Here is a 57,671-nt window from a genome sequence, read left to right as displayed (position 1 = left end):
GATCCGCTGCGCGTCGTGGGGGAGCGTCGGATGCTGCTGGTGCTCAACGACGTCGAGCACCTGGCCGGGCGCGCCGCGGAGATGATCGAGTACGCGCGGCACCGCTGCCCCCGCACGGCCGTGCTGGTCACCTCCCGCCGCCGGCCCGGGCCGGCCCGCGAGGCGGTGTTCCGGCTCGGCCCGCTACCGGTGCCCGGGCCGGCGGACGTGGACACGCTGGCCGCGAATCCGGCGGTGCGCCTCTTCGTCGACCGGGCCCGGCTGGTACGCCCCGGTTTCCGCCTGTCGCCGGCCGACGCTCCGACGGTGGCCCGGATCTGCCGCGAGCTGGACGGGCTGCCGCTGGCCCTGGAACTCGCCGCCGCCTGCCTCTACACCGACAGTCTCGACGGCTTGCTCCGGCGGGTAGCCGACCCGCTCCGCCTGCTGCGACCGCGGCGGCGGGGACACCCGCGGCACCACCGGTCGCTCACCTCGGCGCTGCGGCGCAGCCTGGCCCCGCTGCGCCCGGCCGACCGGGCGTGCCTGGCCCGGTTGGCCCGGGGGGAGCTGCGCTTCTCCCCGGACGACGCGGTCGCGCGCTGCGCCGGCATCGTTCCGGGCGGCGAGGTGCGCGACGTGCTCGACCGGTTGGCCGACGAGTGCCTGCTGGAGCCGGACGCTGGCCCGGACGGCGCCCGCTACCGGCTGCTGCGCACCGTGGCGGTGGCCGCAGCCGGTGAGCGCGACGGGGACGACGGTCAGGCGTTCCAGGGCATGGTCGGGAACCAGCCGTAGCCGAACTTGGCGGGCAGCCGCACGTCCCAGTAGAAGACCAGGAACGCGCCGAGCACCAGCAGCGCGACGCCGACCAGCAGGCCGGCCCGGCCGGGCCGGGACAACCACCGCTGTACGCCGCCGCGCGTGCCCAGCACCAGCAGCAGCGCCAGCACGACCATCACCAGGATGTTGCCCAGCGACTGGAGGACGAGCGCCAGCGCGCCGTAGAACGGGTTGTGACTGTCCACCGCCTGCTCCAGCAGCTTGTGGAACAGCGGGTACGGCCGCCCGACCAGGAAGCCGCCGACCAGGGCGCCGAGCGTCACCAGGCGGGCCGTGGGCCGGTTGGCGAACGGGTCCGGGAGCAGCCCCAGCGCCGCCAGGCCGAGCGCGGCGAACGCCAGCCCGATCAGCCCGAACACCACGGACGCCTGCACCAGCCGGACCGGGAAGCCGGAGCCGACGGTGGCCGTGGAGAGCTGGGGGAGCCGGGACCCGATCAGCACGGCCACGAAGCCGTACACCGCGGCCACCGACACCAGCCCGAGCGCCAGCCAGCCCAGCGGCGCCAGCACGGCGGCGACGCGCCCCCGGCGCGACCCGTCGGCCCGGCCGGCAACGTCCGGCAGCGCGCCGAACACGGCGATGTTGCAGGCGGTGAACGTGCCGGCGAAGCCGGAGACGAAGGCGAACAGGGCGCCGGCCGCGGACCCGCCGATCACGGTCTGCTTGGCGTCGGTGCCGAGCACGGAGTTGGCGACGGAGTCACCGATCACGTGGTCGACCAGCTCGAACGACCAGAGCATGGCGAGCAGCAGGCCCCCGGCCACGGCCACCACCGCGGCGATCGGGCGGCGGTCCCGGGTGAGCGGGCGGTTGGCGGTGGGTCTGGCGAGTGTGGTCATTGACGATCCTCCCCTGGTCCGCGTCCGGGCCGAGAGTTCCGCGCCGGGCCGGCAAACACGAAGAAGCGTGGCACGAGCGGTATGCAGCATTCTTGACGCGCAGACAGGGAGCGGTCAGGGGAGGGAATCACCGGTCCGTGGAACGTCACTTCTCCGTCACCGTGCTCGGCGCGGTCCGGGTCCACGACGGCGGCACGCCGGTGGCGCTCGGTCCGTCGAAGCAGCGCGCGTTGCTGGCGTTGCTGGCCCTGCACGTCGGGGAGAACCTCCCGATCGAGACACTCGCCCGGTCGCTGTGGGGCGACCGTCCGCCGCCCAGCGGGAGCCGTCTCCTGCACACCTACGTGGCGCGGTTGCGGCGCGCGCTGGAGCCGGCGTCGCCCCGGCACGCCCGTACCAACGTGATCGTCTCCGCGCCCCGGGCGTACCGCCTCCAGCTCCACCCGGACCAGGTCGACCTGCCCCGGTTCCGGCGGCTCACCGAGGCGGCCCGCGTCCTGGCGCGCCGAGCCCACCGGACGACCGCGTTCGCGCTGCTGACCGCCGCGGTCGCCGGCTGGTCCGATCCCGACCTGGCCGACCTGCGCGCGCTGCTGCCGGGGTCGGAGACGGTCGCCGCGCTCCGCCGGGAATGGGTCAACGCCGGCCTCGATCTGGTCCGTCTCGGTCTGGACCTCGACCGGCCGGACGAGGTGCTGGCCGTCGCGGCACGGCTCGCCACCGCCGAGCCGCTGCACGAGGCCGTGCAGGCCGGGCACGTCAGCGTGCTGGCGCGGACCGGCCGGCGGGCGACCGCCCGGGACCGGCTCGCCGAGATCACCGCCCGGCTCACCGCCGAACTGGGCATCGAACCCGGCCCGGAACTGGCCGCCGCCGGCCGTGAGCTGCGACGCGGTCCCGCGCCGCGCCGACCCGGGACGCCTCCGCCGGCCCGCGACGCGGCCGGCGGGAGACCGTCCGGACCGGACCCGGCCCGGGACGACGCGGACCTGATCGGCCGGGAGGCCGACCTCGCCGCGTTGTCCGGCCTGCTCGCCGAGCAGCGGGTGGTCACCGTCGCCGGGCCGGCGGGCGGGGGCAAGTCGGCGCTCGCCGCCGCCGTCGCGCAGCGGGCCGGCGAGGGGTACGCCGACGGCGTCGTCACCGTCGACCTCGCCGCCGCCCGTACCCCGGCCGACGCGTTGCGGGCGGTCCGTCGCCGCGTCCGCCGGGCCGGCCCGGACCCGGCACCCGTGGCCCGGCTGCTGGCCGACCGGCACCTGCTGCTGGTGCTGGACAACGTCGACCGTCTCACCGACACCTGCGCCGGCCTGGTGCACGACGTGGTGCGGGCCGGGCGTCGGGTCACCGTGCTGGTCACCTCGCGCGAGCCGCTCGGCCTGCCCTACGAGTCGGTGTGGCGCCTGCCGCCGTTGCCGGCGCTGACCACCGGCCCGGACGGGGTACGCGGCATGCCCGCCGTGCAGCTGTTCGCCCGCCGGGCCGCCCGGGCCCGACCCGGCTTCGAGCTGGGGGTCGAGGAGGTCGGCACGGTGGCCACCATCTGCGGCCTGGTCGACCGGCTGCCGCTCGCCGTCGAGCTGGCCGCCGAACGGATGGCCGACCGGACCCTGGACGAGCTGCTGCGCCACCTGGACAACCCGCTCGCCACCCTGGAGCCGCCCCGACGGCCCGGGCAGCCGGTGTCCGGGCGGTCGCTGTCCGCCGCGCTGCACCGCAGCCTCGACTGCCTGACTCCGGCCGAGCGCTGGTGCTTCGTCCGCCTCGGTGGGCTGCCCCGGCTCTTCGGCCTGGACGAGGTGGACCGGGTCTGCGGCGTCGCGCCCCGGTGGCGACCGGGTACCCGGGTGGTGCTCGACGGGCTGGTGGCGAAGTCGTTGTTGACGGCCCGGCACCACGCGGCGCGTCCCCGGTACACGATGCTGCGCACCGTGCACCAGTTCGCCGCCCGGCTGCTCGCCGCCGAGCCGGGCCGCTCCGGCGCCGTGCCGGCGCCCTCGGGCGGGGCGGGCTAGCCGGCGTCGGCCGCAGCCGGCTGCGGTCCGCGTCTTGACGTGCCGCATGTTATCGCTCACAGTCGATGGCAGGGCACAGGCACCGCAAGGCTCACCGGGCGAGCCGCGCTGGCCGGACCCTCGGCACCGCCGTCGAGGCGGGACGAGGTCTCGCACCACCACCGCTGCAACCCCGGAAGAGGAATCCGCATGAGACCCATGAGAGCCCTGCTGTCCACCAGCCTGCTGGCCGGCGCGCTAGCCGCCGGCATGGCGGTGGCGCTGGCGCCCCACGCCAGCGCCGGCACGACCCTGGGCGCGTCGGCGGCCGAGAAGGGGCGCTACTTCGGCGCCGCGGTCGCCACCGGCAAGCTGTCCGACAACACGTACGTGACGGTGCTGAACCGCGAGTTCAACTCCGTGGTGCCCGAGAACGAGATGAAGTGGGACGCCACCGAGCCCCAGCAGGGGCGGTTCAGCTACACCGGCGGTGACCGGCTGGTCAGCCACGCCCGGGCCAACGGGATGAGCGTGCGCGGCCACACCCTGCTCTGGCACGCCCAGCAGCCGAGCTGGGCGCAGGGCCTGTCCGGCACCGCGCTGCGCAACGCCGCGATCAACCACGTCACCCAGGTCGCCACGCACTTCCGTGGCCAGATCTACGCCTGGGACGTGGTCAACGAGGCGTTCGCCGACGGTGGCAGCGGTGGGCGCCGCGACTCCAACCTCCAGCGCACCGGCAACGACTGGATCGAGGCGGCCTTCCGGGCCGCACGGGCCGCCGACCCGGGCGCGAAGCTCTGCTACAACGACTACAACACCGACGGGGTCAACGCGAAGTCGACGGGCGTCTACAACATGGTGCGGGACTTCAAGTCCCGGGGCGTGCCGATCGACTGCGTCGGCTTCCAGTCGCACCTGGGCACCACGATTCCGGGCGACTACCAGGCCAACCTCCAGCGCTTCGCCGACCTCGGCGTGGACGTGCAGATCACCGAGCTGGACGTGATGACCGGCGGCAACCAGGCGAACATCTTCGGCACGGTCACCCGGTCCTGCATGGCGGTGTCGCGCTGCACCGGCATCACGGTGTGGGGCGTGCGGGACTGCGACTCGTGGCGCGGCTCGGACAACGCGCTGCTCTTCGACTGCGCCGGCAACAAGAAGGCCGCGTACACGTCGGTGCTGAACGCGCTCAACGCGGGAGGGTCCAACACCCCGCCGCCGACCACGCCGGGCAGCCCGACCACGCCGCCGCCGAGTCCGACGACGCCGGCGCCGCCGGTGCCGGGTGCGTGTTCGGCGTCGGTGTCGCTGAACTCGTGGACCGGTGGGTTCGTGGCGACGGTGAAGGTGACGGCGGGTTCGGCCGGTACGCGGAGTTGGGCGGTGAGTCTGACGTTGCCCGGTGGGGCGAGTGTGACGAACACGTGGAGTGCGACCGCCAGTGGTAGCACCGGCACGGTGCGGTTCGCGAATGTGGACTACAACGGCCAGCTCGGGGCCGGTCAGAGCACCGAGTTCGGGTTCCAGGGCACCGGTAGCGCGTCGGGGCTGACCCCGACCTGCGCCGCCCTCTGAGCCCGTCGTCGGCCCGGCCCGCGCGCACCGTGGGCCGGGCCGGCGGCCTCCCTCCCGTCCCCCCCGCCTTGGAGGAACCGTCGATGAGAGCCAAGATCGCGCTGTTCGCGGCCGTGCTGGCGACGGCGCTGACGACGGCGGTCGCCGTCGTCAGCGCCGCCGGCCCGGCGTCCGCCGCCGCGCTCACCCAGGTGACAAACTTCGGCACCAACCCGACAAACCTACAGATGCACCTGTACGTGCCGGACCGGCTCCCGGCCCGGCCGGCCCTGCTGCTGGTCCTGCACTACTGCACCGGCAGCGGTCCGGCCATGCACACCGGCTCCGGCTACAGCCCGCTGGCCGACCGCTACGGGTTCATCGTGATCTACCCGTCGGTGACCCGCAGCAGCAAGTGCTGGGACGTGTCGTCGCCGCAGGCGCTGCGGCGCGGTGGCGGCAGCGACCCGGTCGGTCTCAAGTCGATGATCGACTACGTGACGGGCCGCTACCCGGTCGACCCGGCCCGCATCGGCGTCGCCGGCGCTTCGTCCGGCGCCATGATGACCAACGTGATGGCCGGCGTGTACCCGGACGTCTTCCACGCCGGGGTCAGCTCGTCGGGCGTGCCGTTCGGCTGCTTCGCCACCACCAACGGCTCGGAGTGGAACAGCGAGTGCTCCGGCGGGCGGATCACCAAGACCCCGCAGCAGTGGGGTGACCTGGTCCGCAACGCGTACCCCGGCTACACCGGCCGGCGTCCCCGCATGCAGATCTGGCACGGCACCACGGACACCACGCTGAGCTACGTCAACTTCGGCGAGCAGATCAAGCAGTGGACGAACGTGCTGGGTGTCTCGCAGACCCCGAGCATGACGGACTACCCGCAGGCCAGCGCCACCCGGACCCGCTACGGCGGCACCGGTGGGACGCCGCCGGTCGAGGCGATCAGCTTCCAGGGCTACGGCCACTCGATTCCGTTCGACGCCGCCCAGGCGGTGCGGTTCCTCGGCTTCGACGGCACCGGGGCGACCACCCCGCCGCCGAGCCCGACCACGCCGCCGCCCAGCCCGACCACCCCGCCGCCCAGCCCGACCACGCCGCCGCCGAGTCCGACGACGCCGGCGCCGCCGGTGCCGGGTGCGTGTTCGGCGTCGGTGTCGCTGAACTCGTGGACCGGTGGGTTCGTGGCGACGGTGAAGGTGACGGCGGGTTCGGCCGGTACGCGGAGTTGGGCGGTGAGTCTGACGTTGCCCGGTGGGGCGAGTGTGACGAACACGTGGAGTGCGACCGCCAGTGGTAGCACCGGCACGGTGCGGTTCGCGAATGTGGACTACAACGGCCAGCTCGGGGCCGGTCAGAGCACCGAGTTCGGGTTCCAGGGCACCGGTAGCGCGTCGGGGCTGACCCCGACCTGCGCCGCCCTCTGAGGCACGTCTCCGGCGGCGCGACGATCCGTCGTCGCGCCGCCGGACACCGCGGGCGAACCGGCCGGCCGTAGCCGAGCCTTGTTACGAGACCGAGACATGCGCATTTCCCGTCATCGGTTGACGGTGAATCTTGTGAGCGTTAACACTCCGAGGAGGGTTATCCGTGGGTCCGTGAGTACGCAGGGGAGAGGAAGCTCGTGCGCAGACGATTTCTGGCCGCGCTCGGTGGCGTCGCGATCGCCGTCAGCCTGGCCGCATGCAGTGGTGAGGGCGCGGGTGGCGGCGGGGACACCAGCTCGGCCAAGCCCGGCGACCTGACCATCGGCGTCTCGATGCCGACCCAGACCTCGGAGCGGTGGATCGCCGACGGCAACTCGGTGAAGGAGAAGCTCCAGGCCAAGGGCTACAAGGTCGACCTGCAGTACGCCGGCGACGAGATCCCCACCCAGTCGCAGCAGATCGACCAGATGATCACGCAGGGCGCGGACGTGCTGGTGATCGCCCCGATCGACGGCACCGCGCTCAGCGGTCAGCTCCAGGCCGCCGCGGCGGCGAAGATCCCGGTCATCTCCTACGACCGGCTCATCCGCAACAGCCCGAACGTCGACTTCTACGTCAGCTTCGACAACTACAAGGTCGGCGTGGCGCAGGCCAACGCGCTCCTGGTCGGCCTCGGGCTGCAGAACAAGGACGGCTCGAAGGGCAGCGCGACCGGCCCGTTCAACGTGGAGTTGTTCGCCGGCTCGCTCGACGACAACAACGCCCACTTCTTCTTCAACGGCGCGATGGACACGCTCAAGCCGTACTTCGAGGCCGGCACGTTGAAGGTGAAGTCGGGTCAGACGAAGATCGAGCAGATCGCCATCCTGCGCTGGCAGCAGGAGACCGCGCAGAAGCGGATGGAGGATGTGCTCACCTCCAGCTACAACGACGGCAGCAAGGTCGACGGCGTGCTGTCGCCGTTCGACGGCATCTCCCGGGGCATCATCACCGCCCTGCAGAACGCCGGCTACCGCGGCGGGGCCAAGAAGATGCCGGTGATCACCGGCCAGGACGCCGAGGTCGCCTCCGTCAAGCTCATCAACGACGGCGTGCAGAGCTCGACCGTGTTCAAGGACACCCGCCTGCTCGCCGACCAGGCCGTGGTCGCCGCCGAGGCGTTCCTCAAGAAGCAGGAGCCCAAGGCGAACGACACCAAGGCGTACGACAACGGCGTCAAGGTCGTGCCCGCGTTCCTGCTGCCGGTGCAGACCGTCTACAAGGACGACATCAAGTCGGCGCTGATCGACTCCGGCTACCTGACCGCCGAGGAGGTCGCCGCCGGTCGGGCCGGCTGAGCCGCTCTCCGGCGGGCCCGGTGACGCACCTGTCGCCGGGCCCGCCGGCGCACCGACGCGACGGCCACGAGCAGGACGGTTTCCATGAGCGATCACATCCTCGAAATGCGGAACATCACGAAGACCTTTCCCGGAGTGGCCGCGCTCCAGGACGTCTCGCTCGCCGTCCGGCGCGGCGAGATCCACGCGATCTGCGGCGAGAACGGCGCCGGCAAGTCCACCCTGATGAAGGTGTTGTCCGGGGTGTACCCGACCGGCAGCTACGACGGGCAGATCGTCCTCGACGGCGAGCCGGTCGGGTTCCGGGGCATCCGGGACAGCGAGTCCCACGGCATCGTCATCATCCACCAGGAGCTGGCGCTGGTGCCGTACCTGTCGATCGCCGAGAACATCTTCCTCGGCAACGAGCGCCGTGGTCGCGCCGGGCTGATCGACTGGCACCGGACCAACGCGGAGGCCGCGGCGCTGCTGCGCTCGGTCGGGCTGCACGAGAACCCGGTGACCCCGGTGATCCAGCTCGGGGTGGGCAAGCAGCAGTTGGTGGAGATCGCCAAGGCGCTGTCCAAGAAGGTGCGGCTGCTCATCCTGGACGAGCCGACCGCGGCGCTCAACGACGTCGACTCGGCGCACCTGCTGGACCTGCTGCGGCGGCTCCGCGACCAGGGCATCACCTGCATCATGATCTCGCACAAGCTGGGCGAGATCACCGCGGTCGCGGACTCGACGACCGTGATCCGGGACGGCCGCACGGTCGAGACGCTGGACATGGGCGACGGCACGGCGACCCAGGACCGGATCATCCGCGGCATGGTCGGTCGCGACCTCGCGGCGTTCTACCCGACCCGGACGTCGACGCCCGGTGCCGAGGTGCTGCGGATCGAGGACTGGACGGTGCGCCACCCGACCCAGGACCGGCTGGTGGTGGACCACGCCTCACTCACGGTCCGCGCCGGCGAGGTGGTCGGCATCGCCGGCCTGATGGGCGCCGGCCGCACCGAGCTGGCGATGAGCGTGTTCGGCCGGGCGTACGGCCGGGACATCACCGGCCGGGTCTTCGTCAACGGCCGCCAGGTGCGGCCCCGCACGGTGGCCGAGGCGATCGCCGCCGGCATCGCGTACGCGACCGAGGACCGCAAGCACTACGGCCTCAACCTGATCGACGACGTGCGGGGCAACATCTCGGCCGCCGCGCTCGGCAAGCTCGCGCGCAACGGCTGGATCGACGGCAACGCGGAGATCACGGTCGCCGAGCGGGGCCGGCGCGACATGAACATCAAGGCGCCGAGCGTCATGTCGGTGGTGGGCAAGCTCTCCGGCGGCAACCAGCAGAAGGTCGTGCTGGCGAAGTGGCTGTTCACCGACCCGGACGTGCTGATCCTCGACGAGCCGACCCGGGGCATCGACGTCGGGGCGAAGTTCGAGATCTACACGATCGTCAACCGCCTGGTGGCGGACGGCAAGGCCGTCGTCATCATCTCCTCCGAGCTGCCCGAGCTGCTCGGCATGTGCGACCGCATCTACACCCTGGCGGCCGGCCGGATCACCGGCGAGGTGCCGGTGGGCGACGCCACCCAGGAGAACCTGATGGAACTCATGACCAAGGACAGGGATCTCGTCGGATGACCAGCACGAAGCCCGCCACCTCCCCGAAGGTCGACGCGCCCGACGCCGGCGCGGCTGCCACCCTGAAGACCGGGACCAGTGACCCGCGGACGCTGATCCTCGGCAACCTGCGGCAGAGCGGCATCTACATCGCCCTGGTGGTGATCGTCGCGCTGTTCGCGATCCTCACCGACGGCGTCTCGCTGAGCCCCGGCAACCTCACCAACATCGTTCTTCAGTACTCCTACATCCTGGTGCTCGCGATCGGCATGGTCATCGTGATCATCGGCGGGCACATCGACCTGTCCGTCGGGTCGGTGGTGGCGCTGACCGGCGCGGTCTCCGCCGTGCTGGTGATCCGGGAGGGCATGCCGTGGTGGGTCGGCATCCTCGCCGCGCTCGCCGTGGGCGTCGCGGTGGGCGCCTGGCACGGTCTCTGGGTCGCGTACGCCGGCATCCCGGCGTTCATCGTCACGCTGGCCGGCATGCTGTTGTTCCGTGGCCTGACGCTGCGGGTGCTGGACAACATCTCGCTGTCGCCGTTCCCGGCCGAGTACCAGCGGGTCGCGGCCGGCTTCCTCAACGGTTTGCTCGGTGGGCAGGGCTTCGACGCGTTCACGCTGTTCATCGGCGTCTTCGCGGTGGTGGGGTACGCGGCGAGCGTGTTCCGGACCCGGCTGGCCCGGGTCCGCCACGAGCAGCCGGTGGAGTCGTTCCCGCTCTTCGTGCTGCGGGTGGCGGTGGTCGGCGCCGTCGTCATGTGGTTCGCCTGGCAGCTCGCGCACGCCCGGGGCCTGCCGATCGTGCTGATCGTCCTGGCCGTGCTGGTACTCGTCTACGGCCTGCTCACCCGCCGTACCGTCTTCGGTCGCCAGGTCTACGCGATCGGCGGCAACCTGCCGGCGGCGACGCTGTCCGGCGTGCGGGTGAAGACGGTCAACTTCTGGGTCTTCGTCAACATGGGCTTCCTCTCCGCGGTGGCCGGCGTGATCTACTCGTCGCGCTCCAACGGGGCCCAGCCGGCGGCGGGGAACATGTTCGAGCTGGACGCCATCGCGGCGGCCTTCATCGGCGGCGCGGCGGTCACCGGTGGGGTGGGCACCGTGGTCGGCGCGATGGTGGGTGGCCTGATCATGGCGGTGATGAGCAACGGCATGCAGCTCATGGGCATCGACCAGTCGATCCAGTCGGTGGTGAAGGGGCTGGTGCTGCTCGCCGCGGTGGCGTTCGACATCTGGAACAAGCGCCGGGCCGCGGGCAGCCGGTGAGCGGCCGGCCGGACGGGGGTGCGCCGTCCGGCCGGCCAACCGGTCGCCGTCGTGCACCCGCGGCGGCCGGCAGTTGTCGTGTCGTTCCGCGTCCGATGTCAACTGTCCACACCCGCGCCGGCGCCCGACCGGATCGGCCACCCGCCGCGGCCCCGGCCGTCCCTCCGAGGGCGCTGCCGGGTCGTCCGTCCGGGGCGCACAGCGGCACGGCGCGGTCAGAAATGTTATCGCTGACATCAAACTGTGTAAATCATTGTGCCCGTCGCGGCATGGTCGCCCGGGCGGCCCTCCGGCCGCCGGTCGGGTCGGAAACAGGCCGTTGAGAGCGCTTCTGCGGGGCGTCGCGGCGGGTCTCCGGACATCCCTTCGGGTCGCTGCCCGATCCGCTCGCTCATCGGCCCTCGGGGTATCGATTGTTGTCGCTAACAATGAGCCTCGTCCGGGTGTCGACCGTCGGTCGCCGGCGTCCGTGGTGGATCTCCCGTCGACCTGGGCGGGCCGGTCCCCGCGCCGACGGCGGAGGGCGGAGTGTCGCCGTCGGCTCCGTTACGCAGCCGTTGCGCGGAGGTGTCTTGACGGATGTATATGTGAGCGCTAACACTAACTCCGTGACGCGGTGGAGGTGTAGATGAGCGACGTGGAGGCGACCGACCGGTACGTGGTCGGGGTCGATTTCGGCACGCTGTCCGGGCGGGCGCTCGTGGTGCGGGTCCGGGACGGCGCCGAACTCGGCACCGCGGTGCACGAGTACCGGCACGGGGTGATCGAGACGGCCCTGCCCGACGGCGGCCCGGCGCTGCCCCCGGACTGGGCCCTGCAGGACCCGGACGACTACCGCGACGTGCTGCGCGAGGCGGTGCCGGCCGCGCTGGCCGCCGCCGGGGTGGACCCGGCCCGGGTGGTCGGCATCGGCACCGACTTCACCGCCTGCACCGTGCTGCCGACGCTCGCCGACGGCACGCCGCTGTGCGAGGTCCCGGAGCTGCGCCACCGGCCGCACGCCTGGGTCAAGCTGTGGAAGCACCACGCCGCGCAGCCGCAGGCCGACCGGATCAACGCCCTCGCCCACGAGCGCGGCGAGCCGTGGATCGGCCGCTACGGCGGCAAGATCTCCGCCGAGTGGCAGTTCGCCAAGGGGTTGCAGATCCTGGCCGAGGACCCCGAGGTCTACCGGCGGGCCGAGCGCTTCATCGAGGCGGCCGACTGGATCGTCTGGGAGCTGTGCGGCGTCCAGACGCGCAACGCCTGCACCGCCGGTTACAAGGGCATCCGGCAGGACGGCCGCTACCCGTCGCCGGAGTACCTCGCCGCGCTCGACCCCGGCTTCCCCGACTTCGTGGCCAAGCTGGACGGCCCGCTGCTGCCGCTGGGCGACCGGGCCGGCGTGCTGAGCGCCCGCGCCGCCGCCTGGACCGGGCTGCCGGAGGGCATCGCGGTCGCGGTCGGCAACGTCGACGCGCACGTCACCGCCGCGTCCGCGCAGGCGCTGCGCCCGGGCCGACTGGTGGCGATCATGGGCACCTCCACCTGCCACGTGCTCAACGGCACCCACCCCGCCGAGGTCCCCGGCATGTGCGGCGTGGTCGACGGCGGCATCAGCCCGGGCGCCTGGGGCTTCGAGGCCGGGCAGAGCGGCGTGGGGGACATCTTCGGCTGGTTCGTGCGGCACGCCGCCCCGGCCGGCCTCGACTCGCACGAGCGGCTCACCGAGCTGGCCGCCGCCCAGCCGGTCGGCGCACACGGGCTGGTGGCGCTGGACTGGTGGAACGGCAACCGCTCGCTGCTGGTCAACCACGACCTCAGCGGGCTGGTCGTCGGGCTGACGCTGGCCACCCGGCCGGCGGACGTCTACCGCGCGCTGCTGGAGGCCACCGCGTACGGCACCCGGATGATCGTCGAGGCGTTCGCCGAGGCGGGCGTGCCGGTCGACGACCTGGTGGTGGCCGGCGGGCTCACCTCGAACCGCCTGCTGATGCAGATCTACGCCGACGTCACCAACCGGCCGCTGGGCATCATCGGCTCCGCCCAGGGGCCGGCGCTCGGGTCGGCCATCCACGCGGCGGTCGCCGCGGGGGCTTACCCGTCGATCCACGAGGCGTCGGCGGCCATGGGGCGGGTGGACGAGGCCGTCTACCGGCCGATCCCGGAGAACGTGCGGGCGTACGACGCGCTCTACGCCGAGTACCGGGCGCTGCACGACCACTTCGGCCGCGGCGCGAACGACGTCATGCTCCGCCTGCGGGCGATCCGGAACGCGGCGGTGGACGCCGCCGTGACGCCCGCCGACCCGGCCCTGGAGGTGGTCGGATGAACCCCGACATCGCCCGGCAGGTCACCGCGCTCCGCGAGACGGTGGCCCGCCTGCACGGCGAGCTGACCCGCTACCGCCTGGTGGCCTGGACGGCCGGCAACGTCTCGGCGCGCGTCCCCGGCCAGGACCTGATGGTGATCAAGCCGAGCGGCGTGGACTACGACGACCTGACCGCCGACACCATGGTGGTCTGCGACCTCAACGGGGTCGTGGTCGACGGTGCCGGCTCGCCGTCGAGCGACACCGCCGCGCACGCCTACGTCTACCGCGCGATGCCCGAGGTCGGCGGCGTGGTGCACACGCACAGCGGCTACGCCACCGCCTGGGCGGCCCGGGGCGAGGCGATCCCGTGCTGGTTGACCGCGCAGGCCGACGAGTTCGGCGGCGAGATCCCGGTCGGTCCGTTCGCGCTGATCGGCGGCGACGACATCGGCAAGGGCATCGTCAGCACGCTGTCCGGGCACCGTTCGCCCGCGGTGCTCATGCGCAACCACGGCGTGTTCAGCATCGGCAGGGACGCCCGCGCGGCGGTCAAGGCGGCGGTGATGTGCGAGGACGTCGCCCGCACCGCGCACCTGGCCCGCGCGCTCGGGCCGCCGCTGCCGATCGCGTCGGCCGACGTCGACTCGCTCCACGACCGCTACCAGAACGTGTACGGCCAGCGCCCGCCCGCCGGGTGACCCGGACCAGCACCACCTCATCCCACCACCACAACCGGTCGCCCCGGCCCGCCGGTCGCGCGCCCGGATCACCCCACCCCGAGGAGAACAATGCGAACCAGGAGTACGGCCCGTACGGTGATCGCGGTCCTGACCGGTGTGCTGCTCGCCGGCGGCATGGTCGCGTGCGGCAACAGCGACACCGGCGGCGATTCCGGCAGCGGCGGCAGTGACAAGCTCGTCCTGGGCTTCTCCCAGGTCGGCGCGGAGAGCGGTTGGCGGACCGCCAACACCACCTCGATCAAGGAGGCGGCGGGTCAGGCCGGCATCGAGCTGAAGTTCGACGACGCGCAGCAGAAGCAGGAGAACCAGATCAAGGCGATCCGGAACTTCATCCAGCAGAAGGTCGACGTCATCGCCTTCTCGCCGGTGGTGGAGTCCGGTTGGGACACCGTGCTCAAGGAGGCCAAGGACGCCAAGATCCCGGTGATCCTGACCGACCGCGCGGTCGACTCGGCCGACAAGTCGCTCTACAAGACGTTCCTCGGCTCGGACTTCGTCAAGGAGGGCCGACTCGCCGGTGAGTGGCTGGTGGAGCAGAAGAAGGCGGCCACCGGTCCGGTCAACATCGTCGAGCTGCAGGGCACGACCGGCTCGGCGCCGGCGAACGACCGGAAGAAGGGCTTCGGCGAGGCCATCGCGGCCAACCCCAACCTGAAGATCGTCGCGTCGCAGTCCGGTGACTTCACCCGCGCCGGCGGCAAGCAGGTCATGGAGCAGTTCCTCAAGGCCAACCCGAAGATCGACGTGCTCTTCGCGCACAACGACGACATGGGCCTGGGCGCGCTCGAGGCGATCACCGCGGCCGGCAAGGTGCCCGGCAAGGACATCACCATCATCACCGTGGACGCGGTGAAGGACGGCATGCAGGCGCTCGCGGACGGCAAGTTCAACTTCATCGCCGAGTGCAGCCCGCTGCTCGGCCCGCAGCTGATGGACCTGGCCAAGAAGGTCAAGGCCGGCGAGGAGGTGCCGCCCCGGATCGAGACCGAGGAGACCACCTTCACGCAGGAGAAGGCGAAGGAAGCGCTGCCCAACCGCAAGTACTGAGCCCCACACCGGGGGTCGCCGTCGCACCGACGGCGACCCCCGTGCCACCACCGTTTCAGAAGAGGTCCGATGGCATGACGGGTGACCGTCCGGTCCTGACCATGACCGGAATCAGCAAGACCTTCCCCGGGGTGCGCGCGCTCCACGACGTCGACTTCCGGCTGTTCCCGGGCGAGGTCCACGCCCTCATGGGCGAGAACGGCGCCGGCAAGTCGACCCTGATCAAGGTGTTGACCGGCGTCTACGGCACCGATGCCGGCTCCGTCACGCTCGCCGGTGAGCAGGTGTCCTTCTCCGGCCCGATGCAGGCCGCCGCGGCCGGCGTCAGCACCGTCTACCAGGAGATCAACCTCTGCACGAACCTGTCGGTGGCGGAGAACATCTTCATCGGCCGGGAGCCCCGCCGGCTGGGCGCCGTGCGCTGGGGCGAGACGCGTCGCCGGGCCCGGGCGCTCCTGGCCCGGCTCGACCTCGACCTGGACGTCGCCGCGCCGCTCGGGACGTACTCGCTCGCCGTGCAGCAGATGGTCGCCATCGCCCGGGCGATCGACGTGCGGGCCCGGGTGCTCATCCTCGACGAACCGACCTCCAGCCTGGACGCCGGCGAGGTCGCCCAGCTCTTTCGGATCATGCGCCAGCTCCGGGACGAGGGGATCGCGATCCTGTTCGTGACGCACTTCCTGGACCAGGTCTACGGCATCGCCGACCGCATCACGGTGCTGCGCAACGGCACCCTGGTGGGGGAGTACCGCACCGAGGAGTTGCCCCAGTTCAGCCTGGTGGAGAAGATGATCGGCCAGGAGCTGGACGTGCTGGAACGGCTCGACGAGCAGCAGAAACGCGCCACCGTCGCGCCGGACGGGCGAGCTCCGCTGGTGGACGCCACGGAGCTGGGCCGGCGCGGGGCGGTCGCCCCGTTCAGCCTGCGCATCCACGCCGGTGAGGTGGTCGGCCTGGCCGGTCTGCTCGGCTCCGGCCGCACCGAGGTGGCCCGGCTGATCTTCGGCGCCGACCGCGCCGACCACGGTCAGGTCCTCGTCGACGGCGGCCGGGCGCCGCTGCGTACCCCGATCCAGGCCATCGACCGGGGCATCGGCTTCTGCTCGGAGAACCGCCGCGCGGAGGGCATCGTCCCGGAGCTGTCGGTCCGGGAGAACATGATGCTGGCGATGCAGGCCGCGCGCGGCTGGCTCCGCCCGATCCCGCGCCGCCGGCAGGAGGAGCTGGTCCAGAAGTACGTCCAGGCGCTCAGCATCCGGCCGGCGAACCCGGAGCTGCCGGTGCGCAACCTGTCCGGCGGCAACCAGCAGAAGGTGCTGCTGGCACGCTGGCTCATCACCGAGCCGCGCCTGCTCATCCTCGACGAACCCACCCGCGGCATCGACATCGGCGCCAAGGCCGAGATCCAGAAGCTGGTGGTGCAGCTCTCCGACGGCGGCATGGCGGTGCTGTTCATCTCCGCCGAGCTGGAGGAGGTGCTGCGCCTGAGCCACCGGGTCGCGGTCATGCGGGACCGCGAGATGGTCGCCCAGCTCGACAACGACAGCTCGCTCGACGCCGACCGCGTCATGCGCACCATCGCCAGCGGAACCCCCCGGGAGGAGGTGAACCGATGAACACCGTCACCGAACGCCTCCGCCCGCTGACCGGGCACCGCCTGTTCTGGCCGGTCCTGGTGCTCGTGGTGATGCTCGCCGCGAACACCGTCTACCGGCCCGGCTTCCTCGCCGTGGAGGTCAAGAGCGGCCACCTGTACGGCACCCCGATCGACATTCTCCGGTTGAGCGCGCCGCTGATCCTCGTCGCGCTCGGCATGACCCTGGTCATCGCCACCGGCGGCATCGACCTGTCCGTCGGCTCGCTCTGCGCCATCAGCGGCGCGATCGCCTGCCTGCACATCAGCGAGTCGGCCGACCCGAACAGCCTGTCCACCGTGCTCACCGCGCTCGCCCTGGCGTTCGGCGTCGCGCTGGTGCTCGGCGCGTGGAACGGGGTGCTGGTCGCGGTGATCGGCATCCAGCCCATCATCGCCACGTTGATCCTCATGGTGGCCGGTCGGGGTATCGCCCAGCTCGTCACCGAGGGGCAGATCCTCACGATCAACTCCGAGCCCTACCGGGCCATCGGGGTCGGGCACGTCCTGACGCTGCCGCTGGCCATCCTGATCGCGCTCGCCGCGGCGCTGCTGGTGGCCGCGTTCACCCGGCGTACCGCGCTCGGGCTGATCGTGGAGTCGGTCGGCGGCAACGCCGAGGCCAGCCGGTTGGCCGGCATCCGGTCCCGACGCATCGTCTTCCTCGTCTACGTGGTCAGCGCCGCGTGCGCCGCGATCGCCGGCTTCATGGTCACCGCGAACGTGTCCAGCGCGGACGGCAACGCCGCCGGGCTCTGGATCGAACTCGACGCGATCCTCGCGGTGGTGATCGGCGGCACCTCGCTGGCCGGCGGCCGGTTCTCGCTGGGCGGCACCGTCCTCGGTGCGCTGATCATCCAGACCCTGACCACCACCGTGTACGCCATGAACATCTCGCCGCAGACGTCGCTGCTGTTCAAGGCCGTCGTCGTGATCGCCGTCTGCCTGATCCAGGCCCCTGCCTTCCGGGCCCGGTTCCGGTGGCGGCGCCGGCGCGGCGTCGAGCCCGGTCCGGCCACGCCGCAGCGGGAGAAGGAGCAGGTGCCGGCATGACCAGCACGTCGTTGTCCACCGTCCGGTCCTGGCGGCCCAGCCTGCCCCGGCGACACGTCCCGGTGCTGGCCACACTCGCATTGCTGCTGGTCATGTACGGCATCGGGGTGTCGCAGTACCGCGCCTTCTCCAACGTCCAGGTGGTCTTCAACGTCTTCATCGATAACGGTTTCCTTCTCGTGGTCGCGGTCGGCATGACGTTCGTGATCCTCACCGGCGGCATCGACCTGTCCGTCGGTTCGGTGGTGGCGATGACCACGATGGTGTCGGCCGCGCTGCTGCGCGACGGGATGCCGGCGGCCCTGGTGCTCGTCATCGCGTTGCTCATCGGCCCGACGCTGGGGTTCCTGATGGGCTGCGCGATCCACTTCTTCGACATCCAGCCGTTCATCGTCACGCTCGCCGGGATGTTCTTCGCCCGGGGCATGTGCACGTTCATCAGCGGCGCCTCGATCTCCATCACCGACGGCTTCTGGACCGGCATGTCCCAGGAGCGCATCGGCAATCCGGCCGGGAACTTCGTGTCGATCAGTGTGCTGATCGCGTTCGCGGTGGTCCTGGTGGCCGCGTACGTGCTGGCGTACACCCGGTTCGGCCGCAACGTGTACGCGGTCGGCGGCAACGCGCAGTCGGCGTTGCTGATGGGCCTGCCGGTCGGGCGCACCCGGATCGCCGTCTACACCATCAGCGGGCTGTGCTCGGCGATCGGTGGCATCCTGCTGTCGTTCTACACGCTCTCCGGCGCGCCGCTGATCGGCATCGGCATGGAGTTGGACGTGATCGCCGCGGTGGTGATCGGCGGGACCGTGCTCACCGGCGGGTCCGGCTACGTCTTCGGCACCGTCCTCGGCGTGCTGGTGCTCGGCGTCATCCAGACGCTGATCACGTTCGACGGCAGCCTCAACTCCTGGTGGACGAAGATCGTGATCGGCGGGCTGCTCTTCGCGTTCATCCTCCTCCAGCGCCTCATCGGCATCCGGTTCAAGTGACGGCTCCTAGCGCGGAAGGCAACAACATGGCAACTCACCCCCAGCCCGAGGTCTGGTTCCTCACCGGCAGCCAGGGCCTCTACGGCGAGGACACGCTCCGGCAGGTCGCCGACCAGTCCCGGGAGATCGCCGCCCGCTTGGACGCCTCGCCGGACATCCCGGTCCGGGTGTGCTGGAAGCCGGTCCTGACCTCCAGCGCGGACATCCTGGCCGTGTGCCGGGACGCGGCCGTGCAGGGCGCGGTCGGGGTGATCGCCTGGATGCACACGTTCTCGCCGGCGAAGATGTGGATCGCCGGGCTGGACGCGCTGCAGACGCCGCTGCTGCACCTGCACACGCAGGCCAACGTGGCGCTGCCGTGGGACACCATCGACATGGACTTCATGAACCTGAACCAGGCCGCGCACGGCGACCGCGAGTTCGGGTACATCCAGACCCGGCTCGGGGTGGCCCGCAAGACGATCGCCGGCCACGTCACCGACCCGCGGGTGGTCGGCCGGGTGGCGGCCTGGGCCCGCGCGGCGGTCGGCCGGTCGTCGATGCAAACGCTGCGCCTGGCCCGGTTCGGCGACAACATGCGCGACGTCGCGGTGACCGAGGGGGACAAGGTCGAGGCGGAGCTGCGGTTCGGCGTCTCGGTCAATACCTACGGCGTCAACGACCTGGTCGACGCGGTCGACCAGGTCGCCGACGCGCAGGTGGACGACCTGGTCAAGGAGTACGACGACACCTACCGGGTGGACGCGGCGCTGCGTCCCGGCGGCGAGCGGCACGACGCGCTGCGGTACGCCGCCCGCCAGGAGCTGGGTCTGCGCACGTTCCTGGACACCGGTGGCTTCCGCGCGTTCACCACGAACTTCGAGGACCTGGGCGGCCTACGTCAGCTCCCCGGCATCGCGGTGCAGCGGCTGATGGCCGACGGGTACGGCTTCGGCGGGGAAGGGGACTGGAAGACCTCCGTGCTGGTCCGGACGCTGAAGGCGATGGCCGTCGGCGTGGCGGGCGGCACGTCCTTCATGGAGGACTACACCTACGACCTGACGTTCGGGCACGAGCTGGTGCTCGGCGCGCACATGCTGGAGGTGTGCCCGAGCATCGCCGCCGACGTGCCGACGGCGGAGGTGCACCCGCTCGGCATCGGTGGGCGGGAGGACCCGGTCCGACTGGTCTTCAACGCGGCGTCCGGCCCGGCCGTGGTGCTCGGCATGGCCGACATGGGGGAGCGGTTCCGGCTGGTGGCCAACGTGGTCGACGTGGTGCCGCCGCCGCAGCCGTTGCGCCGGCTGCCGGTGGCCCGCGCGGTCTGGCGGCCCCGGCCGGACCTGTCCGGTTCGGCGGAGGCGTGGATCACGGCGGGCGCGCCGCACCACACCGTGCTCTCCCAGGCGGTGGGCGTGGAGGAGCTGCGCGACCTGGCCGCGATGACGCGTACCGAGCTGGTGGTCATCGACGGCGACACCGAGGCGCACCGCTTCGCCGACGAGTTGCGCTGGAACCAGGCGTACTACCGGCTCGCCCGCGGATTCTGATCGCGCCGGCAGTTCTGCACCGGAAACCGGTTCGGTCGCCGTGACGCGGGTCACCATTTCCGCCCCTGACGCGCCGGAGAATTGCCCGGGGTGGGGTGCCGGCACTCGCCGGAAATGCCCCACCCCGGTCCTTCGACCGGTCCGGAGCTGCGGCTTCCCCGTGGTCGCCACGAATGGGGAATGGGCTCGTCGTCAATTCTCCGATAATCCGACAGGATGACGCGAACGGTGGATCGACCGTACCGTGACCGGTGGGACAACTGGCGTAGACTGTCGCCACCCGGGCCGGCCCGGTCGACGTCGACCCGGTGCGGCCACGTGGGCAGTGGCGAAAGTGAGGTGGCCGTGCGCGGTCCTGCGATGACGGACGTGGCACGCCTCGCCGGCGTCTCGCACCAGACGGTCTCCCGGGTGCTGAACGGGCATCCCAATGTGCGGGAGCAGACCCGACTACGGGTCCAGGCGGCGATCACCGAACTCGGCTACCGACCCAACCGCGCGGCCCGCGCGCTGGTCACCGGCCGGTCCCAGGTGATCGGCGTGGTCGCGCAGAACACCACGCTCTACGGCCCGGCCTCGCTGCTGGCCGCGCTGGAGCAGACCGCCGCCGAGGCCGGCTTCGCGGTCAGCGTGGGCAGCGTCAGCGACCTCGACCACCGGTCCATCTCGGCCGCGGTGGAGCGTCACCTCGCGCACCGGGTGGCCGGCATCGTGGTGATCGCGCCGGTCGAGTCGGCCGGCGAGGCACTGGAACGGCTGCCCCACGACGTGCCGCTGGTGACCGTCGACGGTGATCCGCGTCGGCCGATCCCGCTGGTGACGGTGGACCAGGTGGCCGGTGCCCGGGCCGCCACCCAGCACCTGCTCGACGCCGGGCACCGGACGGTCTGGCACGTGTCCGGCCCGTCGGACTGGTTCGACAGCGCCGGCCGGATCGAGGGCTGGCGCGAGGCGCTGCGGCTCGCCGGCGCCGAGGTGCCGCCGCTGGTCCCGGCGGACTGGTCGGCCGCGGCGGGTTACCGGTGCGGTCAGATGCTGGCCCGGATGCCGGAGGTCACCGCCGTCTTCACCGCCAACGACCACCTGGCGCTCGGTGTGCTGCGGGCGCTGCACGAGCACGGCCGACGGGTGCCGGACGACATCAGCGTGGTCGGTTTCGACGACGTGCCCGAGGCGGCCTACTTCATCCCGCCGCTGACCACCGTGCGACCCGACTTCGGGGCGGTGGCCCGGGCGAGCCTCGATCTGCTGCTGACCCAGATCGAGTCCGCCAGCGTCGGGCCGCTGCGACAGACCATCGCGCCGACGCTGGTCCCGCGCCGCAGCGTCGGCCCGCCCCCGGTGCGCTGAACCGCTCTTGGCCATATCGGCCCCGCCGCTCGCCGGACGGCGTCGGCGGCTGCCGACCGGGCGTCCCCGGGCGTGTCCGGTCAGCCGGCTCGCGCGGCGGGGCGGAGCCGTCGCCGCCGGGTCGCCCGGCCCGGCGGCGACGGCGTCACCACGGAGGTACGCGGGGCGGGGCGCCGCGACGCGTACCCCGAGTCTCAGACGAAGCGCCAGCGCTGGTGCGCGGCGCCGGAATCGTCGCCGAGCACGGCCTGTGCCCCCTGGCTGCCGGAGCCGCCGCTCAGGCCGAGCACCCGACCGCCGTTCGCGCACTGGATCCGGAAGTAGCCGTTCCCGCCGTGGCGCAGCCGCCAGCGGTGGTCGGCGGCGCCGTTGTCGGCCCACTGGACGATTCGCGCGCCGGCGGCGGTGGAGCCGCCCTCGACGCCGAGCACCCTGCCGCTGTTCGAGTTGCGCAGCCGCAGGTAGCCGCCGGTGTCCACGAGCGCGGTCCAGAGGTGGTCGGCGGTGCCGGAGTCGCCCCACTGGATGACCAGCCCGCCGTCGGCGGTGGACATGTCCTGCACGCCGAGCACGAGCCCGCTGCCGAGGTTCTGGAGCCGACGGGCGCCGTTGGGCAGGAAACGCCACTGGTTGTCCGCGCTGCCGTTGTCCGGGTCCTGCACCGCCGTCGCGCCCTGCGCGGTCGAGCCGCCGGAGATGCCGAGCAGCTTGCCGCTGTTGACGTTGCGCAGCTTGTGGGTGCCGTCGCCGACGTCGACCACGGTCCAGAGGTGGTCGGCGGTGCCGTTGTCGGCCCACTGGAGGATCCGCGCGTTGTCGGTGGTGGACATGTTCTCCACGCCGAGCACCTTGCCGCTGTTGACGTTGCGTAGTTTCAGCGCCGACCCGTCGACCAGGAGCTGCCAGTCGTGGTCGGCGGTGCCGGTGTCGCCCCACTGGAGGGCGAGCCCGCCGTCGGCGGTGGACATGTTCTGGATGCCCAGCACGAGCCCGCTGGCGGCGTTGGCCAGCCGGAAGCTCGCCTCGCCGCCACCGCCGCCGCCCGTGCCGGCCCGCCAGTAGACCGTGTAGTTGAACCCGTGCGCGTCGTAGAAGGGTCCGAGGTTGACGGCGGCGCCGTTCGCGGTGGCGGTGAACGCCAGCGAGCTGCCTCCGGTCCGGGTGACCGAGGCGACGTCCAGCGTCGGCAGCGCGCTCAGCGTGGTGTTGCCGTAGTTGCCGGAGAGCACCACCGGCCCGTACATGACCGCCTGGACCGCCGCGTCGTCGTTGGCGGCCACCGTGGTCACCCGCATCGGCAGGCGGACCGTGACCACGTCCCCGGCGGCCCAGTCGCGGGTCAGCACGGCGTAGCTGCCCGGCGTGGTGGCGATGCCCTGCGCCGTGCCGTTGACGCTGACGGTCGCCCCGGTGGTCCACGACGGGATCCGGATCCGCATCGTCCACGACCCGGCCACCGAGCCGGTGACGGTGAGCGTCGTGGTGTCCGAGACCGGGTACGAGGTGCTCTGGGTGACCGTGATGCCGCGCTGGCTCCAGGTGAGCACCGAGGGCAGGAACAGGTTGACGGTCAGCGTGGTGCCGTTGTGGTAGTAGATGCCGTCGGCGAGGTTGGTGTTGGTCTCCAGCCCGGTGCCCTGGCAGCACCAGAAGGAGTTGTAGTCGGTGCTCCAGGTGCCGCCGCCCCAGGCCGGGCCGACACCGCGTCGACCGCCCGGGTTCAGCGGGGTGAAGTACGTGACGTGGCCGTGGCTGTCGGCCGGGTTCTGCTGGCCGATCATGTGGTTGAGCAGGGCCCGCTCGTAGAAGTCGACGTATCCGACCCGGTCGGGGTCGAGCTGCCACAGCTCCCGGGTCAGCTTGAGCATGTTGTAGGTGTTGCACGCCTCGCAGGTGTCGTTGCGCAGGTAGCCGGCGATGGCGTTGGGCGCGCGGAAGTGCTCGGCCTGGCTGTTGCCGCCGATGGCGTACGTGTGCGCGCCGACCGTGATGTTCCAGGCGTTGGTGGCGATGTCGCGGTAGCGGGTGGTGCCGGTGGCCTTGTACTCCCGGGCCGCGCCGATCCACTTCGGCACCTGGGTGTTCGCGTGCAGTCCGTTGAGCTGGTCGGAATTCGACGCGAGCGGGTTGAACACGGCGGCGTGGTCGAAGCGCTGCGCCGTGGTCAGCCACCGGGCGTCACCGGTCTGCTGGTAGAGGTCGGTGAGCACCGCGTTCATGCCGCCGAACTCGGTGCCGAGCATGGCCTGCATCTGGGCCGAGGTGAGCCGGCCGGTGCGCCAGTCGACCCAGCCGGCGAGCGCCAGCAGCACGTCACGGGCCTGCGTGCTGCCGATCAGGCGCCACACGTCGAGCAGACCGGCCAGCGTCTTGTGGACGCAGTAGTACGGCACGTTGCCGTTGCTCAGCGTCCGGGCCTCCAGCGCGGTGAAGTCGGACTCTCCGAAGCCGGACAGGTAACCGGTGTTGAAGCCGGCCGCGCCGTTGTTGGCCTGGCACTTCGCCAGCTCGGCGACCATGGTGACCGCCTTGTCCCGGCAGGTGGTGTCGCCGGTCACCGCCCAGGCCTGCGCCCAGGCGGTCAGGAAGTGGCCCTGCATGTGGGTGCGGAACGGGAAGTTCGGCGCGTCCCAGCCACCGTTGGTGGCGGCCCCGGCGGTGGAGAGCCGGTGGTTGGCGCGGAAGTTGTAGAGCAGCCGGTTGACGTCGACGAAACGCAGGTAGGCCAGCGTGCGGTTCTGGTTGTCCAGCCAGCGGCTCGCGGTCAGCCGTACCTGGCCGGGGTCGAACGCGTACGCGGAGACGCCGATGTCCGGGCGGGCCGGGGCCAGTGCCGCGCCGGCCGTGCCACCGCCGGTGAGGGAGCCGACGGCGGCGCCGGCGGTGGCCGCGACGGCGGTCGCGCCGGTCGTGCGCAGGAGCATCCGGCGGTTCATGAGGGGAGCGGGCATGCGAAGCCTCCGGGACGGGAGTACGGGGTCGGCCGGGCGGGCCGTCGCCCGCCCGGCCGCCGGATCAGTTGCGCAGGTTCCACTGCTGGTTGGCGCCGCCGTTGCAGGTCCAGAGCGCGACCTTGGTGCCGTTCGCGGTGCCCTGGCTGGTGGCGTCGAGGCAGAGCCCGGACTGGGCGCTGCTGATGGTGCCGTTGCCGTTGAGGTTCCACTGCTGGTTGGCCTGGCCGTTGCAGTCCCAGATGATGGCCCGGGTGCCGGCGGTGGTCCCGGACGCCTCGGCGTCGAGGCACTTGTTGCCGTACACCTGGAGTTGCCGGGCGGCGGTGTAGGTCCAGCGCTGCATGGTGCCGCCCCAGCAGTCCCAGAGCTGCACCTGGGTGCCGTTGGTGGTGCTGCCGTTCGGCACGTCGACGCAGCGGCCCGACTGGCCGCCGACGATCTCGACGTTCTGCCGGCTGCCGCCGGTGGCCGCCGCGTAGCCGGCGGCGGTGATGTTGGCCTGGACCGCGTTCTCGGTGGCGTCGGTCGGGTAGCCGGAGGTCATCACGCCCTCGTAGAACGTGCCGGCGGAGCCGTGGCTGTTGTCGCCGCCGATGCCGAGGATGATCGCGCCTTCCTTCTTCATCGGGTTGTAGCCGGGCGCGTTGGGACGGGGCCCGTTGTAGTACGTGGACAGCGCGCCGGACTGGGCGTTGCCGGCCCGGATGGCCCAGTGGTTCGGCTCGCCCTTGACGATCGCGGTCAGGAACCGGTGGCTCACCGACGGGTCGTTGGCGTTGTAGCCGGGATTGACGCCGGAGAAGAGGCCGTTCTCCAGGTCCGCCATCACCCAGGGGCCGTTGCCGGTGCCGTAGCCCCAGACCTTGATGTTGCCGAAGTAGATGGCTTCCATGGTGCCGTTGCCGTTGTCGCGGCTGTTGGTCTCGGCGTTGCCGTAGTCGAAGCAGCAGCCGCCGTTGTAGTGGGTGCCGTCGAAGATGGCGTACATGCCCTCGGGTTGGTCGCCCTTGGCGATGCCGTTGGTGCTGTTGTTCCGGTAGCCGGTGCCGGGCGCCACGAACACCCCGTACGCCTTGCGGCCGTTCAGCGTGACCGGGGCGAGTGTGGCGTCGGCGAGGTTGTCGTAGCCGCCGGCCGCCGGGCCGGAGAACCCGCCGGGCGGGGCCTGGGTCAGGTGGTTGCCGCGGCCGGACTGGTCGTAGATGACGCTGATCAGGCAGCTCGTGTTGGCGCAGAACGTGTCCTGGGTGGCGGCGTTCGCGACGTCGCCGGCGGCGAGCGCCGCGACGTCGCGGGTGGTGTTGTCGGACGCGCGGCGCAGCTGGTAGAGCGGCCCGGCGTAGGCGCCGTAGAGCGCGCGGGTGGTGCTGTGCGCGGCCACGCAGGGCGTGCCGCCGGCGGCGTAGATGTCGCAGGGGCCGGTGCCGGCGGCGCGCGCCGGGGACGCGGTCGGGCCGATCACGGACGCGGTCACGGCGACCAGCAGGGCCAGGGGGGCGAGCGCGACCGCCAGGCGACGACGGGTGGTGGTGGGGTCCATCGATCCTCCTCCAACGGAGATGACGACCAAGTTAACGCTAACAATCGCTCTTAGCGTGGCGTTTACATAGTCGACTGTCAACGCTTCGTTGGCATCAGAGATCAACGAGAAGCGATGTTAGCGCTCTCAACATTGTCGCTGCGGCACGGATGCCGTACGCTCTGCTCGCGGCCCGCCCTCACGGTTCTGTGAGGAGCAACCATGCCCTTGAACCGCCTGCTGACCCTGGGGGTCGGCGCCTGCGCGGCGGTCGTGCTCAGTGTGCCGGTCGCCGCGGTCCCGGCCTCCGCCACCGGGTCCCACCCGCACCGCCACGGCGGCAGTCTGGTGCTGGTCGGCGGCGCGCTCGCCGACGACAACCGGGAGATCTACGACGACATCGTCCGGCTGGCCGGCGGCCCCGGAAAGGCCCGGATCGGCATCCTCACCGCGGGCGCGCCGGTGCCCGCCGAGGATCCCGACGCCGGCACGCCGGACTGCAACAACAGCGTCTGCAACGGCGACTACTACGCCGATCTGTTCCGTTCCTACGGGGTGGCCGACGCCCGGTGGATCCCGATCGACCTGGACCACCCGGGCGCCGCCGACGATCCGGCGGTGGTCCGGCAGATCGAGTCGATGACCGGGTTCTTCCTCGGCGGCGGCGACCAGTACCGCTACGTCACCACGATGACCCGGGGCGCGGCGCAGCGGGACAGCGCGGCGCTGGCCGCGATCCGGCGCAAGCTGCGGGGCGGCGCGGTGGTCGCCGGCACCAGCGCCGGCGCGCAGATCATGGCCGGCCGGGACATGATCACCGGTGGTTCCACCGAGCCGGGGCTGCGCGACGGTGCGAAGCCGGGTTACTTCGACGATCCGGACGTGCTCGGCTACCTGCCGCGCGGCGGGTTCGGGTTCTTCACCGCCGGGCTGGTCGACACGCACTTCTCCCGCCGGGGGCGGGAGGCGCGGTCGATCCGCCTCGCCTCGGACACCGGGCACGACCGGGTGTTCGGCCTGGACGAGAACACCGCGTTGGAGGTGACCGGCGTCGGCGGCCGGCGGCAGTCGCTTCGGGTGCTCGGGCAGCGTGGGGTCGGCGTGCTGGACCTGCGTCGGGCCCGGGTCACCGACCACGGCGGGGTGTGGGGGATCGAGGGCGTGCGGTGGAGCCGGCTCACCGCCGGGGACGCGTACGACGCGCCGCACTGGCGGCTCGTGCCGGCCGCGGGCAAGTCGCGCGTCCGGCCGGCCGCCGGCGCGTGCGCCGCGACGCCGTCCGAGGACGTCTTCTACGACTACGCCATGGTCGGGCTGGTGGAGGACGGTCTGGCCGCTCGTGCCGGGTGCGTGGCGGTCGGCGGCACGTCGTACGAGAAGGACCCGATGTGGGTGGCGCGGCTGACCCGGGGCGCCGGCTTCGCGGCCTGGCGCGGCGCGACGGCCACCACGTTCACCGATGTGGTGGTCGGCATCCGACCGGCCTGACGCGGGCGGGCGGCGTCGGGCCGGGTGCTCGGCGCCGCCGTCACCGGCATGTAACAGAAGTTACTTATTGAGCAGTGAACGTAATGGATGTAACTTCTGTTTCATCGCTTCGTGGCCCCTCGGAGGTGCCCATGTCCCCTTCCCGCAACTCTCGCCGGCTCGCCGTGACGGCGGCCGCCGCCGCGCTGCTCACCGTCGCCCCGCTCGGCGTCACCGCCGCACACGCCCAGGTCACCCGGGTACGTCAGGGCAGCGCCACGGACGCCAGCCGGGCGAGCTGGTCCGGCCCGGCGTACACCATGAACGGCTCCGGCGGCATCGTCACCGCCACCATGACCAGGGCGGTCGACGCGATCCGCGGCGGCACCGGCGCGATCGACGTGGTGGTGGTCGCCGGCTCCGGCTCCGGCACCCCGGAGTGCGACGTGATCACGCCGCTGGCCGGCGTCAACTCCTGCACCACGCTCACCCTGACCGCCACCGCGGACGGCAACAACAGTCAGGTCAACGCGGACATCCGCAACGCCGAGTTCGTCTACTTCGCCGGCGGCGACCAGTGCCGTTACGTGGCCTGGAAGGGCACCGCGCTGGAGGCGTCGGTCGAGTCGGTGGTGGCCAAGGGCGGCGGCGTCGGCGGCGGCAGCGCCGGGCACCACGTCAACAGCGACGTGGTCTACGACGCCTGCACCGCGAGCACCACCTCGGCGACCGCGCTGGCCAACCCGTACGACAGGTCGTTGACGTTCACCACCGGCATGTTCCGCTGGCCGAACTACGCCGGCACGATCAACGACTCGCACTTCGTCACCCGGGACCGGATGGGCCGGACCATCGCGTTCGTGGCCCGCGCGGTCAAGGACGGGCTGGTCGCCGGCGGCAAGGCGTGGGGCGTCGGCGTCGAGGAGGGCGCGTCGCTCTACGTCGACCGGGCCGGCCGGGCCACGCTCAGCGGCCCGAGCGCGTACGTGGTGCTCGGCGACCACCAGCCCGAGGTGGCCGTGTCCGGGCAGCCGCTCACCTACACCGGCGTCAAGATCTGGAAGCTGACCGACGGGCAGAGCTACGACTTCGCCAACCGCCCCACCTGCGGCTACTACCTGCGCAGCGTGCGCGCCGGCGTGCCGGACAGCAGCCTCTACAGCGGCACGCCGGTGACCGACTGCTCGTCCACCCCGCCGCCGTCGGGCGGGTCGTCCTACGCCGAGGTGGAGCCGAACGACTCCCGGACCGCCGCGAACGACATCTCCGGCCTGACCTACCCGGCCACCGTCACCGGGGACATGAAGAGCACCGCCGACCGGGACTACTTCTCGCTCACGCTCGGCAGTGGACAGACGCTGACCGTCAACTGCGCGGTGCCGTCCGCCTACGACGCGGACCTGTACCTGCTCAGCGCCACCGGCAGCACGTTGACCCGGTCGGTGAACGACGGCGCCGGGACGGACGAGTCGGTCACGCTGACCCGGACCGCCTCCGGCTCGGCCACCTACCACCTCGACCTGGAGGCGTACGCCGGCTCCGGCGCCGCCGACTACGCCTGCGCGGTCACGAAGTCCTGACCGGACGGGGTTCGTGGGCGGGCGGGCGACGCCCGCCCGCCCACGGGCCGGTGGGCCGTTACGCTCTGCTCGTGCCGAACTCCGAAGCTGTCGACGATCCGCACGTGGTGGGCGTCGCGGCGCTGATCCGTGGGCGGCTCGGCGAGTGCAGCCCGGCCGAGCGCCGGGTCGCCCGCACGTTGCTCGCCGCCTATCCCTCCGCCGGCCTGGGCACGGTGGCCGCGCTCGCCGAACGCGCCGAGGTGAGCGCGCCGACCGTGCTGCGGCTGCTGTCCCGGCTCGGCTTCGGCGGGTACCCGGAGTTCCAGCGCGCGCTGCGCGACGAGTTGGCGGAGCGGGAGACCTCGCCGCTGACCGCCTACCGGGCCGCCGAGCACGGCGGGGCGCCGCCGGAGGGCGCGTTGCCCCGGGCCGCGGCGACGCTGCCGGCGGCGGTGGCCGGCACGCTCGCCGACCTGCCCCGGGGGGAGCTGGACGCGGCCGTGCGGCTCCTCGCCGACCAGCAGTTCCGGGTCACCGCGGCCGGCGGCCGGTTCTCCGCGCTGGTGGCCAACTACCTGGTGCTGCACCTGATGCAGGTGCGCGGCAACAGCCGGCTGCTGCCGCCCGGGCCGGTGGCGCGCGCCGACATGCTCGTCGACGTCGGCAAGCGGGATCTCGTCGTGCTCTTCGACTTCCGCCGGTACGAGGAGCCGACGCTGGCGCTGGCCCGGGAGGTGACCGCGCGGGGCGCTCGGGTGGTGCTGTTCACCGACCGCTGGCTGTCGCCGGTGGCCGGGCTGGCCGAGGTGGTGCTGCCCGCCCGGGTCGACTCGCCGTCGCCGTACGACAGCTTCGTGCCCACGCTGGCGTTGGTGGAGACGCTGGTCGCGGCGCTGATCGACAGGCTCGGCCCGGTGGCCGGCGCGCGGCTGAAGGCGATGGAGGGGGCGCAGCAGGCGTTCGGCGACCACTGAAACGTCCGTTACAAAAAACTGTAACCCCACCGAGATCGTAACGTGAGTTACAGTCCGGGGGCTGGCTGATCCGGCCCCCGGAAGGACTCCCCATGCGCATCCGTTCCCTCGCTCTGGTCGGCGCGACCACGGCGTTGCTCGCCGCCACCACCGCCTGCGGTGGCGCCGCCACCGGCGGCGCCACCGACGAGATCAAGCCCGTCTCGGTCACCATCGACGGTGTCGGACCGGTCGAGACCGACAAGGCCGTCGCCGCCAAGGTCCCGTCCGACGTCCGCGGTCGCGGCACCGTCACGGTCGCCACCAACGCCCCCTACCAGCCGTTCGTCGACTTCAAGGTGGAGGGCCGCACCGACCAGTTCGTCGGCCTCGACCCCGACCTGTTCCAGGCCGCCTCGGCCCGGCTCGGCCTCAAGGCCACCTTCACCCAGCAGCCGTTCGACGGCCTGGTGCCCGGCCTCCAGGCCGCCAAGTACGACGCCATCGCCGGTGGCATCACCGACAAGAAGGAACGCCAGCAGGTCGCCACGTTCGTCGACTACTCCGCCTCCGGCACCGGGTTCCTGGTCGCCGCCGGCAACCCGCTCGGCGTGAAGACGGTGGCCGACCTCTGCGGCCGGACGGTCGCCGTGCAGAAGGCCAGCAACCAGGCGAAGAACCTGGCCACGTACGCCAAGCAGAGCTGCGCCGGCCGGCCGCTGGAGATCAAGGAGTACCCGGAGAACCCGCAGGCGGTGCAGGCGCTGATCGCCGGCAACGTGCAGGTGGTCGCCGCCACCCGGGTCAACCTGGTGGAGACCGCCGGCTCGCTCGCCGGCAAGGCCGAGCTGGTCGACGACCCGTCCTCGCCCAACGGCTGGCTGGCCAGCCCGAACGGCTTCGGGTTCCTCAAGGCGAACAAGGAGCTGGCCGAGGCGTACCGGGCCGCCGTGCAGTCCCTGATCGACGACGGCACCTACGGCAAGATCCTGGCCCACTGGAAGCAGACCCCGATCGCGATCGACAAGGCCACCGTCGACCAGGCCATCGACTGACCGGCGGACTACCGCCCCCCGAACCGCGGTCGCCGGGCGCCCTTTCGACTCCGTGAGGGCGGGCCCGAAGGCGCCCGGCGACCGCCGCACCCCTGCCGGAGGCACTCCCACGATGACCACCACCGAAACCCCGACGGTACGGGTCGTCCCCGTCCGCCACTACGGCCGCTGGCTCACCGCGCTGGTCGTGGCCGGGCTGGCCGCGATGTTCCTGCGGGCGTTGCTGACCAGCCCCAACCTCGAACCCCGCACCGTGGCCCACTACCTGTTCCAGGACTACGTGCTCGACGGCGTGGTCACCACGCTCTGGCTCACGCTGCTCGCCATGCTGCTCGGCACCGCCGGTGGCGTCCTGCTCGCCGTGCTGCGGCTCTCCGACAACCCGGTGCTGCGCGGCGTCTCGTGGACGTTCATCTGGGTCTTCCGCGGCACCCCGCTGCTGGTGCAGATCATCTTCTTCGGGTTCCTCGGCGCGCTGTTCCCCCGGATCACGCTCACCGTGCCGTTCACCGGCACCGTGCTGTTCGACCGCCCCACCAGCGTGGTGATCACCGGCACCGTCGCCGCCGTGCTCGCGCTGTCGCTCAACGAGATGGCGTACGCGGCCGAGGTGATCCGCGGCGGCATCCTGGCCGTCGACGACGGGCAGACCGAGGCCGCCGCCGCGCTCGGCATGGGCCCCACGCTCACCCTGCGCCGGGTGGTGCTGCCCCAGGCCATGCGCGTGATCATCCCGCCGATGGGCAACGAGACCATCACCATGCTCAAGTCGACCGCGCTCGTGTCGATCATCGCCGGACGGGACCTGATGACCGCCGTGCAGAGCGTCTACCAGAACAACTACAAGGTGATCCCGCTGCTCCTGGTGGCGGCGATCTGGTACCTCGCCCTGGTCAGCCTCCTCTCCGTCGGCCAGTGGCTGATCGAGCGCCGGTTCGGCCGCGGCTTCGCCCGGGGAGGCGTGCGATGACGGCGATGGTCCGTGCCGAGGGCGTGACCAAGCGGTTCGGCCCGGTCGAGGTGCTCAAGGGCATCGACCTGACCGTGGCCCCCGGCGAGGTGGCCTGCCTGCTCGGCCCCTCCGGCTCCGGCAAGTCGACGTTCCTGCGCTGCGTCAACCACCTGGAACGCATCGACGGCGGGCAGCTCTCGGTGGACGGCGAGCTGGTCGGCTACCGCCGCCAGGGCGACAAGCTGCACGAGTTGAAGGCCCGCGAGGTGGCCGTGCGCCGCCGGGACATCGGCATGGTGTTCCAGCGGTTCAACCTGTTCCCGCACCTCACCGCGCTCGGCAACGTCACCGAGGCGCCGGTGCGGGTGCTGCGCACCCCGCGCGAACGCGCCCGCGCCGAGGCGATGCGCCTGCTCGACCGCGTCGGGCTGGCCGAGCGCGCGGACCACTACCCGAGCCAGCTCTCCGGCGGCCAGCAGCAGCGGGTGGCGATCGCCCGGGCGCTGGCCATGCGCCCGAAACTGATGCTCTTCGACGAGCCCACCTCCGCGCTCGACCCGGAACTCGTCGGCGAGGTGCTGGACGTGATGAAGGGGCTCGCCGCCGACGGCATGACCATGGTGGTGGTGACGCACGAGATGGGCTTCGCCCGCGAGGTCGCCGACCAGGTCGCGTTCCTCGACGACGGCGTGGTGGTCGAGGCCGGCCCGCCGGACGAGGTGCTCGGCCGACCCCGCCACGAGCGCACCCGCGCCTTCCTCGACAAGGTGCTCTGACATGGACCCGCTGCTGCGCGCCGCCGGTGACCGGCTGACCGCGTACCACGACCGGCTCGCCCGACTGGTCGCGGTCGACTCCGGCTCCGGCCAGGTCGACGGGCTGCGGGAGGTCTTCGACCTGGTGCAGGGCTGGTGCCTCGGCGCCGGGCTGTCCGTCGAGCGGGAACCCGTCGCCGACCCGGCCGGCCGGCCGCTCGGCGACGTGCTGGTCGCCCGCCGCCGGGGCGCCGGCACCCGCCGGATCCTGCTCGCCGGCCACCTGGACACCGTGTTCCCGCCGGGCACCGCCGCCGCCCGCCCGTTCCGGGTGCAGGACGGTCGGGCGTACGGGCCGGGGGTCAGCGACGACAAGGGCGGCGTGCTCGCCGGACTCGCCGCCGTCGAGGTGCTCGCCACGTTGGACCGGCACCGGTACGGCGAACTGGTGCTGGTCTGCACGCCGGACGAGGAGATCGGGTCGGTGGGCAGCCGGCCGCTGCTGCGTACCCTCGGAGCCGAGGCCGACGTGGCGCTCTGCCTGGAGTGCGCCCGCGACAACGGCGACCTGGTCTCCGCCCGCAAGGGCGTCGCCGACCTGGCGGTGACGTTGCGCGGGCGGGCCGCGCACGCCGGCATCGAACCGGAGCGCGGCGCCAACGCGCTGCTCGCCGCCGCCCGGCTGACCGTGGCGCTGGACCAGCTCAACGGCCGCTGGCCCGGGGTGACGGTGAACGTCGGCGCGTTGGAGGCCGGCGGCCGGCCCAACGTGGTCGCCGACCGGGCCCGGATGCTTGTCGACCTGCGGGCCTGGCGCACCGGCGAGTACGAGGCCGCGCTGGCCGAGATCCGCCGGCTGGTCGCCGCGCCGCTCGTCTCCGGCGTGCACGCCGAGCTGGCCGTGCAGGCGCCCACCCCGCCGTGGGAGCCGGACCCGGCCGGGCGCCGGCTGGCCGAGCTGGCCGCGAAGGTGGGCGCCGGGCTCGGCGTACCGGTGTCGCACGCCGCGACCGGTGGCTGCGCCGACGCCAACCTGCTGGCCGAGGCCGGCGCGACCGTGCTGGACGGGCTCGGCCCGGTCGGCGGGGCCGACCACAGCCCGGGGGAGTGGCTCGATCTCGACTCGGTGGTGCCGCGGGTGGCGTTGCTGGCCGGCCTGGTCGACGCGCTCGGCCGAGCCGACACGTAGCGTCGGGTTGGGCCTGGCCCGGCGGCTCGCCACGGCCTGCCCGGAATGCGTCGCGCCCGGGTTCGGCCCGCGCGGCAACCCCTGAGCGCCGTCCCGGTTCAGGCCAGCCGGGCCCCGGCCCGGTTCGGCGGTCGCAGGCGGCCGACGCGCCGGACCGGTGGCGGGGCGCTGGGACGCACCTCGACGAGGGTCAGCTCCGCGTCGTGCCAGACCATGCCGTGCAGGCCGCAGCAGCCGGCGCGTACCGCCCGGTCGAGCAGGGGGGAGTGCCGGCGCAGCGCGGCGAGCGTGGCGCGCACCCGTTCGGGTCCGCTCCCGTGCGGCAGCGAACAGGCGGTATGGCCGAGCACCACCACCAGCGGTGTGCCGAGGTGACCGACCGCGTACTCCAGGCTGCCCCGCACCGAGGGCCCGGTGCTCAGACCGGCGGCGCGGACCGCGAACACGTCGGCGCCGCCGAACACCGTCACCGCTTCCGGCTGCGGATCGGCGCAGGAGAGGACCGCCGCCACCGGTGCGCCGGCCGGGGCGAACGGCGTGGACGCCGCGCCCACCCGGAACCGGTGGTGTCCCGCCCGCAGCCGGGCGAGGGCGAAGCTCGGGCTGACGGGCCATCCCTGCGGCGGCGATCCGGTCATGTCCATCACTGCTCCTCGTGACGAGCCACTGTCGTGCGTCTCACGATACACGAATTAGAAATCGTGTAATAGAGTGCGCTTGTCTGAAGGAGGTGGCGATGGACGTCGCACTGGTCCTGGGAGTCCTGATCGGGCCCGCGTCGGCGGTGCTCGGCGCGTTGGCGGTGCCCGACCCGCGCCGGGCCGCCCGGGTGGTGGGCGCGTTGCTCGGTCTCAGCGCGGTGGCGGCCACCGCGCTGCTGGTCCGGGTGGCGGCCGACCCGGCCGTACCGGGCGTGCTCACCCGCGTCGACACGCTCGGGCCGGCGTTCTCCGTCGGCGTCCGCGTCGACCGGTTCACCGCGCTGTTCGTGCTGCTCGTCTGCGGGCTGGCCGCCGTCGTCGCCGGCTACGCGCGCCGCTACCTCGACGGCGAGCCGGGCGCCCGCGCGCTCCAGGGCCGGGTGGCGGCGGCCACCACCGCGACGCTGGTGATGGCCACCGCACCCAGCCTGGTGCAGTTGGCCGTCGGCTGGATCGCGGCCGGGCACCTGCTGGTCGGCCTGATCGGCCACTACCGGGACCAGCCCAGGGTGCGGGCCGCCGCCCGCCGGACCCGGCGACTGTTCCTCGCCGGCGACGCCGCCCTGGTCGCCGGCCTCGCGCTGCTGGTCACGCCCGCCGGCGACGCCGACCTGGACGCGGTGCGCGCCACCGCCGGCGACCGGCCCGGGTGGCTGCTCGCCACCGCCGGCGCGCTGCTGCTGGCAGCCGCCATGGTCCGGTCCGCGCAGGTGCCGGCGCACCGCTGGCTGCCGTCCACCCTGGACGCGCCGACCCCGGTCTCGGCGTTCCTGCACGCCGGAATGGTCAACGTGGCCGGGTTCCTCATGATCACACTGGCGCCGGTGGTCACCGCCGCGCCCGGGATGATGCCGGCGATGGTGCTCGTCGGCCTCGTCACCGCCGTCTCGGGGCTGCTGTTCGCCGCGGTGCGCACCGACGTCAAGGGCACCCTCGCCCGGTCCACCGTCGCGCAGATGGGGTTCATGCTCACCCAGTGCGGGCTCGGCGCGTTCGGGCTGGCCGCCGTGCACCTGGTCGGGCACGCCGTCTACAAGGCGTACGCGTTCCTCTCCGCCGGTGGCGCGCTCCAGGCGCAGGCCCGCGCCGCCGGCACGCCACGACCGGAGGGCCCGCCACCCACCCGGTCCCGCGTCCTCGCCGCCGCGACGGTGATCGTCACCGTGCTCGCCACCGAGCTGCTGCTCGGGACCACCGCGAGCGGTGCGCTCAGCGCCGCGCTGGTCGCCGCCGCCGCGCTCGCCGCCGTGTGGTCCGCCCTCGCCGACCGGGCGCTGCCGGCCCGTACCGCCGCTGCCCTCACCGGCACCGTGGCGGCGCTGGCCGGCGGACACCTCGTCGCCGGGCGGGTGGTCGACCGCTGGCTGGCGCTGCCGACCGGGACGAGCCTGCTCGGCGTCGGCGCCGTGGCGTGCGTGCTCGCCGTGGTGGCCGTCGCCGGGGCCGTGCTGCGCCGCCGGCCGAGCGCCACGCTCTGGTGGTGGGCCTGGCACGACGGCGCCGCCGTGCCGCGGGCCCGCCGGACGGCCCCGCCCGGCGGGCCGACCCCCGCGGCGCTCACCGTGCCGCGCCCCGGCCTGCTCGACCGCTCGGACGGCGCGCGGGTCGTCGCCGCGGCGACCGCCGCCGCCGACCACGTCGGCGCCGTCGGACCGCTGGACGCCTTCGTCGCGGTGAACCCGCTCGCCGGCCGGGAACGCGTGCCGTTCGCCCGGGCCACCGCCGAGCTGCGGGGTCTCGCCGGCACGCGGACTTACCTGCCGGCCGCCGAGTACCGGCAGCGGCTGCGCGACGGCCGGATCACCCCGACGGACCTTGCCGCCGTGCTCCCGCCACCACCGCGCGCCGCCGGTGCGGTCCTGCTCGGCCACCGGCGGATCGACGTCACCGACCTCCAGTTGGCCGTGCTGGGCCACCCGGTGCACGACGGGCCGCCCCCACCGGCCGACCTGCTCGCGGTGGCGCGGCGCCGGCTCGCCGAGCTGCCCGCGCGGCCCCGCCCCCGCACCCCGGGCGAGGCCGGACCGCACACCCTCGCCGAGACGCTCGACCGGGCGCTGGGCACCCGGACCACCGCGGACGTCGACGACCTGGTGGCCGCCTGGTGCGCGGCGCACAGCGGACGCCCGGCGGCGCTCTGGCCGGTCCCCGGCCCGACGGACGCGGGCTGCTGGGCGCGCTGGCGGCGGATGGCCGGCGCCGATCCGGCCCTGGCCCGGCGGGGCGTCACCGGTCTCGCGACGCTCGTCGACGCACTGCCCGAGGCGCCCGAGCAGGCCGTCGCGGTGCTCCTGCGCGCGATGGGGGTGCCGCCGGCGGCCTGGTCCACCTACCTGTCCCGGTCCCTGCTCCGGCTGCCCGGCTGGGCCGGGCACGCCCGCTGGGCCCAGGCCAACCCCGGGCAGGGGCCGGCACTGAGCCCACTGGACCTGCTCGCCGTGCGCCTCACCTACGAGTACGCGCTCGCCGGCGCCGCCGCCCAGCGCCACCTGGAGCTGCCCCCGGTGCTGGACTCGATCGCCGCCGCGACACCCGCCACGCTCCCGAGGTCCGCCGGGATCACCCCGGAGGCCCTCGCCCGACTCGCCGGCGCGCTCGACGTCGACGTCGCCACGCTGGCCTGCCTGCCCGGGGAGACCGTGGCCACGCTGCGGGAGGTGGCCTGCCAGTTGACCCCGTCCCGGCAGTCCGAGGTGTGGCTCGCCGCCGCCGAGCACGCGTACCGGCGACGGCTGCGGTACCGGCTGGACCGGGGCGTGGACCGGCCGGCCGTCGACGTCCCGGCGCGCGCCCAGGCGGTGTTCTGCATCGACGTGCGCAGCGAGGGCCTGCGCCGCCACCTGGAGGCGACCGGGCCGGTCGACACGTACGGCTTCGCCGGCTTCTTCGGCCTGCCCGTGCGTACCGTGACCGCCGGCGCCCGGCGCGGGCGGGACCGCTGCCCGGTCCTCATGCGACCGGTGGCCACCGTCGAGGCGGCGCGGGCCGGCCACGCGGCGCGCTCCCGGCAGGCCTGGCGAAACGCCTACGCCGCCGCCAAGGCGAACCCGGTCGGCGCGTTCGCCTTCGTCGAGGTCGCCGGCGTGCTCGCCACCGCCGCCCTGCTCCTGCGGGCCGCCGCCCCGGGCCGGTTCCTGCCGCCCGCCGACCACACCGCACCGACCGTCGCCGACCTGACCGCCGCCATGAGCCTCGACGAACAGGTCTACTACGCCGAGGCGACGCTGCGCACGATCGGGCTCACCGCCGGCTTCGCGCCGCTGGTGCTGCTCTGCGGGCACGGCGCCACCAGCGCCAACAACCCGTACGCCGCCGCGCTGGACTGCGGCGCCTGCGGCGGCAACCGGGGCGGGGTGAGCGCCCGTCTCGCCGCCGGGATGCTCAACCGGCCCGAGGTGCGCGCGGCCCTCACCGACCGGGGCATCCACCTGCCCGACGGCACGCACGTGCTGGCCGGCGAGCACGACACCGTCACCGACGAGGTGCGGCTGTTCGACCTGGACGCCGTGCCCGCCGGGCTGCGACCGGCGGTCGAGGAACTGGCCGGCCGGCTGGCCGGGGCGGGCGCGCGGCTGCGCGCGGAACGGGCCGCGCGACTGCCCGGCCGGCCGCGTCCGCGCCGCCTGCCCCGGCGGGCCGGGGACTGGGCGCAGGTCCGCCCGGAGTGGGCGCTGGCCGGCAACGCCGCGTTCATCGCCGCGCCCCGCGAGCTGACCGCCGGCGTCGACCTCGGCTGCCGGACGTTCCTGCACTCCTACGACTGGACCGGTGACCGGGACGCGGCGGCGCTGGAGGCGATCATGACCGGCCCGCTCGTGGTGGCCGCCTGGATCAACCTCCAGTACTACTTCTCCACTGTCGACCCGCAGCGGCTCGGCGCGGGCACCAAGACCGTGCACACCGTGCTCGGCGACGCGCTCGGCGTCCTCTCCGGATCCGGCGGCGACCTGCGCCTCGGTCTGCCGCTCCAGTCGGTCGCCGACGGCACGCGGCCGGCGCACGAGCCGCTGCGGCTGCTCGCGGTGGTCCGCGCCCCGCACCACCTGGTCGACGCGGTGCTGGGCCGCAACCCCGGGCTGCGCCACCTGGTCGACGGCGGGTGGCTGTCGCTGACCGTCGTCGACCCCGGCACCGGCGCGTGGTCCGAGCCCGCGCCGGGTGGATCGTGGCGGGCGCTGCCCGCCCCGCGCCACGTCACCGCACCCGCCACCGAGCCGCCCGCGCGCCACCCGGCGCCCGCGACGGAGAAGGAGTACACGGCATGAACGAACTGGGACTGACCCGCATGGTCAAGGTGGAGGTGGTCACGCGCGCCGACGACGCCGACGCGGTCCGCACCCTGCTGCACGCCTCCGGGGTGAGCGGCTGGACCAGCCTGAGCGGCGTCTCCGGCTTCGGCCACCACGGCACCCACGAGGGGCGGCTGCTCTTCAACGACCGGGCCGGACTCGTCATGGTCATCGCCGTGCTCCCGCCGGGCCGGGCCGAGCCGGTGGTCACCGGGCTGCGCGACATCCTGGCCCAGCGGCCCGGCGTGATGTTCGTCAGCGACGCCTGGGTCAGCAGACCCGAGTACTTCGGCGCCGACCGGGCGGCGGAGTGACCGCCGGGGACCGTCCCCGGCCGCCCGCCCGGCGGGTGGTACGACGGTAGGGGCCGACCCGGCGAGCCGGGCGGGCGCCCCGGCGGGATCCGTCCCGTCGGGCTGCCCGCCCGAACGGTGTCGTACGGTGACCGCATGGGACGCGTCGCGCGGTGGCGTCGGGTGGCCCGGGCGCACCCGACCGTGACCGATGCGCTGCTGGCCGCGCTGCTCTTCGTGGTCAGCCTGCTCCCGGTGAACCCGCCCGGCGGGCCCCCGCGCGACCCGCTGACCGTCGGCGCGGTGCTGCTCGCGCTGGCCGGATGCGGCGCGCTGGTGCTGCGCCGCCGCCACCCGTTGCCGGTGCTCGCGCTGGTCACCGCCACGGCGGCCACCGCGCTGCTGGTGCAACAGGCGCGCGGGCCGTTCGTGCTGACCGTGGCGCTGGCCGCGTACACGGTGGCGACCCGGACCGACCGGCGGACCGCGGTGGCGGCCGGCGCGGCGAGCGGCCTGGTGCTCGGCGGCGGCGCGGTCGTCGCGCTCGGGGTGGGCTGGCTGGACCCGGCGGTCGTGGTGCTGCTGCTCTGGTTCGGCGTCGCGGTGGCGGCCGGCGACGCGGTACGCAGCCGGCGGGCCTACGTGGCGGTGCTGGAGGAGCGGGCGCGGCGGGCCGAACGGACCCGCGAGGAGGAGGCCCGCCGCCGGGTGGTGGAGGAACGGCTCCGGATCGCCCGGGAGCTGCACGACGTGGTGGCCCACCAGATCGCGCTGATCAACGTGCAGGCCGGGGTGGCCGGGCACCTGCTGCGGGAGCGGCCGGACGCGGCCGAGGAGGCGCTCGGGCACGTCCGGTCCGCGACCCGCACCGTGCTGGACGAACTGGCCACCCTGCTCGGCCTGCTCCGGCGCGGTGAGCCGGACGCGCCGACCGAGCCGACGCCCGGCCTGGGCCGCCTCGACGCCCTCGTCGACGGCTTCGCCGCCGCCCAACCGGTGCGCTGGACCCTGACCGGCCGGCCCCGGCCGCTGCCCAGCACGGTTGACGTGGCGGCCTACCGGATCGTCCAGGAGTCGCTGACCAACGCCCACCGGCACGCGCCCGGCGCGGCCGTCACGGTCGGCGTCACGTACACCGGCGCCGGCGTGGTGGTGGAGATCCGCGACGACGGGCCCGGCCCGAGCGGAACCGGCGACCAGGGAACCGGTCTCGGCCTGCTCGGGATGCGGGAGCGGGCCGAGGCGGTGGGCGGCGCGTTCCACGCCGGCGCCGGGCCCGGCGGCGGCTTCCGGGTCCGCGCGGAACTGCCCGCCCCGATCCCGCAGGAGGTGGCATGACCGTCCGGGTGCTGCTCGCCGACGACCAGACCCTCATCCGCGCCGGCTTCCGCGCGCTCGTCGACTCCGCGCCGGACCTGTGCGTGGTGGGGGAGGCCGCCACCGGGCGGGAGGCGGTCGAGCGGGCCCGCGCCACCCGCGCCGACGTGGTGCTGATGGACATCCGGATGCCCGACCTCGACGGCCTGGCCGCCACCCGGGAGATCACCGCCGACGAGGACCTGGCCGGCGTACGGGTGCTGATCCTGACCACGTTCGAGGTCGACGAGTACGTCTTCGAGGCGCTACGCGCCGGCGCCAGCGGCTTCCTCGGCAAGGGCGTGGAACCGGCCGAACTGCTCGACGCGATCCGTACCGTCGCGGCCGGGGAGGCGCTGCTGTCCCCGAAGGCGACCCGTGGGCTGATCGCCCGGTTCCTGGCCCAGCCCGACCCGCGGCCCGGGGCCACCCCGGAGCGGCTGCGGGTGCTCACCGAACGGGAACGCGAGGTGGTAACGCTGGTCGCCGCCGGGCTGAGCAACGAGCAGATCGCCCAGCGGCTGGTGGTCTCCCCACTGACCGCCAAGACCCACGTCAACCGCGCGATGGCCAAGCTCGACGCCCGGGACCGGGCCCAACTGGTGGTGATCGCCTACCAGAGCGGCCTGGTCCGGGCCGACCCGCCGGCGCGGTAGCCGGGCCGTCCGCGTACCGCGTTCGCGGTACGCGCAGGTGTCCGCGTCCGGCCGACGCGCCGGCCGGGCTACGCGGGCCAGGGTTGAGCACATGATCGAAGCCCACGACCTGAGCAAACGGTACGGCGACAAGCTCGCCGTCGACGCCCTGACCTTCACCGTCCGGCCCGGCGTGGTGACCGGCTTCCTCGGTCCCAACGGCGCCGGCAAGTCCACCACCATGCGGATGATCCTCGGCCTGGACGCGCCGACCGCCGGGACCGTACGGGTCAACGGCCGCCGCTACGTCGCGCACCGGGACCCGCTGCGCCAGGTTGGCGCGCTGCTGGAGGCCAAGGCGGTGCACACCGGCCGGTCCGCCCGCAACCATCTGCTCGCCGTGGCCGCCACGCACGGCATCGGCCGCCGCCGCGTCGACGAGGTGATCGACCTGGTCGGGCTGCGTGAGGTGGCCGGCCGGCGGGCCGGCGGGTTCTCACTCGGCATGGGGCAGCGGCTGGGCATCGCCGGCGCGCTGCTCGGCGACCCGGCGGTGGTGATGCTCGACGAGCCGGTCAACGGCCTCGACCCGGACGGCATCCGGTGGATCCGCGGCCTGCTCAAGGGCCTCGCCGCCGAGGGCCGGACGGTCTTCGTCTCCTCGCACCTGATGAGCGAGATGGCCCAGACCGCCGAGCATCTGATCGTGGTCGGCCGGGGCCGGCTGATCGCCGACGTGTCGCTCGCCGAGTTCACCCGCCGGGCCTCCCGCGGCACCGTACGGGTGCGCTCACCCCAGGCCACGGCGCTGCGCGACCTGCTGGCCGGCCCGGACGTCACCATCACCGGCGGCGAGCCCGGCGTGCTGGACGTCAGCGGACTGCGCCCCGAGGCGATCGGCGACCGGGCCGCCGCCGCCGGGCTCACCCTGCACGAGCTGACCCCCACCGAGGCGTCGCTCGAAGAGGCGTTCATGACCATGACCCGCGACGCCGTCGAGTACGTCGGCGCCACCGAAGGAGCTGACCGATGACCACCGCGGCCCCACCCGCCACCACCGTGCCGACCGACGCCCGGATCACCGTCCCCCGGGTGGTCCGAAGCGAATGGATCAAGTTCCGTTCCCTGCGCTCGTCGCTGATCATGCTGGCCGCGACCGTGGTGGTGTTCGCCGCGCTGGGGCTCGGCTTCTCGGCGTTCCTGGCCGACGCCACGATCGAGCCGGGCACCCCGGCGCCGCCCGGCGGGCCGTCGTCGCTCGACCCGCTCGGCGCCAGCCTCGGCGGCGTCAACCTCGCCCAACTGCTCGTCGGCACGCTCGGCGTGCTGCTGGCCGCCGGCGAGTACGGCACCGGCATGATCCGCTCGTCCCTCGCCGCGGTGCCGACCCGTTGGCCGGTGCTCGCCGGCAAGGTCGCCGTGCTGGCCGGCGTCGTGCTGGCCGTGCTGGTGCCGACCACGCTGCTCACCTTCCTCGGCGGGCAGGCGATCCTGGGCGACCAGGGCATCTCTCTCTCCGACGACGGCGTGCTGCGCGCGGTGCTCGGCACGGCCGGCTACCTCGCGGCCGTCGGTGTGCTCGGCGCGGCGCTCGGCTCGCTGCTGCGCACCACCGCCGGCGCGCTGACCAGCGTGGTCGCGCTGCTGCTGGTCGTGCCGGGAGTGGTGTCGCTGCTGCCGGAGAGCTGGTCGGAGCGGATCTCGCCGTACCTGCCGTCCAACGCCGGGCAGGCGTTCACGAGCGTGGGCGGGGGCGGTGACCTGCTCTCCCCGGGCGCCGGCGCGGCCGTCCTCGCGGCCTGGCTGGTCGTCCTGCTCGGCGCCGCCCTGGTCCTGCTGCGCCGCCGGGACGCCTGACCGGCGCCGCCGGCCGGTCGCGGAACCGCGCGGCCGGTCAGCGGCGGAGGATGCCGAGGTCGATGGCGGCGGCGACCGCCGCGGTGCGGGAGTCGACGCGCAGCTTGGTGTAGATGCGCGACAGGTGCGACTTGACCGTGCCCTCGGTCAGGTGCAGGCGGCGGCCGACGGCCTGGTTGGACAGCCCGTCCGCGACCAGGCCGAGCACCTCCGTCTCCCGCCGGGTCAGCGCCGTGTCCGGCGTGCGCAGCCGGTTCACCAGCCGGTCCGCGACGGCCGGAGCCAGCGCGGTACGGCCGGCGGCGGCGGCCCGCACGGCGGCGGCCAGCTCGTCCGGCGAGGCGTCCTTGAGCAGGTAGCCGGTCGCGCCGGCCTCGATCGCGGGCAACGTGTCCGCGTCGCTGTCGTAGGTCGTGACGATCAGCACCCGGGGCGCGTGCGGTCGGGCGGTGATGGCGGCGGTCGCGTCGACCCCGCTCAGGCCGGCGCCGAAGCGCAGGTCCATCAGCACCACGTCGACGTCGCCGCCGGCGGCGCGGGCCACCGCCGCCTCGGCGGTGGCCGCCTCGGCCACCACGACCAGGCCCGGCTCGGTCTCCAGCACCGCGCGCAGCCCGGCCCGGACGACCGGGTGGTCGTCGGCGATCAGCAGCCGGACCGGCGCGCCGGTCACGGCCGCCCGCCGGGCGGGGTGCGGGGGAGCCTTGCCGACACGGTGGCGCCGCGGCCGGGCGCGGCGGCGACGGTCAGGGCGCCGCCGAGCGCGCGGGTCCGCGCCCGCATGGCGGCGAGGCCGAACCCACCGCCGTCGGGCCCCGGACCGGGCAGCCGCTCCGGGTCGAAACCGCCGCCGTCATCGGTCACGTCCAGGGTCACCCGGTCGGCGCGGTAGCCGAGCGTCACCTCGACGGTGGTGGCCCGGGCGTGGCGCACGGTGTTGGCCAGCGCCGCCTGGGCGACGCGCAGCAGCGCGACCTCGTACCCGGTCGGCAGCGGGACCGGGTCCCCGGTGACCGCGAACCGGGCGGCGAGCCGGTGCCGGGCGGCGGTGGTGGCGCAGAGGCGTCGCAGCGCGTCGGCCAGCGTGGTGTCGTCCAACGCCGGTGGGGTGAGCGCGGCGACGAAGCGCCGGGCCTCGGCGAGGTTGTCCGCCGCCGCCTGCCGGGCCTGCTCGACGTGGCGGGCGGCGGTGTCCGGCCGGTCCGGCAGCACCCGGCCGGCGGCGCGCAGCAGCAACTGGATGCTGGTCAGGCCCTGCGCCAGCGTGTCGTGGATCTCGGCGGCCAGCCGCTCGCGTTCCGCCGCCACCCCCGCCTCGTGCTGCGCCCGGGCCAGGTCGGCGCGGGTGGCGGTCAGCTCCTCGATCAGCCGGCGGCGGCGCTCGCTCTCCCGGTAGAGCGCCTGGTAGCCCCGGACCACCGCCACCGCGACCGCGGCGCCGAGCACCGGCCCGACCGTGCCGGCCACGCTGACCGCGCCGCGATGGGCGGCGAAGGCGACGACGGCCACCACGGCGGTCACCGCGACGGCGACCGGTCCGGCGCGCCGGGACAGCAGGTGCAGTTGCAGCAGGTAGAGCGGGAACGCGAGCCACAGCCCGTCCACGGTGAGCACGGTCAGCGCCAGCCACCCGACGCCGACCGCCGCCAGCCACCAGCCGGCGGCCCGTCGGGAGCGGTGGACGCCGGGCCGCAGCGCCCCGGCCGCGTACGTCAGCAGGCCCGCCGCCGCCACCGCGGCGATCACCGGCGCGTGCGGCTGCCCGGTGACGACGGCCCGGAGGCCGGCGAGCGTGAAGAGGACACCCACCAGCAGGTGCAGGCACCAGGCCAGCACGCGGGCGGTGGAGGTCAGGGCGGGAACGGCGGTCACGGCCCTCCCAGCGTAGAGGAGGCGCAGGTCGGCGGGGATCTGTCGAAAGTTGTAACCGGACCACAGCCGTTCCGCCCGGGAAGTGCCGTCCGCCGCCGGATGCCCGGGCCGGCCTCCGGCGACGACCGTGGGAGCGACCACCCCGCCGTCGAAAGGACCGCGTCGCCCGTGTTCGTCGCCTGGAGAGACCTCAGGTTCGCCAAGGGGCGCTTCGCCCTGATGGGAACCGTCATCGTGCTGATCACCCTGCTGGTCGGCCTGCTGTCCGGGCTGACCGCCGGGCTGGGCCGGCAGAACACCTCCGCGATCACCGGCCTGCCCGCCGACCGGATCGCCTTCGGCGGCCCGCAGCCGTCGTACGCCGACTCGACGGTCACGCGCCGGCAGTGGCAGCGCTGGGCCGACACGCCCGGCGTCACCGCCGCCGAGCCGCTGGGCATCGGCACCACCCGGGTCACCGCCGGTGGCCGCAGCGCCGCCGTCTCCGTGTTCGGCGTCCGGGCCGGCTCCCGGCTCGCCCCCGGCGACCTCGACGACCGCACCGCGGTGCTGTCCACCCCGGCCGCCACCGACCTGGGCCTGCGCGTCGGCGACCGCCTCACCGTGGCCGGCCGGGAGCTGACCGTGGCGGCGGTCCGCGGCGACGCCTCCTTCAGCCACACCCCGGTGGTGTGGACCAGCCTCGACTCGTGGCGGCGGACCGGCAACGCCGACGCGGACACCGCCACCGTGATCGCGCTGCGCACCGCCGCCGACGTGGACGTGGCCGCCATCGACCGGGCCGCCGGCACCCGGACCGTCCGCACCGGCGACTCGCTGGCCGCGATCGGCTCCTACCGCTCGGAGAACGGTTCACTCCAACTCATGCGCGGCTTCCTGTTCGCCATCTCCGCCCTGGTCATCGGCGCCTTCTTCACGGTGTGGACGATCCAGCGCGGCGGCGACGTCGCGGTCCTGAAGGCCCTCGGCGCCTCCACCACCGCCCTGCTCGTCGACGCGCTCGGGCAGGCCGGCGTCCTGCTGGTCGGCGGCACCGCGCTCGGCACCGGCCTGGCCGCCGGGCTCGGCGTGCTGGTCTCCGGCTCGGACGTGCCGTTCGTGCTGACGCCCGCCACCGTCGCCGTCCCGGCCACCGTGATGGTCGTCCTCGGCATGCTCGGCGCCGCCCTGTCCGTGCGCCGCATCACCGCCGTCGACCCCCTCACCGCACTGGGGAGCGCCCGATGAGCCTCGACCTGGCCGACGTCACGCTCACCTACCCGGACGGCGAGAACCGGCTCACCGCGCTCGACCACGTGACGCTCTCGGTCGCGAAGGGCGACCTGGCCGCCGTGGTCGGCCCGTCGGGCTCGGGCAAGTCCAGCCTGCTCGCGGTCGCCGCCACGCTCGTCACCCCGGACGCCGGCGCCGTCCACGTCGACGGCGTCGCCACCACCGGGATGGGCCGCGGCGCGCTCGCCGCGCTGCGCCGGCGCGCGATCGGCATCGTCTTCCAGCAGCCCAACCTGCTGCCGTCGCTGACCGCCGCCGAGCAGCTCCAGGTGATGACCACCCTCGCCGGCCGGTCGCCGGCCGGGGCCCGGGACCGGGCGCGGGAGCTGCTCGACGCGGTCGGGCTCGCCGCCCAGGCCGGCCGGCGCCCGCACCAGCTCTCCGGCGGCCAGCGCCAGCGGGTCAACATCGCCCGCGCCCTGATGAACGACCCGGTCGTCCTGCTCGTCGACGAGCCGACAAGCGCGCTCGACCACGAGCGGGGCGCCGCCGTCATCGACCTGATCGGCCGGCTCACCCGCGAGCGGGGCACCGCCACGGTGCTTGTCACCCACGACCGCGACCACCTCGCCGCCGCCGACCGGATCGTGGCGATGCGCGACGGCCGTCTGCACGACGCGACCTGAGCGGTACAGCCGGCGCTACCTTCCGCCGCCGGCGCTGCCGGCCGCAGAGGTGCTGCTGGACGACGTCGGGTCGCTCGGCCCGGGTGGGCGCGGCGGACGCGGGGGGCACGCCCAGGGCGGTGGCGGTCAGCACGGCCAGCGCGCCGGCGGCGAGCGGAACGGTTCGGCGGGTCGTGGGAACTCCTCGTCCCGGCTTCGGTTACGGCTTCCAGCCTCGGCCGGTCGCGGCCGGTCCGGAATCCCGCCTGCTGCCCGGTCCGGGTACCGCAGGCACCACCCCGGGCCGTCAGCGGTGGTGGCCGGCGTCGGCTACGGTGGCCGGCGTGACGACGCAGGACATCAGGCCATCGTTCGCGCCGGACGCCGTGGTCGTGCTCGGCGCGCTGGTGGCCACCGTGGGCTATCTGTCGCCGTGGTTCCGCGTCTCGGCCGGCTACTCCTGGTCCTTCTCCGGCTGGGCGTACGCGTCGTTGAGCACCGGCGGCGGCTGGACCCTGTTGACGCTGGGCTGGCTGCTGGTGGCGCTGGTGGCCGGCGGTTGGGCGCGGGCGTACCCGGGCGCCGCGTTGACCGCGTTGACGGCGGCCGTCGGCGCGCTGACGTTCGCGCTGGCCGTGGTCGCGGCGAGCTTCGCCGAGTTTCGGGAGCGCGGCAGCATCAACTGGATCGCGGATCTGCCGTTCGGGGTCGGGCTGCCGCTGATGGCCACCGGCTTCGGCCTGTTGGTCGCCGGCGGCGTCCGCGCCGTGGTGCGCTCGACGCTCCGGGCGCACGACGCCCCCGCCGAGGGCTAGCCGCCGGCCCCGCTCCGCGAGTTTGCCGGGGCCCCTTCCTAACGCCCAGGCGATAGGAAGGGGCCCCGGCAATCACCTCAGTTCAGGCCGCAGGCGGCCAGCGCGTCCAGGTTCGGGCGCTGCGCGCCGACGCGGTTGAAGGCGATCTCGATGCGGTCGAGCGCGGCGCCACGCTTGCTCTTCAGCGGGCCGAGGATGGCGTTGTCGATGAACGCCGGCCCGCCCTCGGGCCGGACCGCGAGCCGGGCCAGGCGGGCGTTCGCCTCGGCGATCTGGTTGTCCAGTGTGGCCAGTTCGGCCCGCACCTGGGCCGCCGCCGCCGTGGGGACGGCGGGGAGCCGCACCCCGGGGCAGTTCACCGTCCGGGCCGCCCCGGCCACCGCCCCGCCGTTCTGTCCGCCGGCCCCGTTCTGTCCGCCGGTCGCGCCGCCCTGGCCGGCGCCGCCGTTGACGGCGCTCGGCACGCCTGCGGCGTTGAGCCCGCAGCCGGCCAGCGCGTCCAGGTTCGGGCGCTGCGCGCCGATCCGGTTGAAGGCGATCTCGATCCGGTCGAGCGCGGCGGTGCGCTTGTTCCTCAGCGGGCCGAGGATGGCGTTGTCGACGAAGTTCGGGCCGCCCTCGGGCTTGACCGCGAGCCGGGCCAGCCGCTCGTTCTGCCGGGCGATCTCCTGGTCCAGGTTGGCCAGTTCCCGTTCCACCTCGGCGTTCGCCGCCGCCGGCACCGGGGGCAGCTTGTCGCGTACCGTCGGGCAGTTCACGGTCTGTGCCGCGGCGGACGGTGCGGCCGAGCCGCCGTTCTCGTCGGCGGACGCCAGTTGCAGTCCGCCGGCGAGCAGGAGCGCCGCGAGAGCGCCCACCCCACCGAGTTTCAGGACCGCGTTGTTGCGCGTACCCCTGGCCATGCACCTCTCCTTTGGTTGACCTGGAGGGCCGGCGCGGCGTGTGCCGCGCCGCCGCTCCGCGGTGCGAAGTGAGACGCAGGAATCGCCTCTCGTGCCCGCTCCGGCATCGCGGTTCCGGACGATGTCCCGGTCGGGGATGGGTACGGTCGGCGCGGCCGGATCGTTCACCGTCAGGTCGGCGATTGACCGCATCGACGTGCGTCAGTAGACTGCGCTGAAAGCGCTTTCACAGCGGGAGGCGTGACGGGCCCGTCGAGCACACGGCGTCCGGGCAGCAGGAAGGCCCGCCGGCGGCACCGACCGGGCATCGGTGTCGACGCCGGCGCGGCACCGAACCCACCACCCGCAGGAGAATTCCCATGATCAACCGACACCGCCGTGCGGCGTTGTGGACGTCCACGCTCGCGGCGGCCACGCTCGCCGCCGCCGGCCTGGCGATGGGCGCGAACCCCGCCCAGGCCGCCGCCGGCTGCCGGGTCGACTACGCGGTGACCGCGCAGTGGTCCGGCGGCTTCACCGCGAACGTCAACCTCACCAACCTCGGTGACCCGCTGAACGGCTGGACCGTCACCTGGAACTTCAGCGGCGGCCAGACCGTCAGCCAGGCCTGGGGCGCCGACATCACCCAGACCGGCGCGTCGGTCCGGGCCGCCAACGTCAGCTACAACGGCAGTCTCGGCACGAACGCGACCACGTCGTTCGGCTTCAACGGCGGCTGGAACAACACCAGCAACCCGGTCCCCGCCTCGTTCGCGGTCAACGGCGTCCTCTGCGGCGGGGCCATCCCCACCGACCCCGGGGGGACCCTCACCCCGCCGCCCGGGCCGACGACCCCGCCGCCCTCGCCCACCACCCCGCCACCGTCGCCCACCACGCCGCCGCCGACCAGCGGCGCGGTGTACGCCGCGCCGAACGGCACCGCCGGCGCGGCCGGCACCCAGGCCAACCCCACCACGATCGCCGCCGCGATCACCCGGGTCGGCGCGGGCGGCACCGTCTACCTGCGGGGCGGCACCTACAACCTGGCCCAGACCGTCACCATCGCCGCCGGCAACAACGGCACCGCGAGCGCGCGCAAGAGCCTGTACGCGTACCCGGGCGAGACGCCGATCCTCAACTTCTCCGCGATGGGGGAGGACCCCGCCAACCGGGGCCTCGCGTTGAACGCGTCCTGGTGGCACGTGCGGGGCATCGTGGTGGAACGCGCCGGTGACAACGGCATCTTCGTCGGCGGCAGCAACAACGTCATCGAGCGCACGGTGACCCGGTTCAACCGCGACAGCGGCCTGCAACTGTCCCGGATCGCCTCCAGCACCCCGCGTGACCAGTGGCCGGCGAACAACCTCATGGTCAGCGTCGAGTCGCACGACAACGCCGACTCCGACGGCGAGGACGCCGACGGGTTCGCCGCCAAGCTCACCGTCGGCACCGGCAACGTCTTCCGGTACGCGGTGTCCCACCACAACATCGACGACGGCTGGGACCTGTACACCAAGACCGACACCGGCGCGATCGGCCCGGTGACCATCGAGGACTCCCTCTCCTACGGCAACGGCACGCTGAGCAACGGCACGCAGAACGGCAACGGTGACCGCAACGGCTTCAAGCTCGGCGGCGAGGACATCGCGGTCAACCACACCGTCCGGCGCACCATCGCGTACCGCAACGGCAAGCACGGGTTCACCTACAACCGGAACCCGGGCTCGATGACGATCTCCAACAACCTGAGCATCGACAACACCGAGCGCAACTTCTCGTTCGACGCGGGCACCTCGGTCTTCCGCACCAACACGTCCTGCCGCAGCGGCAGCGGGTCGAACGACAAGACGGTCGGCAACGTGGACGGCTCGAACCAGTTCTGGTCCGGCGCCAACGGCTCCCGCTGCGCCACCTACGCCGGCGCCCTGGGCTGGTCCTTCGCCGCCGACGGTCGCCTGATCGTCACGCTCGGCGGCCGGGTCGTCTCCCTCTGATCCGTTCCGCCGCCGGCGCGATCCGGGTGCGTTCGTTGTCGTCCCGGCGGCAGCGAACGCACCCGGACGGATGTCGGGACCGGCTTGACAGGATGATCGTGGGTTAGGTTAGCCTAACCTTCGTGACGAGCGGAACGATGCGGGCCGACGGCCTGCGGGGCAGTGAGCTGCGCCTGGGCTACCACGGCACCACCGTGGTGCACGACGCGGCCATCACGCTGCGACCGGCGGCGGTGACCGCGTTGGTCGGGCCGAACGGCAGCGGCAAGTCCACGCTGCTGCGCGGGCTGGCCCGGCTGCACCCGCTCCAGCACGGCGAGATCGTGCTCGCCGACGGCACCCCGGCCCGGGCGCTGTCGGCGCGCGACTTCGCCCGCCGGGTCACGCTGCTGGCGCAGAGCCGCCCCACCCCGAGCGGTGTCACCGTCCGGGACGTGGTCGGCTACGGCCGGCACCCGTACCGGCAGCGGTGGCGGGCCGGCGACCCTGACGGCCCGGCCGCGATCGACCGGGCCATGACGGTCACCGGCGTGGCCGCCATGGCCGCCCGACCCGTCGACGCGTTGTCCGGCGGTGAACTCCAGCGGGTCTGGCTGGCCACCTGCCTGGCCCAGGACACCGCCGTGCTGCTGCTGGACGAGCCGACCACCTTCCTCGACCTGCGCTACCAGGTGGAGATCCTCGACCTGGTGCGCGACCTCGCCAACACCGCCGGCGTGGCCGTCGGCGTGGTGCTGCACGACCTCAACCAGGCCGCCGCCGTCGCGGACCACGTCGTGCTGCTGCACGAGGGTCGGGTGCGCGGCACCGGGACCCCGCGCGAGGTGTTCACCGAGGCGGCGCTCACCGAGGCGTACGGCATCCGCGTCGAGGTGACCGCCGACCCGGTCACCGGCCTGCTCTCCACCCGTCCCGTCGGCCGGCACAACGTCCGCTGATCCACGTCCTGACGACAGAAGAGAAACCCATGTTGCGTACCCGCCTGACCCTGCTGGCCGCCGCCGCGACCGCGCTGCTGATCGCCGGCTGCGGCACCACCGAGACGCCCGCCGCCGCGCCGTCCCCCTCCGACACCACCGCCACCGGCCCGGTCACCGTCACCGACAGCCGCGGCAAGGCGATCACGCTGAAGAACCCGGCCGCCAAGGTGGTCGGCCTGGAGTGGGGCGAGGTGGAGATGCTCGTCGGCCTCGGCGTGATGCCGGTCGGCGTGGCCGACCCCAAGGGGTACGCCACCTGGGTCACCGCCGCCCCGCTCGACCCGGGCGTCAAGGACGTCGGCACCCGGGGCGAGCCGAGCGTCGACGCCATCGTGGCGCTCCAGCCGGACCTGGTGGTGATGGAGGCCGAGCGCGGCGCCGCGATCGTCACCCAACTGGAGAAGTACGTCCCGGTGCTGGTCACCAAGGGCAGCGACGCCGCCGACAACCTCGCCCGGATGCGGTCCGACCTCACCATGATCGCCACCGCCACCGGCCGCACCGCGCAGGCCGAGAAGCTGCTCGCCGACTTCGACGCCGCGCTCGCCGACGGGCGGAAGAAGATCGCCGACGCCGGCGCGGCCGGCCGGCAGTTCGCCTTCGCCGACGGCTGGAAGGAGGGCAGCACGGTCTCCATCCGGATGTTCGGCCAGGGCGCGCTCGTCTCCCAGCTCGGCATCCAGCTCGGCCTGAAGAACGCCTGGACCGGCAAGACCGACGCCATGTGGGGCCTGGGCCAGACCGACGTCGAGGGGCTCGGCGTCCTCAAGGGACAGGACCTGCACTTCTTCTACAACGCCTCGGACGGTCAGGACGTCTTCGCCGACGGCCTCGCCGGCAACGCGATCTGGCGCTCCCTGCCGTTCGTGCAGCAGAACAAGCTGCACAAGATGCCGAACGGCATCTGGACGTTCGGCGGCACCCTGTCCGCGAAGCAGTACGTCGACCAGCTCGTCGCCGTCTACACGGCCTGAGCCCGATGATCGCCACCGCCGTACCGGAGCCGGCCACCCGGCCGGCCCCGGTCGGGCCGCCACCGGCCCGCCGCCGCCGGGTCGCCGGCGCGTTCCTGCTCGCCGCCGCGCTGCTGGTCGCGGTCACCGCGGTGCACCTCACCCAGGGCACGTCGTCGGTGGGCGCGCTCGACCTGCTCCGGCTGCTCACCGGCGCGGACGACGAGACCGCCCGGGTGCTTGTCGCCTCCCGGCTGCCGCGCCTGCTCACCGGCCTGGCGGTCGGCGTGGCGCTCGGGTTCGCCGGCGCGGCGCTCCAGTCCACCACCCGCAACCCGCTCGCCTCGCCGGACACGCTCGCCGTGAACGCCGGCGCCCACCTGGCGATCGTGACCACCGCCGCGTTCGGCATCGCGCTGCCGGCGCTGCCCGCCGGCGGACTGGCGTTCTGCGGCGGGCTGGCCGCCGCCGCGCTGGTGATGCTGCTGTCGGCCGGCGGCCAGGCCGCGACCACCCGGCTGATCCTCGCCGGCTCGGCCACCGCGATGGCGCTCGCCTCGCTCACCATGCTGCTCCTGCTGCTGTTCGAGCAGGCCACCATCGGGCTGTTCGCCTGGGGCAACGGCTCGCTCGTGCAGGGCGACCTGGTGGCGGTCACCCAGCTCGGCCCGGTGATCGTGCTCGCCGCGCTGCTGCTGGTCGCGCTCGGGCACCGGCTGGACCTGCTCGCCCTCGGCGACGACACCGCCACCGTGCTCGGGCTGGACGTACGCCGGACCCGGCTCGTCGTGGTGCTGCTCGCGGTGCTGCTCTCCGCCGCGGCGGTCACCCTCGCCGGCCCGATCGGGTTCGTCGGACTCGGCGCGCCGGTGATCGTCCGGCTGCTCGGCCGGTGGGTGCCCGAGGTGCACCGGCACCGGGTGCTGCTGCCGCTGGCCGGCCTGGTCGGCGTGATCATCGTGCTCGGCTCCGACGTGCTGCTGCGCGCCGTGCTCGGCGGCCAGGCCGGGGTGGAGGTGCCCACCGGCGTGGTCACCACGCTGTTCGGCGCGGTGCTGCTGGTCTGGCTGGCCCGCCGGCACCGCGACGCCGGGCCCACCCGGCAACCCCCGGGCGGCCACGCCGCCGTCCGCTCCCGCGCCGTGCACACCTCGGTCGTCACGGTCTGCGCGGTGGCGGTCGTCGCGGCGCTGGTGGTGGGCATGCTCGCCGGGGACACGTGGGTGCTGCTCGGCGACATCGTCAACTGGCTCCAGGGGCGCACCGGGCCGGCGTACACCTTCGTGCTGGACGCCCGCTGGCCGCGCGTCGCGGCGGCGCTGCTGGCCGGCGCGGCCCTCGCCCTGGCCGGCACCACCGTGCAGGCGGTCTGCCGCAACCCCCTCGCGGAGCCGGGCATCCTCGGCATCACCGGCGGCGCGGGGATCGGCGCGGTGGCGCTGCTGACGTTCGCCCCGACGGCCGGCGTGCTCATGCTCTCCGGCGCGGCCGGGCTCGGCGCGGTGGCCGCGTTCGCGCTGGTCTACGGGCTGGCGCGGCGGCGCGGGCTGAACTCCGACCGGCTCGTCCTGATCGGCTTCGCGGTCTGGCAGGGCGGCGCCGCGGTCATCACGTTCATCGTGGTCTCCTCCGACCCGTGGAACACCGGCAAGGCGCTGACCTGGCTGTCCGGCTCCACCTACGGGCGCACCGCACCGCAGGTGCTGCCGGTCGCGCTGGCGCTGCTGGTCGCCGTGCCGGTGGTGGCCGCGGTACGCCGGGAACTGGACCTGCTGTCGCTCGACGACGACACGCCCCGGGTGCTCGGCGTCCGGCTGGAACGCGCCCGGCTGGTCGCGCTCGGTCTGGCCGCGCTGCTCACCGCCACCGCCGTGTCGGCGGTCGGCGTGATCGGCTTCGTCGGCCTGGTCGCGCCGCACGCCGCGCGGGCGCTGGTCGGCGGCCGGCACACCCGCGTGCTGCCGGTGGCGGTGCTGCTCGGCGCCACGCTGGTCAGCCTCGCCGACACGCTCGGCCGCACCGTCATCGCCCCGGCGCAGGTCCCCGCCGGCCTGGTCACCGCACTGATCGGCACCCCCTACTTCGTCTGGCTGCTGTGGCGCTCCCGCACCGCCGCCGGCACCCGCTGAGCCCGAGAGGAAATCACCATGACCAGCACCCTGGCCGCCGCGCCGTGGCGCGTGTTCACCGTCGAGGTCCGCGCGCTGCGCCGGCTCGGCCCGTCGTTCCTGCGCGTCACGTTCACCGGACCGGACCTGGACCGGTTCGCCGACAACGGCTACGACCAGCGGATCAAGCTGGCGCTGCCGCTGGTCGACGGCGGCGCGGCGGAACTGCCCGACGGACCGGACTGGTACCAGCGGTGGCGGGACCTGCCGGCGGAGGAACGCAGCCCGATCCGCACCTACACGGTCCGGGCGGCCCGGCCGGCGGCGTACGAGATCGACGTGGACGTGGCGCTGCACGGCGACGGCGGCCCGGCCACCCGGTGGGCCCGCCGCGCCCGCCTCGGCGACCGGCTCGCGCTTGTCGGCCCGGACGCCGGCTGGCCGGGCGGGCACGGCGGCGTCGAGTTCCGGCCGCCGGCCGGTGCCACGCTGCTGCTGGCCGGCGACGAGACCGCCGCGCCGGCGATCTGCGCGATCCTGGACCGGCTGCCGGCTGACGCGCACGGCCACGCCGTGGTGGAGGTGCCGGCGGTGGGGGACGAACTGCCGTGCCGCGTTCCGGCCGGCGTGACGGTGACCTGGCTGCCCCGGGGCGGCGCCCCGCACGGCAGCCGGCTCACCGAGGCGGTGACCGCCCTCGCCGCCCGGCTGTTGCCGCCGCCGACCGGGTCGCCGGCCGGCCCGCCGCCGGCCGAGGTGGACGTCGACCGGGACGTCCTCTGGGAGGTGCCGGAGCGGCCGGCCGACGCCGCGCTCTACGCCTGGCTGGCCGGCGAGGCGGCGGTGATCCGGGGCCTGCGCCGGCACCTGGTCACCGACCGTGGGCTCGACCGTCGGGCGGTGGCGTTCATGGGCTACTGGCGGGCCGGTCGGGCCGAGTGCTGACCGGTCACCCGCGCAGCGTCTCGTGCGGCGGCCGGCCGTACGCCTCGCGGTAGGCGGCGGCGAAGCGGCCGGGGCTGGTCCAGCCCCAGCGGCGGGCGATGCCGGCGACCGTCTCGCCGCCGGCCGGGTCGGCGGTGAGCAGGTCCCGGTGTGCCCGGTCCAGCCGCACCTGACGGAGGTAGGTGAGCGGGCTGTAGCCGAGGTGCCGTTGGAAGGCGGCCTGGAGTCCGCGCGGTCCGACGCCGCAGGCGGCGGCGACCTGGGCCACGGTGACCGGTGCGGCGGCGTGCTCGTCCAGGTACGCCTGCGCGCGTCGGACGACCGAGGGCGCGACCCGGCGGGGTTGCGGTACGTAACTGCTGGTCATGGTGGTGTTCGGGAAGACGGTGAGCGAGGTGGCCGCGGTCAGGTCGGCCAGCGACGCCTGGATCAGCGGCTGGTCCAGGCCGTCGTCGCCGACGGCGGACATCCGGTACAGGAACGCGGACAGGTGCGCCCAGGCCCGGGCCATGGCCGGCGACACCGGCGCGAGGCCGAGGAAGCGGAACGTGTGCGGGGCCGCATCCACCCGACTGGCCGCGACGTGCGCCACCAGGTCCATCGGCAGCCGGACCATGGTGGCCACCGGGTCGGTCCAGTACAGCACGAACCGGCGCAGCGGATACCGGCCGACGCCACCGGCCGGCACCTGCAGATCCTCGTCGCCGTCGGCGAACCGGCACCGGCCCCGGACCACGTGCACGGCCAGGAAGTCGGGGTACGGCCCGGCCTCCGCCCGGGCGTCCATGGAGTGCGCGGCCCGGGTGAGGCCGAGCGGGCCGGCCTGCACGCCCCGCCACGCGAAGTGGAACTCGCGTCGGGTGCCCCGGAAGTGCGGGCGGTGCTCGCCGCACATCCCGGCGATGGCCCGACGGGCGACCTCCGGGTCCCGGGTGGACAGCTCGAACCGCCGCGCCGAGCGGCTGTCGGTCACCGCTCCCGCTCCGTCGGCGCCGGCACTCCCGCCGCGCGCAGCGTGTCGCCGGGGTGGCAGCCGTAGGTCTCGCGGTACGCCTGGGCGAACCGCCCGGCGTGGGTCCAGCCCCAGTCGCGGGCGGTGCCGGCCACGGTCTGCCCCGCTCGGGCACGGGTGAGGTCCTGGTGTGCCCGGCGGAGCCGGACCGCGCGCAGGAACGCCATCGGGCTCTGCCCGTGGTGTCGCTGGAACGCGGCCTGCAACGCGCGCGGGCTGACGTCGCAGGCCGTCGCGATCTGCGCGACGGTCAGTGGTCGGGCGGCGTGCGCCTCGATGAACTCGGCGGCCCGGCGCACCGACGCCGGACGTACGGCCGGTGGGGCGGCCAGGTAGGGCAGCGTCATGGTGGTGTTCGGGAACACCGCCAGCGCGGTGGCGACGGCCAGGTCCACCAGGCCGGCTCGGGTCAGCGGGCTGGCCGTCACGGCGTCGTCGACGAGCTGGTGCCGGAGGAACGCCGCGGTCGACTGCCACAGCGTCGCCATGGTGGGGGACAGCGGCGCGAGCGCGGTGAAGCGGAACGCGGCGGCGGGCAACCCGGTGCGGGTGGCGGCGACCGCCGCGATCCGGGGCGTCGGCAACCGGACGACGGAGGCCGCCACGTCGTCGGCGAGCAGCGTGAAGGACACGTCGGGATAGCGGCCGGTGGTGCCCGGGCCGAGGTGCAGCTCGTCACCCCGGTGCAGGAAGCCGTACCGGCCGCGTGCCACGGTGAGCGCCGCGAAGCCGGGATAGGGCGAGTTCTCGGATCGGGCGGAGAGCGTGTACCACACCTCGTCGAGGTGGAGTTCGTCCGCGCCCCGGGTCTCCCGACGGTAGCGGAAGCGATCACGGGAACCGGAGATCCGGGCCCGGTGGGCACCGAACCGGCGGGCCATCAGGTGGTGCGCGTGCTCGGGGTCGTCCGTCTCCACCACGTCGCGGTCGGCCGACTCCGGTCGGCCCGTCCCCTGCCCGGTCACGTGTCACCTCCCGCTGCACCGTTCCGGCGCTCGTACGCCTCATTGAACGGGTCACTTGCCGGAGGGCAACGGCCCGACACGAACGGATGCACCGCCTCAGACACGCCGAATAGAACAGCCGATCCACTTTCCGCAATTCACCGACCGATTTGCGAACACGGGCGCGATGCGACGGGTCGGATCGATTCTTCGGCCGGCAACACGATATCCGCTCCACACTCCAGGTTCCCGTCGTAGGGCCGA

At 73.8% G+C, this 57,671-nt stretch carries 45 protein-coding genes (1 of these 45 running past the window's edge); 36 read left to right on the top strand and 9 right to left on the bottom strand.

Annotated elements, in window-relative coordinates; genetic code table 11:
- Nucleotides 1-777 carry the 3' portion of a BTAD domain-containing putative transcriptional regulator gene (locus tag AB0B02_RS07035; protein WP_281942165.1) on the top strand. Its footprint begins 1,098 nt before the window's first position, so the window shows 777 of its 1,875 coding nt (coding positions 1,099-1,875); its start codon lies beyond the left edge, outside the window; its stop codon occupies nt 775-777.
- On the opposite strand, the gene AB0B02_RS07030 is transcribed toward AB0B02_RS07035, so the two are convergent.
- Nucleotides 741-1,664, bottom strand: a complete 924-nt coding sequence (locus tag AB0B02_RS07030; protein ID WP_281942163.1) for a hypothetical protein — start codon at nt 1,662-1,664, stop codon at nt 741-743. The genes AB0B02_RS07035 and AB0B02_RS07030 overlap by 37 nt on opposite strands.
- 137 nt (nt 1,665-1,801) lie before the next feature.
- Here AB0B02_RS07030 and AB0B02_RS07025 point away from each other — a divergent pair, with 137 nt between their 5' ends.
- The 14 genes from AB0B02_RS07025 to AB0B02_RS06960 all read left to right on the top strand — a co-directional run bounded on the left by AB0B02_RS07025 (nt 1,802) and on the right by AB0B02_RS06960 (nt 21,489).
- Nucleotides 1,802-3,679: a BTAD domain-containing putative transcriptional regulator gene (locus tag AB0B02_RS07025; protein WP_357297619.1), complete on the top strand. Its 1,878-nt coding sequence runs from the start codon at nt 1,802-1,804 to the stop codon at nt 3,677-3,679.
- A gap of 189 nt (nt 3,680-3,868) precedes the next feature.
- Nucleotides 3,869-5,239: an endo-1,4-beta-xylanase gene (locus tag AB0B02_RS07020; protein ID WP_357297616.1), complete on the top strand. Its 1,371-nt coding sequence runs from the start codon at nt 3,869-3,871 to the stop codon at nt 5,237-5,239.
- Nucleotides 5,240-5,322: 83 nt separating this feature from the next.
- Nucleotides 5,323-6,648 (top strand): PHB depolymerase family esterase, encoded by a 1,326-nt coding sequence (locus tag AB0B02_RS07015; RefSeq protein WP_281942158.1) that lies wholly within the window; start codon nt 5,323-5,325, stop codon nt 6,646-6,648.
- A 197-nt stretch (nt 6,649-6,845) separates the two neighbouring features.
- The gene (gene chvE, locus AB0B02_RS07010; RefSeq protein WP_281942156.1) at nt 6,846-7,985 is read left to right on the top strand and encodes a multiple monosaccharide ABC transporter substrate-binding protein; all 1,140 of its coding nucleotides are present in this window, start codon (nt 6,846-6,848) and stop codon (nt 7,983-7,985) included.
- Nucleotides 7,986-8,069: 84 nt separating this feature from the next.
- The gene (gene mmsA / locus AB0B02_RS07005; protein WP_281942154.1) at nt 8,070-9,608 is read left to right on the top strand and encodes a multiple monosaccharide ABC transporter ATP-binding protein; all 1,539 of its coding nucleotides are present in this window, start codon (nt 8,070-8,072) and stop codon (nt 9,606-9,608) included.
- A complete protein-coding gene (gene mmsB, locus AB0B02_RS07000; RefSeq protein WP_357297612.1) occupies nt 9,605-10,855 on the top strand; it encodes a multiple monosaccharide ABC transporter permease in 1,251 nt (416 codons plus the stop codon). The genes mmsA and mmsB overlap by 4 nt, the downstream gene beginning before the upstream one ends.
- A gap of 628 nt (nt 10,856-11,483) precedes the next feature.
- A complete protein-coding gene (gene araB / locus AB0B02_RS06995) occupies nt 11,484-13,166 on the top strand; it encodes a ribulokinase (protein ID WP_357297606.1) in 1,683 nt (560 codons plus the stop codon).
- Nucleotides 13,163-13,846, top strand: a complete 684-nt coding sequence (locus tag AB0B02_RS06990) for an L-ribulose-5-phosphate 4-epimerase (protein WP_199199749.1) — start codon at nt 13,163-13,165, stop codon at nt 13,844-13,846. The genes araB and AB0B02_RS06990 overlap by 4 nt, the downstream gene beginning before the upstream one ends.
- A 90-nt stretch (nt 13,847-13,936) precedes the next feature.
- Complete coding sequence (locus AB0B02_RS06985; protein ID WP_281942146.1) at nt 13,937-14,935, top strand: ABC transporter substrate-binding protein; 999 nt, start codon at nt 13,937-13,939, stop codon at nt 14,933-14,935.
- A gap of 74 nt (nt 14,936-15,009) precedes the next feature.
- Nucleotides 15,010-16,551 carry a sugar ABC transporter ATP-binding protein gene (locus tag AB0B02_RS06980; RefSeq protein ID WP_281942144.1) on the top strand — a complete coding sequence of 514 codons (1,542 nt, stop codon included), beginning with the start codon at nt 15,010-15,012 and terminating at the stop codon, nt 16,549-16,551.
- Entirely contained in the window at nt 16,548-17,621 is a 1,074-nt protein-coding gene (locus AB0B02_RS06975) for an ABC transporter permease (protein WP_281942142.1), read from the top strand. The genes AB0B02_RS06980 and AB0B02_RS06975 overlap by 4 nt, the downstream gene beginning before the upstream one ends.
- Nucleotides 17,618-18,610, top strand: coding sequence for a galactofuranose ABC transporter, permease protein YjfF (gene yjfF, locus AB0B02_RS06970; protein WP_281942140.1), 993 nt, complete (start codon nt 17,618-17,620; stop codon nt 18,608-18,610). Before AB0B02_RS06975 ends, yjfF begins: the two co-directional genes overlap by 4 nt.
- Nucleotides 18,611-18,636: 26 nt before the next feature.
- On the top strand, nt 18,637-20,139 hold the full coding sequence (araA, locus tag AB0B02_RS06965; RefSeq protein WP_281942138.1) for an L-arabinose isomerase: 1,503 nt from the start codon (nt 18,637-18,639) through the stop codon (nt 20,137-20,139).
- 360 nt (nt 20,140-20,499) lie between these two features.
- Nucleotides 20,500-21,489, top strand: coding sequence for a LacI family DNA-binding transcriptional regulator (locus AB0B02_RS06960; protein WP_281942136.1), 990 nt, complete (start codon nt 20,500-20,502; stop codon nt 21,487-21,489).
- 194 nt (nt 21,490-21,683) lie between these two features.
- Here AB0B02_RS06960 and AB0B02_RS06955 read toward each other — a convergent pair whose 3' ends face one another.
- Together AB0B02_RS06955 and AB0B02_RS06950 are read right to left on the bottom strand one after the other, a co-directional pair.
- On the bottom strand, nt 21,684-24,440 hold the full coding sequence (locus AB0B02_RS06955) for a beta-L-arabinofuranosidase domain-containing protein (protein ID WP_357297591.1): 2,757 nt from the start codon (nt 24,438-24,440) through the stop codon (nt 21,684-21,686).
- Between the two features lie 64 nt (nt 24,441-24,504).
- Nucleotides 24,505-25,983, bottom strand: coding sequence for an arabinofuranosidase catalytic domain-containing protein (locus AB0B02_RS06950; protein ID WP_281942132.1), 1,479 nt, complete (start codon nt 25,981-25,983; stop codon nt 24,505-24,507).
- A gap of 201 nt (nt 25,984-26,184) precedes the next feature.
- On the opposite strand from AB0B02_RS06950, the gene AB0B02_RS06945 reads away from it, so the two are divergent.
- The 7 genes from AB0B02_RS06945 (at nt 26,185) to AB0B02_RS06915 (ending at nt 33,895) form a co-directional block, all read left to right on the top strand.
- Nucleotides 26,185-27,450 (top strand): cyanophycinase, encoded by a 1,266-nt coding sequence (locus AB0B02_RS06945; RefSeq protein WP_357297586.1) that lies wholly within the window; start codon nt 26,185-26,187, stop codon nt 27,448-27,450.
- Between the two features lie 131 nt (nt 27,451-27,581).
- On the top strand, nt 27,582-29,009 hold the full coding sequence (locus AB0B02_RS06940; RefSeq protein ID WP_357297581.1) for a hypothetical protein: 1,428 nt from the start codon (nt 27,582-27,584) through the stop codon (nt 29,007-29,009).
- 71 nt (nt 29,010-29,080) lie between these two features.
- The gene (locus tag AB0B02_RS06935; RefSeq protein WP_281942126.1) at nt 29,081-29,965 is read left to right on the top strand and encodes a MurR/RpiR family transcriptional regulator; all 885 of its coding nucleotides are present in this window, start codon (nt 29,081-29,083) and stop codon (nt 29,963-29,965) included.
- Nucleotides 29,966-30,057: 92 nt separating this feature from the next.
- On the top strand, nt 30,058-30,999 hold the full coding sequence (locus tag AB0B02_RS06930) for a transporter substrate-binding domain-containing protein (RefSeq protein ID WP_281942125.1): 942 nt from the start codon (nt 30,058-30,060) through the stop codon (nt 30,997-30,999).
- A gap of 112 nt (nt 31,000-31,111) precedes the next feature.
- Nucleotides 31,112-31,969, top strand: coding sequence for an amino acid ABC transporter permease (locus AB0B02_RS06925; RefSeq protein WP_281942123.1), 858 nt, complete (start codon nt 31,112-31,114; stop codon nt 31,967-31,969).
- Nucleotides 31,966-32,727, top strand: a complete 762-nt coding sequence (locus tag AB0B02_RS06920; RefSeq protein ID WP_281942121.1) for an amino acid ABC transporter ATP-binding protein — start codon at nt 31,966-31,968, stop codon at nt 32,725-32,727. Before AB0B02_RS06925 ends, AB0B02_RS06920 begins: the two co-directional genes overlap by 4 nt.
- A 1-nt stretch (nt 32,728) precedes the next feature.
- A complete protein-coding gene (locus AB0B02_RS06915) occupies nt 32,729-33,895 on the top strand; it encodes a M20/M25/M40 family metallo-hydrolase (protein WP_281942119.1) in 1,167 nt (388 codons plus the stop codon).
- Between the two features lie 98 nt (nt 33,896-33,993).
- Here AB0B02_RS06915 and AB0B02_RS06910 read toward each other — a convergent pair whose 3' ends face one another.
- Nucleotides 33,994-34,539, bottom strand: a complete 546-nt coding sequence (locus AB0B02_RS06910; RefSeq protein WP_357297573.1) for a carbonic anhydrase — start codon at nt 34,537-34,539, stop codon at nt 33,994-33,996.
- 92 nt (nt 34,540-34,631) lie between these two features.
- Between AB0B02_RS06910 and AB0B02_RS06905 the strand changes: the two genes are divergently transcribed.
- The 6 genes from AB0B02_RS06905 (at nt 34,632) to AB0B02_RS06880 (ending at nt 43,026) form a co-directional block, all read left to right on the top strand.
- Nucleotides 34,632-38,861: a putative inorganic carbon transporter subunit DabA gene (locus AB0B02_RS06905; protein ID WP_357297569.1), complete on the top strand. Its 4,230-nt coding sequence runs from the start codon at nt 34,632-34,634 to the stop codon at nt 38,859-38,861.
- Complete coding sequence (locus AB0B02_RS06900; RefSeq protein WP_107157278.1) at nt 38,858-39,199, top strand: DUF190 domain-containing protein; 342 nt, start codon at nt 38,858-38,860, stop codon at nt 39,197-39,199. Before AB0B02_RS06905 ends, AB0B02_RS06900 begins: the two co-directional genes overlap by 4 nt.
- Nucleotides 39,200-39,334: 135 nt before the next feature.
- Nucleotides 39,335-40,516, top strand: a complete 1,182-nt coding sequence (locus AB0B02_RS06895; RefSeq protein WP_281942111.1) for a sensor histidine kinase — start codon at nt 39,335-39,337, stop codon at nt 40,514-40,516.
- Nucleotides 40,513-41,190 (top strand): response regulator transcription factor, encoded by a 678-nt coding sequence (locus tag AB0B02_RS06890; RefSeq protein WP_281942109.1) that lies wholly within the window; start codon nt 40,513-40,515, stop codon nt 41,188-41,190. Before AB0B02_RS06895 ends, AB0B02_RS06890 begins: the two co-directional genes overlap by 4 nt.
- Nucleotides 41,191-41,281: 91 nt before the next feature.
- Nucleotides 41,282-42,202 carry an ATP-binding cassette domain-containing protein gene (locus tag AB0B02_RS06885; protein ID WP_357297562.1) on the top strand — a complete coding sequence of 307 codons (921 nt, stop codon included), beginning with the start codon at nt 41,282-41,284 and terminating at the stop codon, nt 42,200-42,202.
- Entirely contained in the window at nt 42,199-43,026 is an 828-nt protein-coding gene (locus AB0B02_RS06880; protein WP_281942106.1) for an ABC transporter permease subunit, read from the top strand. Before AB0B02_RS06885 ends, AB0B02_RS06880 begins: the two co-directional genes overlap by 4 nt.
- 37 nt (nt 43,027-43,063) lie before the next feature.
- Here the strand turns inward: AB0B02_RS06880 and AB0B02_RS06875 are convergent, their stop codons facing one another.
- Nucleotides 43,064-43,699 (bottom strand): response regulator transcription factor, encoded by a 636-nt coding sequence (locus tag AB0B02_RS06875; RefSeq protein WP_357297558.1) that lies wholly within the window; start codon nt 43,697-43,699, stop codon nt 43,064-43,066.
- Entirely contained in the window at nt 43,696-44,898 is a 1,203-nt protein-coding gene (locus tag AB0B02_RS06870; protein WP_357297554.1) for a sensor histidine kinase, read from the bottom strand. The genes AB0B02_RS06875 and AB0B02_RS06870 overlap by 4 nt, the downstream gene beginning before the upstream one ends.
- Before the next feature lie 219 nt (nt 44,899-45,117).
- Between AB0B02_RS06870 and AB0B02_RS06865 the strand changes: the two genes are divergently transcribed.
- The 3 genes from AB0B02_RS06865 (at nt 45,118) to AB0B02_RS06855 (ending at nt 47,590) form a co-directional block, all read left to right on the top strand.
- Nucleotides 45,118-46,125, top strand: coding sequence for an ABC transporter permease (locus AB0B02_RS06865; RefSeq protein WP_281942102.1), 1,008 nt, complete (start codon nt 45,118-45,120; stop codon nt 46,123-46,125).
- On the top strand, nt 46,122-46,796 hold the full coding sequence (locus AB0B02_RS06860) for an ABC transporter ATP-binding protein (protein WP_357297549.1): 675 nt from the start codon (nt 46,122-46,124) through the stop codon (nt 46,794-46,796). Before AB0B02_RS06865 ends, AB0B02_RS06860 begins: the two co-directional genes overlap by 4 nt.
- 323 nt (nt 46,797-47,119) lie before the next feature.
- Nucleotides 47,120-47,590 carry a hypothetical protein gene (locus AB0B02_RS06855; protein WP_281942099.1) on the top strand — a complete coding sequence of 157 codons (471 nt, stop codon included), beginning with the start codon at nt 47,120-47,122 and terminating at the stop codon, nt 47,588-47,590.
- Nucleotides 47,591-47,667: 77 nt separating this feature from the next.
- Here AB0B02_RS06855 and AB0B02_RS06850 read toward each other — a convergent pair whose 3' ends face one another.
- Nucleotides 47,668-48,492 (bottom strand): hypothetical protein, encoded by an 825-nt coding sequence (locus AB0B02_RS06850; protein ID WP_357297546.1) that lies wholly within the window; start codon nt 48,490-48,492, stop codon nt 47,668-47,670.
- Between the two features lie 359 nt (nt 48,493-48,851).
- On the opposite strand from AB0B02_RS06850, the gene AB0B02_RS06845 reads away from it, so the two are divergent.
- The 5 genes from AB0B02_RS06845 (at nt 48,852) to AB0B02_RS06825 (ending at nt 55,451) form a co-directional block, all read left to right on the top strand.
- Complete coding sequence (locus AB0B02_RS06845) at nt 48,852-50,465, top strand: cellulose-binding domain-containing protein (RefSeq protein WP_281942095.1); 1,614 nt, start codon at nt 48,852-48,854, stop codon at nt 50,463-50,465.
- Between the two features lie 137 nt (nt 50,466-50,602).
- Entirely contained in the window at nt 50,603-51,403 is an 801-nt protein-coding gene (locus tag AB0B02_RS06840; RefSeq protein WP_357297646.1) for an ABC transporter ATP-binding protein, read from the top strand.
- Between the two features lie 29 nt (nt 51,404-51,432).
- A complete protein-coding gene (locus AB0B02_RS06835; RefSeq protein WP_281942093.1) occupies nt 51,433-52,419 on the top strand; it encodes an iron-siderophore ABC transporter substrate-binding protein in 987 nt (328 codons plus the stop codon).
- Between the two features lie 5 nt (nt 52,420-52,424).
- Nucleotides 52,425-54,527 carry an iron ABC transporter permease gene (locus tag AB0B02_RS06830; RefSeq protein ID WP_281942091.1) on the top strand — a complete coding sequence of 701 codons (2,103 nt, stop codon included), beginning with the start codon at nt 52,425-52,427 and terminating at the stop codon, nt 54,525-54,527.
- A gap of 18 nt (nt 54,528-54,545) precedes the next feature.
- Nucleotides 54,546-55,451: a siderophore-interacting protein gene (locus tag AB0B02_RS06825; RefSeq protein WP_281942089.1), complete on the top strand. Its 906-nt coding sequence runs from the start codon at nt 54,546-54,548 to the stop codon at nt 55,449-55,451.
- A 4-nt stretch (nt 55,452-55,455) separates the two neighbouring features.
- Here AB0B02_RS06825 and AB0B02_RS06820 read toward each other — a convergent pair whose 3' ends face one another.
- Together AB0B02_RS06820 and AB0B02_RS06815 are read right to left on the bottom strand one after the other, a co-directional pair.
- The gene (locus AB0B02_RS06820; RefSeq protein WP_357297534.1) at nt 55,456-56,424 is read right to left on the bottom strand and encodes an AraC family transcriptional regulator; all 969 of its coding nucleotides are present in this window, start codon (nt 56,422-56,424) and stop codon (nt 55,456-55,458) included.
- Complete coding sequence (locus AB0B02_RS06815; protein ID WP_357297531.1) at nt 56,421-57,428, bottom strand: helix-turn-helix transcriptional regulator; 1,008 nt, start codon at nt 57,426-57,428, stop codon at nt 56,421-56,423. Before AB0B02_RS06815 ends, AB0B02_RS06820 begins: the two co-directional genes overlap by 4 nt.
- Between the last annotated feature and the right edge of the window lie 243 nt (nt 57,429-57,671).

Source organism: Micromonospora sp. NPDC049240, from assembly GCF_040647835.1.
Lineage (GTDB): Bacteria > Actinomycetota > Actinomycetes > Mycobacteriales > Micromonosporaceae > Micromonospora.
This window is presented reverse-complemented; position numbering and strand designations above follow the sequence as displayed.

Bases quoted from the DNA above. Each gene is read 5' to 3' on its own strand.
- AB0B02_RS06940 (WP_357297581.1), top strand. From the start codon at position 27,582: ATGTCCCCTTCCCGCAACTCTCGCCGGCTCGCCGTGACGGCGGCCGCC.
- yjfF (WP_281942140.1), top strand. From the start codon at position 17,618: ATGACCAGCACGTCGTTGTCCACCGTCCGGTCCTGGCGGCCCAGCCTG.
- AB0B02_RS06990 (WP_199199749.1), top strand. From the start codon at position 13,163: ATGAACCCCGACATCGCCCGGCAGGTCACCGCGCTCCGCGAGACGGTG.
- AB0B02_RS06985 (WP_281942146.1), top strand. From the start codon at position 13,937: ATGCGAACCAGGAGTACGGCCCGTACGGTGATCGCGGTCCTGACCGGT.
- AB0B02_RS06920 (WP_281942121.1), top strand. From the start codon at position 31,966: ATGACGGCGATGGTCCGTGCCGAGGGCGTGACCAAGCGGTTCGGCCCG.
- AB0B02_RS06925 (WP_281942123.1), top strand. From the start codon at position 31,112: ATGACCACCACCGAAACCCCGACGGTACGGGTCGTCCCCGTCCGCCAC.
- AB0B02_RS06955 (WP_357297591.1), bottom strand. From the start codon at position 24,440: ATGCCCGCTCCCCTCATGAACCGCCGGATGCTCCTGCGCACGACCGGC.
- AB0B02_RS07015 (WP_281942158.1), top strand. From the start codon at position 5,323: ATGAGAGCCAAGATCGCGCTGTTCGCGGCCGTGCTGGCGACGGCGCTG.
- AB0B02_RS06975 (WP_281942142.1), top strand. From the start codon at position 16,548: ATGAACACCGTCACCGAACGCCTCCGCCCGCTGACCGGGCACCGCCTG.
- AB0B02_RS06950 (WP_281942132.1), bottom strand. From the start codon at position 25,983: ATGGACCCCACCACCACCCGTCGTCGCCTGGCGGTCGCGCTCGCCCCC.
- AB0B02_RS06850 (WP_357297546.1), bottom strand. From the start codon at position 48,492: ATGGCCAGGGGTACGCGCAACAACGCGGTCCTGAAACTCGGTGGGGTG.
- AB0B02_RS06840 (WP_357297646.1), top strand. From the start codon at position 50,603: ATGCGGGCCGACGGCCTGCGGGGCAGTGAGCTGCGCCTGGGCTACCAC.
- AB0B02_RS06900 (WP_107157278.1), top strand. From the start codon at position 38,858: ATGAACGAACTGGGACTGACCCGCATGGTCAAGGTGGAGGTGGTCACG.
- araA (WP_281942138.1), top strand. From the start codon at position 18,637: ATGGCAACTCACCCCCAGCCCGAGGTCTGGTTCCTCACCGGCAGCCAG.
- AB0B02_RS06960 (WP_281942136.1), top strand. From the start codon at position 20,500: ATGACGGACGTGGCACGCCTCGCCGGCGTCTCGCACCAGACGGTCTCC.
- AB0B02_RS06825 (WP_281942089.1), top strand. From the start codon at position 54,546: ATGACCAGCACCCTGGCCGCCGCGCCGTGGCGCGTGTTCACCGTCGAG.
- AB0B02_RS06865 (WP_281942102.1), top strand. From the start codon at position 45,118: ATGGGAACCGTCATCGTGCTGATCACCCTGCTGGTCGGCCTGCTGTCC.
- AB0B02_RS06860 (WP_357297549.1), top strand. From the start codon at position 46,122: ATGAGCCTCGACCTGGCCGACGTCACGCTCACCTACCCGGACGGCGAG.
- mmsA (WP_281942154.1), top strand. From the start codon at position 8,070: ATGAGCGATCACATCCTCGAAATGCGGAACATCACGAAGACCTTTCCC.
- AB0B02_RS07030 (WP_281942163.1), bottom strand. From the start codon at position 1,664: ATGACCACACTCGCCAGACCCACCGCCAACCGCCCGCTCACCCGGGAC.
- AB0B02_RS06910 (WP_357297573.1), bottom strand. From the start codon at position 34,539: ATGGACATGACCGGATCGCCGCCGCAGGGATGGCCCGTCAGCCCGAGC.
- AB0B02_RS06880 (WP_281942106.1), top strand. From the start codon at position 42,199: ATGACCACCGCGGCCCCACCCGCCACCACCGTGCCGACCGACGCCCGG.
- AB0B02_RS06930 (WP_281942125.1), top strand. From the start codon at position 30,058: ATGCGCATCCGTTCCCTCGCTCTGGTCGGCGCGACCACGGCGTTGCTC.
- AB0B02_RS06895 (WP_281942111.1), top strand. From the start codon at position 39,335: ATGGGACGCGTCGCGCGGTGGCGTCGGGTGGCCCGGGCGCACCCGACC.
- mmsB (WP_357297612.1), top strand. From the start codon at position 9,605: ATGACCAGCACGAAGCCCGCCACCTCCCCGAAGGTCGACGCGCCCGAC.
- AB0B02_RS06905 (WP_357297569.1), top strand. From the start codon at position 34,632: ATGGACGTCGCACTGGTCCTGGGAGTCCTGATCGGGCCCGCGTCGGCG.
- AB0B02_RS06915 (WP_281942119.1), top strand. From the start codon at position 32,729: ATGGACCCGCTGCTGCGCGCCGCCGGTGACCGGCTGACCGCGTACCAC.
- AB0B02_RS06830 (WP_281942091.1), top strand. From the start codon at position 52,425: ATGATCGCCACCGCCGTACCGGAGCCGGCCACCCGGCCGGCCCCGGTC.
- araB (WP_357297606.1), top strand. From the start codon at position 11,484: ATGAGCGACGTGGAGGCGACCGACCGGTACGTGGTCGGGGTCGATTTC.
- AB0B02_RS06835 (WP_281942093.1), top strand. From the start codon at position 51,433: ATGTTGCGTACCCGCCTGACCCTGCTGGCCGCCGCCGCGACCGCGCTG.
- AB0B02_RS06845 (WP_281942095.1), top strand. From the start codon at position 48,852: ATGATCAACCGACACCGCCGTGCGGCGTTGTGGACGTCCACGCTCGCG.
- AB0B02_RS06890 (WP_281942109.1), top strand. From the start codon at position 40,513: ATGACCGTCCGGGTGCTGCTCGCCGACGACCAGACCCTCATCCGCGCC.
- AB0B02_RS06945 (WP_357297586.1), top strand. From the start codon at position 26,185: ATGCCCTTGAACCGCCTGCTGACCCTGGGGGTCGGCGCCTGCGCGGCG.
- AB0B02_RS06980 (WP_281942144.1), top strand. From the start codon at position 15,010: ATGACGGGTGACCGTCCGGTCCTGACCATGACCGGAATCAGCAAGACC.
- AB0B02_RS06885 (WP_357297562.1), top strand. From the start codon at position 41,282: ATGATCGAAGCCCACGACCTGAGCAAACGGTACGGCGACAAGCTCGCC.
- AB0B02_RS07020 (WP_357297616.1), top strand. From the start codon at position 3,869: ATGAGACCCATGAGAGCCCTGCTGTCCACCAGCCTGCTGGCCGGCGCG.